This is a genomic window from Cellulomonas cellasea (genome assembly GCF_006538745.1).
GTDB lineage: Bacteria > Actinomycetota > Actinomycetes > Actinomycetales > Cellulomonadaceae > Cellulomonas_A > Cellulomonas_A cellasea.
The window spans coordinates 1-56,701 of record NZ_BJLR01000004.1 but is presented as its reverse complement, the minus strand read 5'-3'; the positions used below and the strand labels follow the sequence as shown (position 1 = coordinate 56,701).

The 56,701-nt window shown below is 74.2% G+C and carries 48 protein-coding genes (1 of these 48 cut by a window edge); 34 read left to right on the top strand and 14 right to left on the bottom strand.

From position 1 onward, the window contains the following. Positions 1 to 612, top strand: partial view of an anaerobic ribonucleoside-triphosphate reductase activating protein gene (locus CCE01nite_RS02085; RefSeq protein ID WP_052104151.1) — the 3' portion only. It extends 72 nt beyond the left edge of the window; the window shows 612 of its 684 coding nt (coding positions 73–684); the start codon falls outside the window, past its left edge; its stop codon occupies positions 610 to 612. Positions 613 to 623: 11 nt separating this feature from the next. Here CCE01nite_RS02085 and CCE01nite_RS02080 read toward each other — a convergent pair whose 3' ends face one another. Then, positions 624 to 1,106 (bottom strand): hypothetical protein, encoded by a 483-nt coding sequence (locus CCE01nite_RS02080; RefSeq protein WP_034630015.1) that lies wholly within the window; start codon positions 1,104 to 1,106, stop codon positions 624 to 626. 290 nt (positions 1,107 to 1,396) lie between these two features. On the opposite strand from CCE01nite_RS02080, the gene CCE01nite_RS02075 reads away from it, so the two are divergent. The 3 genes from CCE01nite_RS02075 to CCE01nite_RS02065 all read left to right on the top strand — a co-directional run bounded on the left by CCE01nite_RS02075 (position 1,397) and on the right by CCE01nite_RS02065 (position 6,032). Continuing rightward, positions 1,397 to 1,732, top strand: coding sequence for an STAS domain-containing protein (locus CCE01nite_RS02075; protein WP_034630011.1), 336 nt, complete (start codon positions 1,397 to 1,399; stop codon positions 1,730 to 1,732). An 83-nt stretch (positions 1,733 to 1,815) separates the two neighbouring features. Then, positions 1,816 to 3,417 (top strand): 3' terminal RNA ribose 2'-O-methyltransferase Hen1, encoded by a 1,602-nt coding sequence (locus tag CCE01nite_RS02070; protein WP_034630008.1) that lies wholly within the window; start codon positions 1,816 to 1,818, stop codon positions 3,415 to 3,417. Then, the gene (locus CCE01nite_RS02065; protein ID WP_034630004.1) at positions 3,414 to 6,032 is read left to right on the top strand and encodes a polynucleotide kinase-phosphatase; all 2,619 of its coding nucleotides are present in this window, start codon (positions 3,414 to 3,416) and stop codon (positions 6,030 to 6,032) included. Before CCE01nite_RS02070 ends, CCE01nite_RS02065 begins: the two co-directional genes overlap by 4 nt. A gap of 94 nt (positions 6,033 to 6,126) precedes the next feature. Here the strand turns inward: CCE01nite_RS02065 and CCE01nite_RS02060 are convergent, their stop codons facing one another. The 4 genes from CCE01nite_RS02060 to CCE01nite_RS02045 all read right to left on the bottom strand — a co-directional run bounded on the left by CCE01nite_RS02060 (position 6,127) and on the right by CCE01nite_RS02045 (position 9,928). After that, positions 6,127 to 7,209 (bottom strand): hypothetical protein, encoded by a 1,083-nt coding sequence (locus CCE01nite_RS02060; protein ID WP_034629999.1) that lies wholly within the window; start codon positions 7,207 to 7,209, stop codon positions 6,127 to 6,129. Continuing rightward, positions 7,206 to 7,745, bottom strand: coding sequence for an RNA polymerase sigma factor (locus CCE01nite_RS02055; protein WP_034629994.1), 540 nt, complete (start codon positions 7,743 to 7,745; stop codon positions 7,206 to 7,208). Before CCE01nite_RS02055 ends, CCE01nite_RS02060 begins: the two co-directional genes overlap by 4 nt. A gap of 156 nt (positions 7,746 to 7,901) precedes the next feature. Continuing rightward, positions 7,902 to 9,365, bottom strand: coding sequence for a hypothetical protein (locus CCE01nite_RS02050; protein WP_034629988.1), 1,464 nt, complete (start codon positions 9,363 to 9,365; stop codon positions 7,902 to 7,904). Beyond that, positions 9,362 to 9,928 (bottom strand): sigma-70 family RNA polymerase sigma factor, encoded by a 567-nt coding sequence (locus CCE01nite_RS02045; protein ID WP_246056279.1) that lies wholly within the window; start codon positions 9,926 to 9,928, stop codon positions 9,362 to 9,364. The genes CCE01nite_RS02050 and CCE01nite_RS02045 overlap by 4 nt, the downstream gene beginning before the upstream one ends. Before the next feature lie 194 nt (positions 9,929 to 10,122). Here CCE01nite_RS02045 and CCE01nite_RS02040 point away from each other — a divergent pair, with 194 nt between their 5' ends. The 3 genes from CCE01nite_RS02040 to CCE01nite_RS02030 all read left to right on the top strand — a co-directional run bounded on the left by CCE01nite_RS02040 (position 10,123) and on the right by CCE01nite_RS02030 (position 15,232). Continuing rightward, a complete protein-coding gene (locus tag CCE01nite_RS02040; RefSeq protein WP_034629980.1) occupies positions 10,123 to 12,420 on the top strand; it encodes a sodium-translocating pyrophosphatase in 2,298 nt (765 codons plus the stop codon). 299 nt (positions 12,421 to 12,719) lie between these two features. Beyond that, a complete protein-coding gene (locus tag CCE01nite_RS02035; protein ID WP_170223927.1) occupies positions 12,720 to 13,472 on the top strand; it encodes an endonuclease/exonuclease/phosphatase family protein in 753 nt (250 codons plus the stop codon). 86 nt (positions 13,473 to 13,558) lie between these two features. Continuing rightward, positions 13,559 to 15,232: a DUF7059 domain-containing protein gene (locus tag CCE01nite_RS02030; protein WP_034634067.1), complete on the top strand. Its 1,674-nt coding sequence runs from the start codon at positions 13,559 to 13,561 to the stop codon at positions 15,230 to 15,232. A 4-nt stretch (positions 15,233 to 15,236) separates the two neighbouring features. Here CCE01nite_RS02030 and CCE01nite_RS02025 read toward each other — a convergent pair whose 3' ends face one another. Further along, positions 15,237 to 16,034: a thermonuclease family protein gene (locus CCE01nite_RS02025; protein WP_141371909.1), complete on the bottom strand. Its 798-nt coding sequence runs from the start codon at positions 16,032 to 16,034 to the stop codon at positions 15,237 to 15,239. Positions 16,035 to 16,293: 259 nt separating this feature from the next. Between CCE01nite_RS02025 and CCE01nite_RS02020 the strand changes: the two genes are divergently transcribed. The 13 genes from CCE01nite_RS02020 to CCE01nite_RS01960 all read left to right on the top strand — a co-directional run bounded on the left by CCE01nite_RS02020 (position 16,294) and on the right by CCE01nite_RS01960 (position 31,513). Continuing rightward, positions 16,294 to 17,118 (top strand): ABC transporter ATP-binding protein, encoded by an 825-nt coding sequence (locus CCE01nite_RS02020; RefSeq protein WP_084142904.1) that lies wholly within the window; start codon positions 16,294 to 16,296, stop codon positions 17,116 to 17,118. Then, positions 17,115 to 17,846: an ABC transporter permease gene (locus CCE01nite_RS02015; protein WP_034634063.1), complete on the top strand. Its 732-nt coding sequence runs from the start codon at positions 17,115 to 17,117 to the stop codon at positions 17,844 to 17,846. Before CCE01nite_RS02020 ends, CCE01nite_RS02015 begins: the two co-directional genes overlap by 4 nt. A gap of 35 nt (positions 17,847 to 17,881) precedes the next feature. Continuing rightward, positions 17,882 to 18,709, top strand: a complete 828-nt coding sequence (gene proC / locus CCE01nite_RS02010; RefSeq protein ID WP_034634060.1) for a pyrroline-5-carboxylate reductase — start codon at positions 17,882 to 17,884, stop codon at positions 18,707 to 18,709. Further along, positions 18,706 to 19,746: a LacI family DNA-binding transcriptional regulator gene (locus tag CCE01nite_RS02005; RefSeq protein WP_307722707.1), complete on the top strand. Its 1,041-nt coding sequence runs from the start codon at positions 18,706 to 18,708 to the stop codon at positions 19,744 to 19,746. Before proC ends, CCE01nite_RS02005 begins: the two co-directional genes overlap by 4 nt. Before the next feature lie 291 nt (positions 19,747 to 20,037). Further along, the gene (locus CCE01nite_RS02000; RefSeq protein WP_034634058.1) at positions 20,038 to 21,657 is read left to right on the top strand and encodes a xylulokinase; all 1,620 of its coding nucleotides are present in this window, start codon (positions 20,038 to 20,040) and stop codon (positions 21,655 to 21,657) included. A 60-nt stretch (positions 21,658 to 21,717) separates the two neighbouring features. Beyond that, on the top strand, positions 21,718 to 22,494 hold the full coding sequence (locus CCE01nite_RS01995) for an L-ribulose-5-phosphate 4-epimerase (protein ID WP_034634056.1): 777 nt from the start codon (positions 21,718 to 21,720) through the stop codon (positions 22,492 to 22,494). After that, the gene (gene araA, locus CCE01nite_RS01990) at positions 22,491 to 23,999 is read left to right on the top strand and encodes an L-arabinose isomerase (protein ID WP_034634054.1); all 1,509 of its coding nucleotides are present in this window, start codon (positions 22,491 to 22,493) and stop codon (positions 23,997 to 23,999) included. The genes CCE01nite_RS01995 and araA overlap by 4 nt, the downstream gene beginning before the upstream one ends. A gap of 326 nt (positions 24,000 to 24,325) precedes the next feature. Further along, entirely contained in the window at positions 24,326 to 25,468 is a 1,143-nt protein-coding gene (chvE, locus tag CCE01nite_RS01985; protein ID WP_034634071.1) for a multiple monosaccharide ABC transporter substrate-binding protein, read from the top strand. A gap of 119 nt (positions 25,469 to 25,587) precedes the next feature. Next, complete coding sequence (gene mmsA / locus CCE01nite_RS01980; protein WP_141371908.1) at positions 25,588 to 27,129, top strand: multiple monosaccharide ABC transporter ATP-binding protein; 1,542 nt, start codon at positions 25,588 to 25,590, stop codon at positions 27,127 to 27,129. After that, the gene (mmsB, locus tag CCE01nite_RS01975) at positions 27,126 to 28,310 is read left to right on the top strand and encodes a multiple monosaccharide ABC transporter permease (protein WP_034628648.1); all 1,185 of its coding nucleotides are present in this window, start codon (positions 27,126 to 27,128) and stop codon (positions 28,308 to 28,310) included. The genes mmsA and mmsB overlap by 4 nt, the downstream gene beginning before the upstream one ends. A gap of 176 nt (positions 28,311 to 28,486) precedes the next feature. Further along, entirely contained in the window at positions 28,487 to 29,566 is a 1,080-nt protein-coding gene (locus CCE01nite_RS01970) for a LacI family DNA-binding transcriptional regulator (protein WP_141371907.1), read from the top strand. A 31-nt stretch (positions 29,567 to 29,597) separates the two neighbouring features. Further along, the gene (locus tag CCE01nite_RS01965) at positions 29,598 to 30,167 is read left to right on the top strand and encodes an NADPH-dependent FMN reductase (RefSeq protein ID WP_034628657.1); all 570 of its coding nucleotides are present in this window, start codon (positions 29,598 to 29,600) and stop codon (positions 30,165 to 30,167) included. Positions 30,168 to 30,238: 71 nt separating this feature from the next. After that, positions 30,239 to 31,513: an MFS transporter gene (locus CCE01nite_RS01960; protein ID WP_052103985.1), complete on the top strand. Its 1,275-nt coding sequence runs from the start codon at positions 30,239 to 30,241 to the stop codon at positions 31,511 to 31,513. On the opposite strand, the gene bla is transcribed toward CCE01nite_RS01960, so the two are convergent. Together bla and CCE01nite_RS01950 are read right to left on the bottom strand one after the other, a co-directional pair. Then, positions 31,503 to 32,297, bottom strand: coding sequence for a class A beta-lactamase (gene bla, locus CCE01nite_RS01955; RefSeq protein WP_052103987.1), 795 nt, complete (start codon positions 32,295 to 32,297; stop codon positions 31,503 to 31,505). The two genes, CCE01nite_RS01960 and bla, sit on opposite strands and share 11 nt — an antisense overlap. A gap of 27 nt (positions 32,298 to 32,324) precedes the next feature. Beyond that, positions 32,325 to 32,588, bottom strand: a complete 264-nt coding sequence (locus CCE01nite_RS01950; protein ID WP_034628660.1) for a hypothetical protein — start codon at positions 32,586 to 32,588, stop codon at positions 32,325 to 32,327. Between the two features lie 182 nt (positions 32,589 to 32,770). On the opposite strand from CCE01nite_RS01950, the gene CCE01nite_RS01945 reads away from it, so the two are divergent. The 6 genes from CCE01nite_RS01945 (at position 32,771) to CCE01nite_RS01920 (ending at position 42,750) form a co-directional block, all read left to right on the top strand. Next, positions 32,771 to 33,793: an ABC transporter substrate-binding protein gene (locus CCE01nite_RS01945; protein ID WP_034628663.1), complete on the top strand. Its 1,023-nt coding sequence runs from the start codon at positions 32,771 to 32,773 to the stop codon at positions 33,791 to 33,793. Positions 33,794 to 34,008: 215 nt separating this feature from the next. Then, the gene (locus tag CCE01nite_RS01940) at positions 34,009 to 35,505 is read left to right on the top strand and encodes a sugar ABC transporter ATP-binding protein (RefSeq protein WP_052103991.1); all 1,497 of its coding nucleotides are present in this window, start codon (positions 34,009 to 34,011) and stop codon (positions 35,503 to 35,505) included. After that, entirely contained in the window at positions 35,502 to 36,548 is a 1,047-nt protein-coding gene (locus CCE01nite_RS01935) for an ABC transporter permease (RefSeq protein ID WP_034628666.1), read from the top strand. Before CCE01nite_RS01940 ends, CCE01nite_RS01935 begins: the two co-directional genes overlap by 4 nt. Further along, positions 36,548 to 37,600 carry a galactofuranose ABC transporter, permease protein YjfF gene (yjfF, locus tag CCE01nite_RS01930; RefSeq protein ID WP_084142606.1) on the top strand — a complete coding sequence of 351 codons (1,053 nt, stop codon included), beginning with the start codon at positions 36,548 to 36,550 and terminating at the stop codon, positions 37,598 to 37,600. The genes CCE01nite_RS01935 and yjfF overlap by 1 nt, the downstream gene beginning before the upstream one ends. Before the next feature lie 78 nt (positions 37,601 to 37,678). After that, complete coding sequence (locus CCE01nite_RS01925) at positions 37,679 to 41,581, top strand: alpha-L-arabinofuranosidase family protein (RefSeq protein ID WP_141371906.1); 3,903 nt, start codon at positions 37,679 to 37,681, stop codon at positions 41,579 to 41,581. 224 nt (positions 41,582 to 41,805) lie between these two features. Next, positions 41,806 to 42,750 carry a hypothetical protein gene (locus CCE01nite_RS01920; protein WP_034628671.1) on the top strand — a complete coding sequence of 315 codons (945 nt, stop codon included), beginning with the start codon at positions 41,806 to 41,808 and terminating at the stop codon, positions 42,748 to 42,750. A 60-nt stretch (positions 42,751 to 42,810) separates the two neighbouring features. Here the strand turns inward: CCE01nite_RS01920 and CCE01nite_RS01915 are convergent, their stop codons facing one another. After that, entirely contained in the window at positions 42,811 to 43,515 is a 705-nt protein-coding gene (locus CCE01nite_RS01915) for a potassium channel family protein (RefSeq protein WP_084142607.1), read from the bottom strand. Beyond that, entirely contained in the window at positions 43,508 to 44,884 is a 1,377-nt protein-coding gene (locus tag CCE01nite_RS01910; RefSeq protein ID WP_034628677.1) for a TrkH family potassium uptake protein, read from the bottom strand. The genes CCE01nite_RS01915 and CCE01nite_RS01910 overlap by 8 nt, the downstream gene beginning before the upstream one ends. Before the next feature lie 237 nt (positions 44,885 to 45,121). Between CCE01nite_RS01910 and CCE01nite_RS01905 the strand changes: the two genes are divergently transcribed. Together CCE01nite_RS01905 and CCE01nite_RS01900 are read left to right on the top strand one after the other, a co-directional pair. Further along, on the top strand, positions 45,122 to 46,873 hold the full coding sequence (locus tag CCE01nite_RS01905; RefSeq protein WP_246056278.1) for a glycosyltransferase: 1,752 nt from the start codon (positions 45,122 to 45,124) through the stop codon (positions 46,871 to 46,873). Between the two features lie 2 nt (positions 46,874 to 46,875). Then, positions 46,876 to 47,118, top strand: coding sequence for a hypothetical protein (locus tag CCE01nite_RS01900; protein WP_084142608.1), 243 nt, complete (start codon positions 46,876 to 46,878; stop codon positions 47,116 to 47,118). A gap of 8 nt (positions 47,119 to 47,126) precedes the next feature. Here the strand turns inward: CCE01nite_RS01900 and CCE01nite_RS01895 are convergent, their stop codons facing one another. Continuing rightward, positions 47,127 to 47,372 carry a helix-turn-helix domain-containing protein gene (locus tag CCE01nite_RS01895; RefSeq protein ID WP_034628680.1) on the bottom strand — a complete coding sequence of 82 codons (246 nt, stop codon included), beginning with the start codon at positions 47,370 to 47,372 and terminating at the stop codon, positions 47,127 to 47,129. A gap of 288 nt (positions 47,373 to 47,660) precedes the next feature. Further along, positions 47,661 to 48,995 (bottom strand): APC family permease, encoded by a 1,335-nt coding sequence (locus CCE01nite_RS01890; RefSeq protein WP_034628683.1) that lies wholly within the window; start codon positions 48,993 to 48,995, stop codon positions 47,661 to 47,663. Between the two features lie 81 nt (positions 48,996 to 49,076). Here CCE01nite_RS01890 and CCE01nite_RS01885 point away from each other — a divergent pair, with 81 nt between their 5' ends. The 5 genes from CCE01nite_RS01885 (at position 49,077) to CCE01nite_RS01865 (ending at position 54,201) form a co-directional block, all read left to right on the top strand. After that, positions 49,077 to 50,258 (top strand): acetoin utilization protein AcuC, encoded by a 1,182-nt coding sequence (locus CCE01nite_RS01885; protein WP_034628689.1) that lies wholly within the window; start codon positions 49,077 to 49,079, stop codon positions 50,256 to 50,258. A 150-nt stretch (positions 50,259 to 50,408) separates the two neighbouring features. Beyond that, on the top strand, positions 50,409 to 50,618 hold the full coding sequence (locus CCE01nite_RS01880) for a helix-turn-helix domain-containing protein (RefSeq protein WP_034628694.1): 210 nt from the start codon (positions 50,409 to 50,411) through the stop codon (positions 50,616 to 50,618). A 224-nt stretch (positions 50,619 to 50,842) separates the two neighbouring features. After that, positions 50,843 to 50,941: a 30S ribosomal protein bS22 gene (locus CCE01nite_RS01875; protein WP_003792170.1), complete on the top strand. Its 99-nt coding sequence runs from the start codon at positions 50,843 to 50,845 to the stop codon at positions 50,939 to 50,941. 105 nt (positions 50,942 to 51,046) lie between these two features. After that, positions 51,047 to 53,110, top strand: coding sequence for a glycoside hydrolase family 127 protein (locus tag CCE01nite_RS01870; RefSeq protein ID WP_141371904.1), 2,064 nt, complete (start codon positions 51,047 to 51,049; stop codon positions 53,108 to 53,110). 41 nt (positions 53,111 to 53,151) lie between these two features. Beyond that, positions 53,152 to 54,201: a LacI family DNA-binding transcriptional regulator gene (locus CCE01nite_RS01865; protein WP_034628715.1), complete on the top strand. Its 1,050-nt coding sequence runs from the start codon at positions 53,152 to 53,154 to the stop codon at positions 54,199 to 54,201. A 96-nt stretch (positions 54,202 to 54,297) separates the two neighbouring features. Here the strand turns inward: CCE01nite_RS01865 and lgt are convergent, their stop codons facing one another. After that, positions 54,298 to 55,272 carry a prolipoprotein diacylglyceryl transferase gene (lgt, locus tag CCE01nite_RS01860; protein ID WP_084142610.1) on the bottom strand — a complete coding sequence of 325 codons (975 nt, stop codon included), beginning with the start codon at positions 55,270 to 55,272 and terminating at the stop codon, positions 54,298 to 54,300. 28 nt (positions 55,273 to 55,300) lie between these two features. Then, on the bottom strand, positions 55,301 to 55,942 hold the full coding sequence (locus CCE01nite_RS01855) for a TetR/AcrR family transcriptional regulator (RefSeq protein WP_170223926.1): 642 nt from the start codon (positions 55,940 to 55,942) through the stop codon (positions 55,301 to 55,303). Positions 55,943 to 56,044: 102 nt separating this feature from the next. Between CCE01nite_RS01855 and CCE01nite_RS01850 the strand changes: the two genes are divergently transcribed. Continuing rightward, on the top strand, positions 56,045 to 56,662 hold the full coding sequence (locus CCE01nite_RS01850) for a hypothetical protein (RefSeq protein ID WP_052104422.1): 618 nt from the start codon (positions 56,045 to 56,047) through the stop codon (positions 56,660 to 56,662). Positions 56,663 to 56,701: the final 39 nt, after the last annotated feature.

Sequence of the window (56,701 nt, the reverse complement as noted above, 5' to 3'; positions counted from 1 at the left end):
GACTGGCCGGGCAGGCTCGTCGCGACCCTGTTCCTGCAGGGCTGCCCGTGGGAGTGCACGTACTGCCACAACCCGTCGCTGATCGACCCGCGCACCCCGGGCACCGTCCCGTGGTCGCGGGTCCGGGCCCTGCTCGCGCGACGGCACGGGCTGCTCGACGGCGTGGTGTTCTCGGGCGGGGAGCCGACGCGCCAGCACGCGCTCGCGGCGGCGATGCGCGAGGTGCGCGACGCGGGCTACCTCGTCGGGCTGCACACGTCGGGGGCCTACCCGCGCCGGCTCGCGGAGGTGCTGCCGCTCGCCGACTGGGTCGGGCTCGACGTCAAGGCCCCCGCGTCGCTGTACGAGGCGATCACCCGGGTCGGCCCGAGCGCGGACGCCGCGTTCGCCTCGCTGCGGCTCGTGCTCGACTCGGGCGTCGACGTGCAGGTCCGGACGACCGTGGACCCGACGGTCCTGACCTCGCAGGACGTCGCGCGGCTCGGCTCGACGCTGCGCGGGCTCGGGGTGCGCGACCACGTGCTGCAGGAGGTGCGGCCCGACGGGACGACCGAGGAGTACCGGGCGGCGCTCGCGGCGGAGCGGGCTCGCCCCGCTCCGGCGCAGGGCTGACGGGCTGGGCCTCAGCGCGCCGGGGGAGACGGGCGCCCGCCCGGGACCGGTCCGACGACGAGCCCGCCGTCCCACCGGCAGTCCACGAGCAGCCGGTCGTCGGGGCTGAACACCCAGAACCCCGCGAACGCCTCCGCGACGGCCGAGAGATGCGCGCGCAGGACCGCCACGGGGAGCTCGACGGACGGCACCACGAGGTTGTCGGGGACGAGGACGACCCGGGCGCCCCCGGTCACCCGTGCCGCGAGCGACCGGTCGACCTGGGCGACGCGGTCGGCGTCGTCGACCCACCGGCTGCGCGCGACGCCGGGGCCGTCGGGCCAGGCGAGCGTCACGCCGTCCTGCGCCGCGAACCTCCCGAGGCTCTCGCCGGAGCGCAGCGCGTCCTCGGCGGCGTCGAGCACCCGGACCCCGGAGCCCGGGTCCCGGGCGGCATCCCGCAGCGCCGCCGGCAGCACGTCCGGGCGCGTGCCGTAACCCGCGCTCGTCCTCACGGGGCGGACCTCGCGCTCGTGCTGCCCACGCGGGGCCGCGCGGCAGCGGTGCCGGCGTCGGCGTCGGGAACCGGGGGGCGGAGCGGCACCGGCCGATCATGGCAGAGTCGCTCCTCGGCCGGCCGGGCCCGGCCCGCGTGACCGGGCGCGGCCCCGGTGACCGGGCCTCCGTCAGGGCGTCCCGGGGTCGCCCTGACGGGCGGCGTACCCGGACGACACGGACGCGATGGCGCCGCAGCGCCCGTCGGTCTGTTTGAATGACGCCGAACCGACGAAACGGGGTGTGGGGCATGGACGTCGGAGTTGTCAGCCGGGCGGTGGGTGACGTGACCGTGGTCGAGGTCTCCGGGGAGATCGACGTCTACACGGCGTCGGTCCTGCGGGAACGGCTCGCGAGCCTCATCGACGAGGGACGCACGGACCTGGTCGTCGACCTCACACCCGTGCGGTTCATGGACTCCACGGGCCTCGGCGTCCTCGTCGGCGTGCTCAAGAAGGTGCGCGGCCACGGCGGCCGCCTCCAGCTCGTGATCGACTCGGAGCGGCTGCTCAAGGTCTTCCGCATCACGGCGCTCACGCAGGTCTTCACGATCCACGAGACGGTCGACGCGGCGCTCGCGGCCTGACCCGGACGGCGGCGCTCACCCGTCCGGCCGCCCGCGCGCGTTTTCACCTCGGTCGATCTGCGCCCGCGTGCCAGGATGCGCGGGTGCTGCTGGAGCTGACGACCGAGACCGACGACGCGAGCGACCTCGGGTTCCTGCTGCACAAGCACCCCGCGCGGGTCCAGGCCTTCGAGCAGTCGGTCGGGGTCGCGCACGTGTTCTACCCCGAGGCCGACGAGCGCCGGTGCACCGTCGCTCTGCTGCTCGAGGTCGACCCCGTCGCGCTCGTCCGCGGGAAGGGCCGCGGGTCGAGGGACTCGGCGTTCAGCCTCGCGGAGTACGTCAACGACCGCCCCTACGCGGCGTCGTCGATGCTCGCGGTCGCGCTCGGGAGGGTGTTCCGCTCCGCGATGGCGGGCCGGTGCGAGGCGCGGCCCGAGCTCCCCGGGAGGGAGTGGCCGCTCGAGGTGCGGGTGCCGGCGGTGCCGTGCCGCGGTGGCGTCGAGGCGGCGGTCCGCCTCTTCGAGCCGCTGGGGTGGACCGTGCGCGCGACGCCGGTGCCGCTCGACCCGCAGGTGCCGGCGTGGGGTGACTCGCGCTACGTCGACCTGCACCTGACGGGGACCATGCGGGTGGCCGATGCGCTGAGCCACCTCTACGTGCTGCTGCCGACGCTCGACGTCGCGAAGCACTACTGGGTGGGCACCGACGAGGTCGACAAGCTGGTCCGGGCGGGGGAGGGCTGGCTCGCACGCCACCCGGCGCGCGAGGAGATCGCCCGGCGCTACCTCGCGAACCGGCGCGTGCTCGCGGACTCCGCGGTGGCTCGGCTCGCCGAGGTCGACGACGTGCTCCCCGACGCGGACGACGACTCCGTCGCGGAGGAGCTGCCGGAGGACGTCCCGACCGCGGACGGCGACGCGGGCCGGGACGGCACCGCGACCCCGGACGGCGCCCCGAGCCGGGACGAGCAGGCGTCCCCCGGCGGCGCCCCGAGCCCGGACGAGCTCGCGACCCCGGACGACTCCGTGACCCCGGACGACCCCGCCGCGACGCACGACGTCGAACCAGGGCCCGAGCCGACCCGCGCCCCGCTCGCCCGCCTGCGCGTCGACGCGGTCGTCGAGCAGCTCCGCGCGGTCGGTGCGCGCAGCGTCGTCGACCTCGGGTGCGGCGAGGGCGTGCTGCTGCGGGCGCTGCTGCGGGAGAAGGGGGTCGAGCGGGTGCTCGGTGTCGACGTCTCGCACCGGGCGCTCGAGCTCGCCGCGCGGCGGCTGCACCTCGACACGCTCCCCGAGCGGCTGCGCGCGCGGGTCGAGCTCGCGCAGTCGTCGATTACGTACACCGACGCGCGGGTCGCGGGCTTCGACGCCGCGGTGCTCATGGAGGTGGTCGAGCACGTCGACCCGCCGCGGCTCGGCGCGCTCGAGCACGCGGTGTTCGGCGCGGCGTCGCCCGCGACCGTCGTCGTGACCACCCCCAACGCCGAGCACAACGTCCGCTACCCGACGCTGGCCGCCGGGTCGATGCGCCACCACGACCACCGGTTCGAGTGGACGCGCGCGGAGCTCGCCGCGTGGGCGCACGCGACCGCCGGGCGGTACGGGTACGGCGTCGAGCTGCTGCCCGTCGGCGAGGACGACCCGGACGTCGGCCCGCCGACCCAGATGGCCGTGTTCCGCCGGGCCGAGGAGGCGGCGCGATGACCGCGCTGACCGTCCCGGCCCTGTCGCTCGTCGTGCTGGTCGGGGTCTCCGGCTCGGGCAAGTCGACGTTCGCGGCCGAGCACTTCGGACCGTTCGAGACGCTGTCGTCGGACTTCTGCCGCGGGCTCGTCTCGAACGACCCGAACGACCAGGCCGCCACCGCCGCGGCGTTCGACGTGCTGCACCACGTCGCGGCGACGCGCCTCGACGCCGGGCTGCTCACGGTCGTCGACGCGACGAACGTCCAGCAGGCGGCGCGGCGCTCGCTCGTCGACCTGGCCCGCGCGCACGACGTGCTGCCGGTCGCGATCGTGCTCGACGTCCCCGAGGCCGTGTGCGTCGAGCGCAACGCGGCCCGCACCGACCGCGGCTTCGGCGCCCACGTGGTCCGGCGCCAGCGCGACCAGCTGCGGCGCTCGCTGCGCAGCCTGAGCCGCGAGGGCTTCCGGACCGTGCACGTGCTGCGGGGGGTCGAGGAGGTCGCGGCGGCCGTGATCGAGCGGCAGCCGCTGCGCAGCGACCGGCGCGACGAGACCGGGCCGTTCGACGTGGTCGGGGACGTGCACGGCTGCCGGGCGGAGCTCGAGGAGCTGCTCGGGCGGCTCGGCTACGTGGTCGAGCACGACGCCGAGGGGCGGCCGGTCGACGCCGTCCACCCGGAGGGGCGGCGTGCGGTGTTCGTCGGCGACCTCGTCGACCGCGGCCCCGACAGCCCCGGCGTCCTGCGGCTCGTCATGGGGATGGTGGGGGCGGGGCACGCGCTCGCCGTCCCGGGCAACCATGAGAACAAGCTCGTCCGCGCGCTCGACGGCCGGCAGGTGCAGACGTCGCACGGCCTCGCGGAGACGCTCGCGCAGCTCGAGGGGGAGACCCCGGAGTTCCGTGCCGAGGTGCGGGCGTTCTGCGACGGGCTCGTCGCGCACCTCGTGCTCGACGGCGGGGCGCTCGTCGTCGCGCACGCGGGCCTCAAGGAGGCGTTCCACAACCGCGCCTCGGGGCGCGTGCGCTCGTTCGCGCTGTACGGGGAGACGACGGGCGAGACCGACGAGTTCGGCCTGCCCGTGCGCTACCCGTGGGCCGAGGACTACCGGGGCCGCGCCATGGTGCTCTACGGGCACACGCCGACGCCGGTGCCGGCCTGGGTCAACAACACGCTCTGCCTCGACACCGGGTGCGTGTTCGGCGGGGCGCTGACCGCGCTGCGCTACCCCGAGCGCGAGCTCGTGCAGGTGCCCGCGCAGCAGGTCTGGTATGCGCCGGCCAAGCCCTTCGTCGTGCCGGGTGACGCGGCCGACGCCGGTGACGCGGCCGACGCCGACGGTGCGGCGAGCGTCGGGGTGGGCGCGCGCCGCGACCCGGGCGTGCTCGACGTGACCGACGTCCTCGGCAAGCGCGTCGTCGAGACCGCCCTGCACGGGCGCGTCTCCGTGGCCGCCGAGAACGCCGCCGGCGCGCTCGAGGTCATGAGCCGGTTCGCCGTCGACCCGCGCCGGCTGATCTACCTGCCGCCCACGATGAGCCCCTGCGCGACCGCACCCGACGGCCCGCTCCTCGAGCACCCCACGCAGGCGTTCGACGCCTACCGTGCGGACGGCGTCGCGCAGGTCGTGTGCGAGGAGAAGCACATGGGCTCGCGCGCGGTCGTCCTCGTGTGCCGCGACGCCGACGTGGCCGCGTCGCGCTTCGGGATGCCCCCGGGCGTGACGGGGGTCGTGCACACCCGCACCGGGCGACCGTTCTTCGACGACGCGCGGTCCGAGGCGCTGCTCGCGGTGGTCCGCGCGGCCCTCGACGCCACGGGGTCCTGGGACACGCTCGGGCCCGACGGCGCGGCGACGGGCTGGGTCCTGCTCGACGCCGAGCTCATGCCGTGGTCCGTCAAGGCCGAGGAGCTGCTGCGCACGCAGTACGCGAGCGTCGGCGCGGCAGCCCGGGCCGCGCTGCCGGCCGCCGTCGCCTCGCTCGAGGCCGCGGCGGCGCGGGGCCTGCCCGTCGACGCCCTGCTCGCGTCGACGCGCTCGCGGCTCGGCAACGCCGAGCAGTTCGCCGACGCGTACCGCCGCTACGTGTGGCCGACCGACGGGCTCGACGGCGTGCGCCTCGCGCCGTTCCAGGTGCTCGCGAGCGAGGCCGGCACGTTCGAGACCCGCGACCACCTGTGGCACCTGGGCGTCGCCGACGCGCTCGTCGCCGCGGACCCCACCGGCGTGCTGACCGCGACGCGGCGTCTCGTCGTCGACACCGGCGACCCCGCGTCCGTCGCGGCCGGCGTCACGTGGTGGGAGGACCTCACGGGTGACGGCGGCGAGGGCATGGTCGTCAAGCCTCTCGCCAACCTGACCCGAGCCCGCAAGGGCCTCGTGCAGCCGGGGATCAAGGTCCGCGGCCGCGAGTACCTGCGCATCATCTACGGCCCCGACTACACCGAGCCCGCGAACCTCGAGCGGCTGCGCTCGCGGCACCTGGGGCGCAAGCGCTCGCTCGCGCTGCGCGAGTACGTGCTCGGCCTCGAGGCGCTCACGCGGTTCTGCGCCGGCGAACCCCTGTGGCGCGTGCACGAGGCGGTGTTCGCGGTCCTCGCGCTCGAGTCGGAGGCCGTGGACCCGCGGCTGTGACGTCCGGGTCGCGCCGGTGGCGAGCCGGCGCGACCCGGACGCCGGTCACGGCTTGGGACGCCGGGGCCGGGATGCCGCCCCGGTGCTCGTGGCCTCAGCGCTCCCGGATGCGGTACGTGAGCTCACGGTCGTGGCGGGTGCCCACCGTCTCCGAGAGCTCGACGACGTGCTGCGCGTCGAGAAGCGTCGTGAGGCCCGACTGCGGGGTGCGCCCGCCGTCCAGCAGCTCGGCGGACGCCGCGGTGTAGCCGGCGTCGGCGAGCGCCCGCAGGGCGCGCTGGCGGCCGTCCGTCCCGGCGACCCCCACCGTGACGAGCCAGCCGCTCGCGGTCGTCCCGTCGAGCTCGACCGCCTCGACGAGCTCGCCGGGTACGAGCGGGACGTCGGCCGGGAACCCCGCGGGAAGCGGCACGGGGGTGGACGCACGCTCGAGCAGCTCGAGCTCCCAGGGGCCGTCGACGACGCGCTCGCCGGGCGACGCGGCGTCGGTCCACGCGTAGACGTCGTAGCGCCCGGGCGGCAGCGGCTCACCGTCCGTGCCGCACGCCGCGAGGTCGACCACGAGCTCACGAGGGGCGCTCGCATCGTGCCCTCCGGGGTTCAGGCCGCTCGGGTCGAGCCGCGCCTGGGAGTCCACGGCCTCCTGAGCCGGTGTGCGTCGCGCCGGCCCGGGGACGGAGACGACGATGCCGTCGCGCACCACGGCGAGGTGGGGAGGCTCGTCGAGGGACGGGACCAGCTCGGCGGTCGCACCCGGGCCCGCGTCCAGCACGGTCGTGAACGAGACGGCAAGCTCGCGGCCCTGCAGCGAGCCCAGCGGACCACGCGAGTCGTACTGCCAGCTCGTCGCGCTGAGCACGCCGACGCCCGCGCCGACGACCTCGATCGAGGCGTCCCCGTGCGTGCTGCCGAGCGACTCGGCCGCCGACCCGCACGCTCCCGGTTCGGCCCCCGGGACGGCTGCCGGGAGGCCGGCGGCGTCGCTGCGTGCCAGCGTCGCAGCCCCGAGCGCGACAGCACCGGCGGCTCCGAGCCCGACGGTCCCGCGGACACCGGCCCGCACCGCCCGCCGGCGCCGGATGCGCGCGGCGACGCCCGTCGTGTCGAGTGCCGGGCGCCCGGCCGCGACGGGGCCGTCGACGGCGTCGTGCAGGGCGCGGGACAGGTCGGTGCTCATCGGGTCCTCCCGGTCGGCAGCAGGGTCACGTCGAGGGTGCGGGCGACGGGCAGCGGCCCGAGCGCCCCCTCGAGCGCGTGGATCGCGTCGGACAGGTAGCGCTTGACCGTGCCGTCGGACAGCCCGAGGCGGCCGGCGATCTCGGGGACGGTCAGATCGTCGTAGTAGCGGAGCACGACGCACGCGCGCAGCCGCGGGCGCAGGGTCGCGAGCGCGGCGTGCACGTCGGCCCGCGCCGCCGAGGCGTCCTCGGGGCCGTCGGTCGTCTCGGCGCCGGCGAGGAGGTGCCGCACGCCGCTCCAGCGCCGCCGCCTCCGGTACCCGTCGAGGAAGACGGTCAGGACCGCGCGCCGGACGTACGCCTCCGCCGCGTGGGCCTCGCGCAGCGGGCGGCCCTGGCTGAAGGCCCTGACCAGCGCCTCCTGCACGAGGTCCTCGGCCTCCGCGGTGCCGCCGGTCAGCAGCGCGGCGTACCGCACGAGCGCCGCACCGCGCTCGCGCACCAGCGCGTCGAGCACGTGCTCCCAGTCGGCCACTGCGCCTCCGTCGTCGTCGGTCGGGGACGGGACCGCCCACCTGCCCCTCATGACGACCGGGCGGGCCCGATCGTTGGTCGGTGGCGCGGTCCGCCCCGAGCGGCCCCGAGCCCGCCCCGCGGCGCACCGCGCTGGTGCGCCGCGGGGGCGGGTCGGTCAACCGGCGACCTGCACCGGGAACGGCGGTGCGACGAGCACGACGGTGCCCGGCGCCAGCCCGGCCGCGGCGGCCTCGTCGATCCGCACGGCCGCCACGACGTAGACCTCGAAGTCGCCGGCGGGCGGGCGGCTCGGGCCGGTGTCCCCGGCCCCGCACGGGCTCACGCGCGCCCGGCCCGACACGTCGAGCGGTGCACCGCTGCCCAGGTCGACCGGCACGTCGAGGAGCTCCGTCGCGGGGTGCCCGTCGCCCGGCACCGCCACGATCGTGCCGTCCTGCACGAGGACCATCTGGACGCCGATGCCCGCCCAGCCGACGAGCCGTCCCTCGCCCGCCCAGACGAGCGCGGCGTCCAGTGCGAGCGCGTCGCCCTCGGCCGACGACGGCACGTCCGCCTGCGCGGTCAGCCGCAGCGCGGAGCCCGGGTCGGTGGGCGTGGGTGCGGGCGCGCCGCAGACCAGGTCTCCCACGGGCGCCGGGGCGGACCCGCCGGTGGCGCTGGCGGCGGGCGGGGCGGCGTCCGCGGTGACCGTGAACGTCACGGGCGAGCCCGAGGCCGTCCACGGCTGCGAGGTCGCGATCTGGGGCATCTCCTCGAGCGTGTGCTCCTCGTAGTACCCCGGGAGCTCCGGGTCCGCCTCGCCGTCGCCGACGGGACGCACCTCGAGCAGCGGGTGCACCTCGTACTGCCCGGGCGGCAGCGCCACGCCGGGGGAGCCGGGCACGGTGGTGCCGTCCTCGCCCGGAGCGCAGACCGTGAGCTCGACGCGGCCCGTCGTGACGCGCATGACGCCGTCCCGGTACCAGGACGCGTGGTCGAGCTCGCCGAGCGTGTCCGTCGGCATCCGCCACTCGACCGGGTCGTTGCCGGCCGCCGGGTCGCGACCGGTGGACCCGTGCGCCGCCACGGCCACGACGACGCCGTCGTGCACGACGGCGAGCCGGGGCCCGCGCGCGTCGCTGAGCGTGATCGCCGCGTCACCGGGCGTGCGCTGGATCGTCGTCACGTCGAGCGTCCCGTCCGCGGCGACCTGCTGCGAGCCGAGCACGGTGTCGACCGTCACGCTCGACGTCACGGGTGCCGCCGGCGCGGAGCCCACGACCGACCCGCACACCCCGAACGGCAGGCCGGGGTCGCCCACCGGGAACGCGACCGTGCTCGCCGACGGGCTGGGGCTCGCCGGTGCCGACGCGCTCGGCGACGGCGCGACCGTCTCCGTCGTCGCGGGCTGCGGGGCCGCGTCGAAGCGCACGCCGACCGCGTCGGCGCCCAGGGCCACGGCCACGACGGCGAGCCCGGCGACCCCCGACGTCACGGCGGCGCGGGTCCGGCGGCGGCGGCGCGCGGCACCGACGAGCGCCGAGGCCCGGAGCGTGCCGGTCAGGTCGCGGCTCTGCTCGTGCGCACGGCCGGCGCGCGAGGCGATGTCGTGCAGGGCGGATCCGAGGTCGTCGTTCATCGTCCGGCCTTCCTCGTCGTCAGGGGGGTGACGTCCTCGGTGGACAGCGCGTAGCCGTCCGCGAGCAGCGGCTCGAGGCGGCGGCTCGCGTCGAACGGGTAGCGCTTGACCGCGCCGGCGCTCAGGCCGAGCCGCTCGGCCGTCTCCTGGACCGTGAGGTCCTCGTAGAAGCGCAGGACGACGCACGCACGCTCACGCGGCGAGAGCCGGGCGAGCGCCGCCAGGACGTCGACGCGCTCGGGCACGGTCGCGTCGGGCGCGCGGAGCGGCGTCTCGTCGCGCAGCACCGGGGCCGCGCGCCACCACCGCCGGCGCGACCGGTACTCGTCGAGGTAGACGTTGAGGATCGCGCGGCGCACGTACGCCTCGAGCCACGTCTGCCCGGCCCCGGTGCGGCGCCGCGCGAACGTCCGCAGCACCGCCTCCTGGACCAGGTCCTCCGCGCCGGGCAGGGAGCCGGTCAGCAGGTAGGCGCACCCGACGAGCGCGGGTCCGCGCTCCTGCACGAGCTGCGTGAGCTCGTCGTCCCAGGCCATGTCGTCGTCCTCTCGGTGGTGCACCATCGTCGACCCCCCAGACGCCCGGACCACGCAGAACGTTGGGGGTGTCCTGCGGCGACGCGTCGCGACCGCGCGGTGCACCCGCCCGGTCGCGACCGGGCGTCGGCATCTGACTAGACTTCGGCGCGTCCGACGGCAACGGGGCCGCACGGACGGGCGTGGTTCAGGGGGGCCGCGCCGGTGCCCGAGGAGGTTGCATGCTCACGCTCGGACCCACGAGCCTCACCATCGTCAGTGTCATCGCCGCGATCGCCGTCGCCGCGCTGCTCTACGCGGTCGTGCTCAGACGTCAGGTGCTCGCCGCGGGCGAGGGCACCGCGAAGATGCAGGACATCGCACGCGCCGTGCAGGAGGGCGCGTCGGCGTACCTGGCGCGGCAGTTCAAGACGCTCGGGGCGTTCGCGCTCGTCGTGTTCCTGCTGCTCTTCCTGCTGCCGGGGGACATGGGCATCAAGGTCGGGCGGTCGATCTTCTTCCTCGTCGGCGCCGGGTTCTCGGCCGCGATCGGGTTCCTCGGCATGTGGCTCGCGACGCGCGCCAACCTGCGCGTGGCCGCCGCGGCGTCGCTGCCCGGCGGTCGGGCCGAGGGTGCGCGGATCGCGTTCCGCACCGGTGGCGTCGTCGGCATGTGCGTCGTCGGGCTGGGGCTCCTCGGGGCCGCGTCCGTCGTGCTGATCTACCGGGGCGAGGCTCCCTCGGTGCTCGAGGGCTTCGGCTTCGGCGCCGCGCTGCTCGCGATGTTCATGCGCGTCGGCGGCGGCATCTTCACGAAGGCCGCGGACGTCGGCGCCGACCTCGTCGGCAAGGTCGAGCAGAACATCCCCGAGGACGACCCGCGCAACGCCGCGACGATCGCGGACAACGTGGGCGACAACGTCGGGGACTGCGCGGGCATGGCGGCCGACCTGTTCGAGTCCTACGCGGTCACGCTCGTCGCCGCGCTCATCCTCGGCAAGGCGGCGTTCGGCGAGCAGGGCCTCGTGCTGCCGCTCATCGTGACCGCGATCGGCGCGCTCGTGGCGGTGCTCGGCGTCGTCATCACCAAGGTGCGCGGGAGCGAGAGCGGCCTCGCGGCCATCAACCGGGGCTTCTACACGGCGGCGCTCGTCGGCGTCCTGCTCGCGGCAGTCGCCGCGTACGTGTACCTGCCGTCGACGTTCGCCGAGCTCACGGGCGGCACCGCCGGCCTCGAGACGCACGGGGGAGACCCGCGGCTCGTCGCGACGCTCTCCGTGGCCATCGGCGTCGTCCTCGCCGGGGTCATCCTCTGGGTCACCGGCTACTTCACCGGCACGACGTCCAAGCCGACCAAGCACGTCGCCCGCACGTCGCTCACGGGCGCCGCGACCGTCGTGCTCTCGGGCATCGGGGTCGGCTTCGAGTCGGCGGTCTACACCGCCGGCATCATCGCCGCCGCGATCTGCGGGGTGTTCCTGCTCGCGGGCGGCTCGGTCGCGCTCTCGCTGTTCCTCATCGCGCTCGCGGGCTGCGGCCTGCTCACCACGGTCGGCGTCATCGTCGCGATGGACACGTTCGGCCCCGTGAGCGACAACGCCCAAGGCATCGCCGAGATGTCGGGCGACGTGACCGAGGAGGGCGCGCAGATCCTCACGGACCTCGACGCCGTCGGGAACACCACCAAGGCCGTGACCAAGGGCATCGCGATCGCGACGGCCGTGCTCGCGGCGACCGCGCTGTTCGGCTCGTACGCCGACGCCGTCTCCACGGCCCTGCGGGACGTCGGCGAGGCCGCGGTCGACAGCGACATCGTGGCCGCGATGCTGAGCTACTCGATCATCTCGCCGATCACGCTCGTCGGGGTCATCCTGGGCGGCGCGACCGTGTTCCTGTTCTCGGGCCTGCTGATCGACGCGGTGACCCGTGCCGCCGGGGCCATCGTGTTCGAGGTGCGCCGCCAGTTCCGCGACCACCCCGGGATCATGACCGGCGAGGTCCGCCCCGAGTACGGCAAGGTCGTGGACATCTGCACGCGCGACTCGCTGCGGGAGCTCGCGACGCCGGGCCTGCTCGCGGCGTTCGCACCGATCGCGGTCGGCTTCGGGCTCGGCATCGGCCCGCTCGCCGGGTTCCTCGCCGGGGCGATCGGCGCCGGCGTCCTCATGGCCGTGTTCCTCGCGAACTCGGGCGGCGCGTGGGACAACGCGAAGAAGATCGTCGAGGACGGCCACTACGGCGGCAAGAACTCCGAGGCGCACGCGGCCGTCGTCATCGGCGACACCGTGGGCGACCCGTTCAAGGACACCGCGGGCCCGGCGATCAACCCGCTGATCAAGGTCATGAACCTCGTGGCCCTGCTGATCGCCCCGGCGATCGTCGCGATCAGCGTCGGCGACGACGCGAACCACGCGCTGCGGCTCGCGATCGCGGTCGCCGCGACGGCCATCGCGTTCGGCGCGGTCATCGCCTCGCGCCTGCGCGCGGCGCGCGTCGACCAGGAGGGCCGGCTCGAGCAGGAGACGCAGCTCGTGCGCTGACGTCGCCGACGGCGCTGGGGGACCCGCGCCGGGACACCACGAGGGGATCCGCCGGGGCCGGCGGGTCCCCTCGTGCGTGCCGGCCGCGCGACGGGCCGGCCGGTCCTCCTGCGTGCCGGCCGTGCGGCGGGCCCGGTCCTTCTGCGTGCCGGTCGTGCGCCCGGGCGGGCGGGTTCCCTGGTGCGTCCGCGCCCGGGCGGTGGTGCCGCGGGTCCGACCGGCGGCGCCGGGCGTGACGCGCCACGCGTCCGGGGTGCGTCACCGGGCGCGTGCGGCGCCGAGACGGTGAGATGGGCGCCATGCCGGTGCTGCGCGTGATGACCTACAACCTCAAGGGCCTCAAGCTCGACGCCGCCGCCGCGGCCGCCGTCGTGCGGGCCGCGGACCCCGACGTGGTCGGCGTCCAGGAGCCGCCGCGCGGGCCGCTCGGGCGGTGGCGGCTGCGGCGGTTCGCGCGCGACGCGGGGCTGCGCGTCGCGGTCGGCCACGGCGGTGCACGCACGACGGCGCTGCTCGTCTCGCCGCGCGCGACCCGGGTCGAGGACGCGCGCGCGGTGCGCCTGCCGTGGTTCGGCGCGCGCGAGCGCCGGACGGCGTGGACGCGCCGCGGCTACGCGCTCGCGACCGTCGACGGCGTGCGGGTCGTCTCCGTGCACCTCTCGCTCGACCGGCTCGAGCGTGCCCGGCACCTCAGCCGCATCCTCGCGGAGGTCGAGGCGACGCCCGGGCCGTGCGTCGTCGTGGGCGACCTCAACGAGCAGCCCGGCGGCGAGACGTGGGGCCGGCTCGGGACGCTGCTGCGCGACGCGCACGTCGAGGCGCCCCGCGACGGGTCCGGTGGCGGGCCCGGCGACGGGCCGAGGGTGCCGTTCGGCGGCGCCCCGGCCGAGCCCGCGCGCACGTTCAGCGCGGTGCGCCCCCGGCGGCGGATCGACGCGGTGCTCGCGAGCCCGGACCTCGTCCCGCGCGGCGCCCGGGTGCCCGACGACGACGCGGCACGCCGGGCGAGCGACCACCTCCCGATCGTCGCGGAGCTCGAGCTCCCGGGCTGACGCCCGGCACGGCTCCGCGCCGTCCGCCCGGACGGGACCGCACGGGCCGCCCAGGTCCGCCGGCCGCGGCACGGCAGGATGGTCCGGTGACCGACCCGACCCCGCCGACCGACACCCCGCGCACCGACCCGGCGCTGCTCGACGCGCTCCGCGCCGACCTCGCCCGCAGCGACTACACCGTCGAGGGTGTCGAGGACCTGCTCGGCCCGCTCGCGGCCGCGGCGCTGCACCGCGAGGAGGCCGTCCCGGCCCTGCGTGCGACGGCTGGCACCACCGACCCCCGGGCGGCGCTCGTGCGGGCGTTCGTGCTGGGTGTGGACGTGCCGCGCGCGGCCCTCGAGCGGGCGCTCGGGCGGCTCGGCGTCGCGGGCGCGCAGGCCCTCGGGCTCGTCGAGGCGGCGGGCGAGGGCCCCGACGACGCGGTGCGCGCGCGGGTCGACCTCCGGCCGTACGAGGCGGCCGACGGCCTGGACACCGACCCCGCCACGCCGGGCACCACCGGGACCGCCGCCACCACCAGCGCCGCCACCACCAGCGCCGTCACCGGAACCGTCGACTGGTGGGTGGCCTCCGACCTGGGCGAGCTCGCGACCGGCCGCGCGCTGCGGACCGACCACGTGCTCGGCGTCGGCGGGGCCTCCACGACGCTCGCGCAGGTCACCGTGCGGGACGCCCGGACCCGCGCGCTCGACCTCGGCACGGGGTGCGGCATCCAGGCGTTGCACGCGGCCCGGCACTCCCGGTCGGTCGTCGGGACGGACATCTCGCGCCGCGCGCTCGCGTTCGCGCGGTTCAACGCGGACCTCGCGGGGGTCGCGCGCGACCGCCTCGACCTGCGCGCGGGCTCGATGCTCGGCCCGGTGAGCGGCGCGGGCGAGGCGCTGTTCGACCTCGTCGTGTCGAACCCGCCGTTCGTCATCACCCCCCGGTCGCCCGCGGCGGGCGCGGCGGGCGCAGCGGGCGACGTCCCGCTCTACGAGTACCGCGACGGCGGGCGCGCGGGCGACGCGATCGTCCGTGATCTGGTCACCGGCGTCGGCGCGGTGCTGGCGCCCGGCGGCGTGGCGCAGCTCCTGGGCAACTGGGAGGTCCGCCGCGGCGAGGAGTGGCACGAGCGCGTGGGGGAGTGGGTCGAGGAGTCGGGGCTCGACGGCTGGGTGGTCCAGCGCGAGCTGCAGGACCCCGCGCAGTACGCCGAGACGTGGATCCGGGACGGCGGCACGACCCCGGACCGCGACCCCGCGGCGTGGGCGCAGCGGTACGGCGCGTGGCTCGACGACTTCGCCTCGCGGGACGTCGAGGCCGTCGGCTTCGGGATCGTCACGCTGCGCCGCCCGCTCGACGGCCCGCCGACGCTGCGCCGGCTCGAGGAGGTCACCGGCGGGGTCCGGCAGCCGCTCGGCCCGGCGGTCGCCGCCTCGCTCGCGGCGCACGCGTGGCTCGACCGGCGTGACGACGCCGCCCTCGCGCGCGAGCACCTCGTCGTCGCGCCCGACGTGACCGAGGAGCGGTACCTGACGCCCGGGCACGCCGACCCGAGCGTCGTGCTGCTCCGCCAGGGTGGCGCCTTCGGCCGGACGGTCCGTGCCGGGACCGCCCTGGCCGGGTTCGTCGGGGTGTGCGACGGCGAGCTCTCGGTCGGGCAGATCGTCGGTGCGCTCGCGTCGCTGCTGGGCGTGGGCGCGGGCGACGTGGCCGCGGACGTGCTGCCGAGCGTCCGCGGGCTCGTGCTCGACGGCCTGCTCGTGCCCGTCGGCTGAGCGCTCAGTCCCGCGCGTCGGTCTCGGCGGCCGTCGGCTCCTGGTTGAGCACGAGCTCGACCTCGCCGCGGGCGAGCTCGAGCGTGGCGACGGCGGTCTGCGCCTGCGCGGCGTACCCGATCCGGTCGCTGGCGCGCAGGACGTCCCAGACGGCGCCGCCCTGCTCGGTGCCCATGAGGTCGACGAGGGCGTGCGCCTCCTCGATCAGCGCGTCGAGCTCGGCGCGCTGGGCGGCGAGCAGCTCGGCGCCGGACTCCTCCTCGAGCACGAGCGTCGCGGCCTCGACGCGGTCGGAGACCGAGAAGACCTGGCCGGGGATGGTGCAGTCGACCTCGGTCGAGAACAGGCCGGCGGCGTTGAACCGGGCGTCCTCCTGCGCGGCGCGCACGACCCACTCGTACTCCCGGTCCCCCTCCTCGATCACGAGGTAGCCGAGGCCGTCGGCGGCCATGACCTCGCTGAGGAGCCGGCCGTCGGGCAGGAACGCCGCGAGCGTCAGGTCGCCCTCGGCCGCGGGGGTCCCCTCGACGTCGAGGCGCAGCTCGGAGTCGATGCCGGCGTAGCCCGCGAGCTGCGCGGTCGCCTCGGGCGCGAGGCACTCGTCGCCCTCGGGTGCGGCGAGGTTCGTCAGGTGGAGCACGCGCTCCTGGCCGTCGAGCCGCACGCGCAGCGTGTCCCCGGACTCGACCGCGGTGACGGTCGCGATCGTCTCGTCGGGCCCCCGGTCGAGGAGGACGAACCCGGCAGCCCCCACGGCAACCACGAGCACGGCGGCGCCGGCGATCACGAGCTTGGTCCTCACGAGCGTTCCTTTCGACTGTCGCACCGCCACGCCTCGGGGATCGGTCCCGGGCACGGCAAAGTCGCCCGCCCGGCGACTGCACCGGACGGACGACTGTCGAGCGAGATGTGGTCGGACCATAGCGCCGGTGTGTGAACGCCACGTGTCGCGTCCGCGTTCCGTGTCACGCGTCCGGAGCAACCGCGGGCCCCACGGCCCCCGGTTCACCCGGCGTCGCCGGTCCGTTGACCTGCACCCGGCCCCGGGCCAGGGTGGGCGGATGGGCAGCCACGGCCGGGGGACGCGCGCGTCGGACGAGGTCGCGGGCGGTCCGCGGGAGCGGAGCGGCCGGCACACGGGCCCGGCACCGGGGACGCCCGCGGTCCGCACGGTCGGGCTGCGCGTCGTGCGCGGGGGTCGGCGCGGCACCGTCGTCCTGCCCGGCCTCGACGTGACGGTCCCCGCGGGGCAGGTCGTCGGGCTGCTCGGGCCGAGCGGGAGCGGCAAGAGCACGTTCCTGCGCGCGGTCGTCGGCGTCCAGGAGGTCGCCGGGGGAGTCGTCGAGGTCCTCGGGCTGCCGGCCGGCTCGCCCGCGCTGCGGCACCGGGTCGGGTACGTCACGCAGTCCCCGAGCGTGTACACGGACCTCACGGTGACGGAGAACCTGCGCTACTTCGCGGCGGTGGTCGGTGCGCCGCCGGGCGACGTCGCGCGGGTGCTCGACGACGTGGACCTCACGCGGCACGCGCGCCGGCGCACGGGCGGGCTCTCGGGCGGCGAGCTCGCGCGCGTGTCCCTCGCGGCGGCCCTGCTCGGCAGCCCCGACCTGCTCGTGCTCGACGAGCCGACCGTCGGCCTCGACCCGGTGCTGCGGCGGGACCTGTGGGACCTGTTCGGGCGCCTGCGCGACGCCGGGACGACGCTGCTCGTGTCGAGCCACGTGATGGACGAGGCGACGCGCTGCGACCGGCTCCTGCTGCTGCGCGAGGGGCGGCTCGTCGCGGACACGGACCTGCCCGAGCTGCTCGCGCGCACCGGGGCGGCCGACGTCGAGCACGCGTTCCTCACGCTCGTGGAGCGCGACGCCGCGGTGGGTGTCCGGTGAGCGCGCGGCTCACGCTCGCGACGGCCGCACGCGTGCTGTCCCAGCTCCGGCACGACCACCGCACGCTCGCGATCATGCTCGCGCTGCCGTGCGTGCTGCTGGCGCTCGTCGCGTGGATCTTCGACGGCACGCCCGTGCTGGACCGGTTCGGCCCGCTGCTGCTCGGCCTCTTCCCGATGATCGTGATGTTCCTGGTCACGAGCGTGGCGACGCTGCGCGAGCGGACGACGGGCACGCTCGAGCGGCTGATGGCGACGCCCATCGGCAAGGGCGACGTCGTGGCCGGGTACGCGCTCGCGTTCGGGCTCGCGGCGGTCGTGCAGGCGCTCGTGCTGACCGGCGTCGCGGTCGTCCTGCTCGGCATGGACGTCGCGGGCCCGCTGTGGGTCGTCGGGCTCGTGGCGGTGCTCGACGCGGTGCTCGGCTCGACGCTCGGCCTCGCGGCGTCGGCGCTCGCCCGCACCGAGTTCCAGGCCGTCCAGCTCATGCCGGCGATCGTGTTCCCGCAGATCATCGCGTGCGGCATCCTGCTGCCGCGCGACCAGATGCCGGCGGTGCTCGAGGCGGTCTCCCGGGTGCTGCCGCTGACGTACGGGGTCGACGCGCTGCAGGTGCTGGCCGCGGGCGGCGGGCTCGCCGACGTGCGCGGCGACGTGCTCGTGCTCGTCGGCTTCATCCTCGCTGCGGTGCTGGTCGGCGCGACGACGCTCCGGCGGCGGACGCCCTGACCGGGCGCCGCGGGCCCCGTCGGTAGTCTGGCGCCGTGACCACACAGCAGAACGTCCGCGTCGCGGTGCTCGGCGGCGGGGTGATGGGCGAGACGGTGGTCTCGGCGCTCCTGTCGGCGGGCTGGTCGGCGGACGACGTCGACGTGACCGAGCAGTACGCCTCGCGCGCGACCGAGCTCGCGCAGCGGTACGGGGTCAACGCCTCGGACACCAACCCGGACACCGTCCGGCACGCGCAGGTCGTCGTCGTCGCGCTCAAGCCGAACGTCGTCGGTCCCGTGCTCGAGGAGGTCGCCGGCTCGGTCCGCCCGGGGACGCTCGTCGTGACCGTCGCCGCGGGGCTGCCCGTCGCGTTCTACGAGCAGCGGCTGCCGGAGGGCACCCCGGTCGTGCGGGTCATGCCGAACACGCCCGCGGTCATCGGGCACGGCGCGAGCGCGATCGCCGCCGGCACGCACGCGACGGACGAGCACCTCGCGCTCGTCGAGCGGATCCTCGGCGCGACCGGGCTCGTCGTCCGGGTCGCCGAGAAGGACCTCGACGCGGTCACGGCGATCTCCGGCTCGGGCCCGGCGTACGCGTTCTACGTGATCGACGCGCTCGCGGAGGCGGGCGTGCTGCTCGGGCTCACGCGCGACCTGGCGTCGCGGCTCGCGGTCGCGACGATCGAGGGGGCCGCGGCCCTCGCGCAGCAGAGCGGCGAGCACCCGGTGGTCCTGCGCGAGCGCGTCTCGTCGCCCGGCGGGACGACCGTCGCGGGGGTGCGTGCGCTCGACGCCCACGGCGTGCGCGCGGGGATCCTCGCCGCCGCGGAGGCCGCCCGGGACCGCTCGCGCGAGCTCGCCGCCGAGTCTGACAAGTGAGCACGGCCGTGACCGCCGGCGTGGGTACGCCGCGCCCGCCCGCGATGAGCGACGTCGCGCAGCTCGCGGGGGTCTCCCACCAGACCGTCTCGCGGGTGCTCAACGACCACCCGAGCGTGCGCGCCGAGACGCGCGAGCGCGTGCTCGACGCCATCGCGACGCTCGGGTACCGGCGCAACAGCGCCGCGCGCGCGCTCGTGACCCGGCGCTCGGGGACGATCGGCGTCGTGACGACCGGCTCGGTCCTGTACGGGCCGACGAGCACGCTCGTCGCGCTCGAGGAGGCCGCGCGCGACGCCGGCTACTTCGTGAGCGTCGCAACGATCAGCGTGTTCGACGCCGCGACGATGCACCGCGCGCTCGAGCACTTCATGGGCCAGGGCGTCGAGGGCATCGCGATCATCGCCCCCCAGGTCGAGGTCACCGAGGCGGTCGCGTCGTTCGACGCGCCGGTCCCGGTCGTCATGATCACGAGCTCGGCGCAGCCCGCCGGGTCGACGATCCGGACGGTCACCGTCGAGCAGACGGACGGCGCGCGGCAGGCGACGCGGCACCTCGCGGAGGCGGGCCACCGCGAGATCGTGCACCTGGCGGGGCCGCAGGACTGGTTCGACGCGCGCGACCGGCTCGCGGGCTGGCGCGCGGAGTGCGCGGAGCTCGGGGTCCGGACGCCCGAGCACATCGAGGGGGACTGGACGGCCGAGCGGGGCTACGCGGTCGGCGTGCGGCTCGCGCGCGAGGGGGCGCCGAGCGCGGTCTTCGCGGCGAACGACCAGCTCGCGCTCGGCCTGCTGCGCGCGTTCTGGGAGGCGGGGCTGCGCGTCCCGCACGACGTCGCGGTCGTCGGCTTCGACGACGTCGCGGGCTCGGCGTACTTCATCCCGCCGCTCACGACGGTCCGCCAGGACTTCGCGGCGCTCGGTCGGCTCGCGATCGACGTGCTGAGCGACGCGCTCGCCGGGTCGGACCTCGTGCGACCCGCGATCCCCGCGACGCTCGTCGTGCGGGCGAGCTCGGTCGCGGCGCCGGAGGGCTGATCGGGCGGTCGCCTCGCCGCTGCCCGCCGCCGTCGCGTGCGGGCGGGTAGTCTCGGGCGTCGTCGCGCCGCACCTCGGGGTGCGGACGAGCAGCGGCCGGCCCCGGAGCGCGGGGCCGGTGGGACAGGGGCCGGACCCGCGCGGTGACGCGCGGGGGGCGCCTGCATGCTGCTTGACAGCGCGTATGTGAGCGTTAGCATTGGATGCGCCGCGGTGTTCTGCCGACGGCGCCCCCGGACCGGCGCGCCGCCGCAGCCGCCGGGTGCCCACCCCGTCACGGACCGGAGCGACATGGCCGTCGATCCCCAGCTCGCCCTCGACCCGCGCGCCGCGATCACGCAGGGCGCGACCGCCCTCGGCATCGAGCTCGGCTCGACCCGCATCAAGGCCTGCCTCGTCGCCCAGGACGGCACGGTCCTCGCGAGCGGCAGCCACGACTGGGAGAACCAGTACGTCGACCGCGTGTGGACGTACGCGCTCGACGCGGTCTGGACGGGCCTGCAGGAGTGCTACGCCGCCCTGCTCGCCGACGCCGAGCAGCGGCACGGCGTGCGGCCGACGACGTTCGGTGCGCTCGGCGTGTCCGCGATGATGCACGGCTACCTCGCGTTCGACTCGGGCGGCGAGCTGCTCACCCCGTTCCGGACGTGGCGCAACACGACCACCGAGCGCGCCGCGACCGAGCTCACCGAGCTGTTCGGCTACAACATCCCGCTCCGCTGGTCGGTGGCCCACCTCTACCAGGCGGTCCTCGACGACGAGCCGCACGTCCCCGCCGTCGCGTCCGTCACGACGCTCGCGGGCTACGTGCACCGCGCGCTGACCGGTCGCCACGTGCTGGGCGTCGGCGACGCGTCGGGCATGTTCCCGATCGACCCGGCGACCCGCACCTACGACGCGCGGCTGCTCGGGCTGTTCGACGAGCGCGTCGGCGCCCGCCGCCCCGGCCTGCGGCTCGCCGAGCTGCTCCCCGAGGTGCTCGTCGCGGGCCAGGAGGCCGGCCGGCTCACGGCCGAGGGCGCCGCGCTGCTCGACCCCACCGGGACCCTGCAGCCCGGCCTGCCGCTGTGCCCGCCCGAGGGTGACGCGGGCACCGGCATGGTCGCGACCAACGCCGTCGCGCCCCGCACGGGCAACGTCAGCGTGGGCACGAGCATCTTCGCCATGGTCGTCCTCGAGCGGCCGCTCACGCAGGTCCACGACGAGCTCGACCTCGTGACGACGCCCGCCGGCGACCTCGTCGCGATGGTGCACTGCAACAACGGCGCGAGCGAGCTCGGGGCGTGGGCCGAGGTGTTCGGCCGGTTCGCGACCGTCCTCGGCACCCCGGCGGCGCCGGACGAGGTCTTCGGCGCGCTGCTCCGCGAGGCCCTGGAGGGTGAGGCCGACGGCGGCGGCCTGCTCGCCTACAACTACCTCTCGGGCGAGCCGATCACCGGCCTGGCCGAGGGGCGCCCGCTCGTCGTGCGCACGCCGGGCAGCCGGCTCACGCTCGCCAACTTAGTGCGCACCCAGGTGTACGGCGCGTTCGGGACGCTGAGCCTGGGCATGCGCGTGCTCGAGGCGGAGGGCGTCGCCATCAGCACGCTCTTCGCGCACGGCGGGATGTTCCGCACCGCGGGCGTCGCCCAGCGGCTGCTCGCCGCCGCGGTCGGCGCCCCCGTGGCGGTCGCGCGGACGGCGAGCGAGGGCGGGCCGTGGGGGATCGCGGTGCTTGCGGCGTACCTCGCGGCCGCCGACGAGCTCGACCTCGGCGCCTTCCTCGACGAGCGTGTCTTCGGCGACGCGGCGGCGGACGTCGTCGAGCCCGACCCGGCCGACGTCGCCGGCTACGGGACGTTCCTCGAGCGCTACGTCGCCGGCCTGGCGATCGAGCGCGCCGCGGTCGAGGCGATCGGCCACCAGGACTGAACTGACCTGCGCGCAGCCGATCGCGCAGCAGGACGACACGACGCAGGAGGACGGACCGGCATGACGCGAACCCTGGACAGCTACCCGCAGGAGGTGCGCGACGTCGTCGCGCGCACGCGTGAGGTGGTCTCGACGCTGCACGCCGAGCTCCCGCGCTGGGGCCTGGTGGTGTGGACGGCCGGCAACGTGTCCCAGCGCGTCGTCGTCGACCCCGCCGGCCCGAGCGACGCGGACCTGTTCGTCATCAAGCCCTCGGGCGTGACGTACGACGAGCTGACGCCGGGGTCGATGGTCGTGTGCGACCTCGACGGGAACCTCGTCGACGGCACCCGCGCGCCCTCGTCGGACACCGCCGCGCACGCCTACGTCTACCGGCACATGCCCGAGGTGGGCGGCGTCGTGCACACGCACTCGACGTACGCGACCGCCTGGGCCGCGCGGGCCGAGCCGGTGCCGTGCGTGCTGACGATGATGGCCGACGAGTTCGGCGGCGACATCCCCGTCGGCCCGTTCGCGCTCATCGGCGACGACTCGATCGGCCGGGGAATCGTCGAGACGCTGCGGGACTCGCGCAGCCCGGCCGTCCTCATGCGCAACCACGGCCCGTTCACGATCGGGAAGGACGCCAAGGCGGCGGTCAAGGCCGCCGTCATGGTTGAGGAGGTCGCACGTACCGTGCACATCTCCCTCCAGCTCGGCACCCCGCTGCCGATCGGACAGGCGGACATCGACTCGCTGTACGCCCGGTACCAGAACGTCTACGGGCGCACGCCCGCAGCGACCGACGAGCCGGCGACGACGCCGGTCACGCCCACAGAGCAGGAGAGCACGCGATGACGAAGCCGTACGCGGACCGTGAGGTCTGGTTCCTCACGGGGAGCCAGGACCTGTACGGCGAGGACACGCTGCGCCAGGTCGCGGAGCAGTCGCAGGCGATCGCGCGCGAGCTCGACGACTCCTCGGACGTCCCGGTCAGCATCGTCTGGAAGCCGGTCCTCAAGGACTCGGCGTCGATCCGCCGGGCCGCGCTCGACGCGAACGCGGACGACCGGGTCATCGGCGTGATCGCGTGGATGCACACGTTCTCGCCCGCGAAGATGTGGATCGCCGGGCTCGACGCGCTGCGCACGCCGCTGCTGCACCTGCACACGCAGGCGAACGTCGAGCTCCCTTGGGACACGATCGACTTCGACTTCATGAACCTCAACCAGGCCGCGCACGGCGACCGGGAGTTCGGGTACATCCAGTCGCGGCTGAACGTCGCGCGCAAGACCGTCGTCGGCCACGTGAGCAACCCGGTCGTGCAGAAGCGGATCGGCACGTGGGTCCGGGCGTCGGCCGCGTGGGCCGCGACGCACGAGCTCAAGCTCGCCCGCTTCGGCGACAACATGCGCAACGTCGCGGTCACCGAGGGCGACAAGACCGAGGCCGAGCTGCGGTTCGGGGTCTCGGTGAACACGTGGGGCGTCAACGACCTGGTCGCGGCGGTCGACGCGGTCGAGCAGGACGCGATCGACCCGCTGGTCGCGGAGTACGAGGACCTCTACGACGTGGCGCCCGAGCTGCGCCGCGGCGGGGAGCGCCACGACTCGCTGCGCTACGGCGCACGCCAGGAGCTCGCGCTGCTGCAGCTGCTCGGCGACCTCGGCGCGACGGCGTTCACGACGAACTTCGAGGACCTCGGCGCGCTGCGCCAACTCCCGGGCCTCGCGGTCCAGCGCCTCATGGCGAAGGGCTTCGGCTTCGGCGCCGAGGGCGACTGGAAGACGGCCGTGCTCGTGCGGGCCGCCAAGGTGATGGGCGCCGGGCTGCCCGGTGGCGCGTCGCTCATGGAGGACTACACGTACGACCTGACGCCGGGCGACGAGAAGATCCTGGGCGCGCACATGCTCGAGATCTGCCCGACGCTCACGACGTCGCGGCCCTCGCTCGAGGTGCACCCGCTCGGCATCGGCGGCAAGGAGGACCCGGTCCGTCTGGTCTTCGACACCGACCCGGGCCCGGGCGTCGTCGTCGCGCTCTCGGACATGCGCGACCGCTTCCGCCTCACGGCCAACGCGGTCGACGTCGTCGCGCCCGACGCGGCGCTGCCGAACCTCCCCGTCGCCCGGGCCGTCTGGCGCCCGCAGCCCGACTTCGCGACGTCCGCGGAGTCGTGGCTCACGGCCGGCGCGGCGCACCACACGGTGCTCACGACGGCGGTCGGGGTCGAGGCGTTCGAGGACTTCGCCGAGATCGCCCGCACGGAGCTGCTGGTCATCGACCAGGACACGACGCGCCGCGGCTTCCGGGAGCAGGTCCGCTGGAACGCCGCGTACTACCGACTCGCCCAGACGATCTGAGGTCTCTCCTTTCGTTCGACATGTAAATGCAAGCGCACCCCGGTCCTCGGGTGAGGACCGGGGTGCAGTTGCGCCCGGGCTCAGCCGGGCGGCGCGTGGGAGCGCTCCTGGCCTGCAGGAACTCACCCGCCTCGTTATCAACTTGCAACGCGATCGCCCACTCGCTGCCTTGACTTCTTGAATCCAACGTCTGGACACTGGACCTGCACGCTTCCCCGTGCACACGGTGGCGTCCCCAGCGCCGCCGGTGAGCTCCCGGCCCGGGGCGAGGTCGCCCCGGAGCGCGGACCACCACACCGCAGCACCCTCTCGAGGAGGAGATGGTCATGAAGAGGTTCAAGTTCGCAGCGGTCGGCGCTGCTCTCGTGCTCAGCCTGACGGCATGCGCAGGCGAAGGCGCCGGCAGCACGTCCGAGGAGACCGGCGCGGCCGGCGGCGACGGCGGCGAGAAGTCCGTCGGCGTCGCGATGCCGACCGAGACGTCCGAGCGCTGGATCGCCGACGGCAACGCCGTCAAGGAAGGCCTCGAGGGCGCCGGCTACACCGTCGACCTCCAGTACGCCGGCGACGACATCCCGACCCAGTCGCAGCAGATCGACCAGATGATCACCAAGGGCGTCGACCTGCTCATCGTCGCCTCGATCGACGGCACGGCGCTCTCGAGCCAGCTCCAGGCCGCCGCCGACGCCGGGATCCCGGTCATCGCGTACGACCGCCTGATCCGCGACACCGAGAACGTCGACCACTACGTGACGTTCGACAACTACAAGGTCGGCGTCCAGCAGGCCACGTCGCTGCTCGTGGGCCTCGGCCTGCAGACGGCCGACGGCGCCGAGGGCACCGCGACCGGCCCGTTCAACGTCGAGCTCTTCGCGGGCTCGCTGGACGACAACAACGCGCACTTCTTCTGGGACGGCGCGTACGACACGCTCAAGCCGTTCATCGACTCCGGCAAGATCGTCGTGCCCTCGGGCCAGACGACCATCGAGCAGGCGGCGACGCTGCGCTGGCTCCAGGAGACGGCCCAGAAGCGCATGGAGGACCTGCTCACGGGCTCGTACTCCGGCGGCGAGAAGGTCGACGGCGTGCTCTCGCCGTACGACGGCATCTCGCGCGGCATCATCACGGCGCTCCAGAACGCCGGCTACGGCTCCGGCGACTCGAAGATGCCCATCATCACCGGCCAGGACGCCGAGATCGCCTCCGTCAAGCTCATCCGTGACGGCGTGCAGTTCGCGACGATCTTCAAGGACACCCGCAAGCTCGCGGCCCAGGCCGTCGCGGCCTCGGAGGACTTCCTCTCGGGCGCCGAGCCCGAGGCGAACGACACGAAGACGTACCACAACGGCGTCAAGGTCGTCCCGTCCTACCTGCTCGAGTCGGACATCGTCTACGCCGACAACATCCAGTCGCTCCTGATCGACACGGAGTACTGGACCGAGGAGCAGGTCGCGTCCGGCCAGGCCTGACCTGACCGACCGACCAGCGCGCCCCACGGCGCACCGGTACCGGCCCGCCGGGCAGCACACCACCGTGCTGCCCGGCAGGGCTGCGGACCCCCACACCGCACCTAGTAGGACGGTCGAGCATGACCACCCAGAACATCCTGGAAATGCACTCCATCACCAAGACCTTCCCCGGGGTCAAGGCGCTGCAGGACGTCTCGCTCGCCGTGCGGCGCGGTGAGATCCACGCGATCTGCGGCGAGAACGGTGCCGGGAAGTCGACGCTGATGAAGGTGCTCTCGGGCGTCTACCCCGCGGGCACGTACGACGGCGAGATCCGCTTCGAGGGCGAGCCCGTCCAGTTCGGGTCGATCAACGACTCCGAGGACCGCGGGATCGTGATCATCCACCAGGAGCTCGCGCTCGTCCCGTTCCTGTCGGTCGCCGAGAACATCTTCCTCGGCAACGAGCGCCAGGGCCGCGGCCTCATCGACTGGAACCGCACGAACCACGAGGCAGCCGAGCTCCTCGCGCGCGTGGGCCTCGACGAGAACCCCGTGACGCCCGTCGGCCAGCTCGGCGTCGGCAAGCAGCAGCTCGTCGAGATCGCCAAGGCGCTGTCCAAGCGCGTCAAGCTGCTGATCCTGGACGAGCCGACCGCGGCGCTCAACGACTCCGACTCGGCGCACCTGCTGGGCCTGCTGCGTCAGCTGCAGGAGCAGGGCATCACGTCGATCATGATCTCCCACAAGCTCAACGAGATCGCCGAGGTCGCCGACTCCACGACGATCATCCGCGACGGCCGCACGATCGAGACCCTCGACATGAAGGCCGACGCGGTCACGCAGGAGCGCATCATCAAGGCGATGGTCGGCCGCGACCTCGACCACCGGTACCCCGAGCACACGCCCACGATCGGCGCCGAGGTCCTGCGCGTCGAGGACTGGACGGTCTACCACCCCACGCAGGTGGACCGCGTCGTCGTCGACCACGCGAACCTCGACGTGCGCGCCGGCGAGATCGTCGGCATCGCGGGGCTCATGGGCGCCGGGCGCACCGAGCTCGCGATGAGCATCTTCGGGCACAGCTACGGGCGGAACATCTCCGGCAAGGTCTTCCTGCACGGCAAGGAGATCCAGACCCGGACCGTCTCCGAGGCGATCGACCACGGGCTCGCGTACGCGACCGAGGACCGCAAGAAGTACGGCCTCAACCTGATCGAGGACATCCGCTCGAACGTGAGCGCGGCGAACCTCGGTGGCCTGTCGAAGCTCGGCTGGATCAACGGCAACGAGGAGATCAAGGTCGCCGAGGAGTACCGGGCGAGCATGAACATCAAGTCGCCGACGGTCATGGCCCTCACGGGCAAGCTCTCGGGCGGCAACCAGCAGAAGGTCGTGCTGAGCAAGTGGATCTTCACGGACCCGCAGGTGCTCATCCTCGACGAGCCGACGCGCGGCATCGACGTCGGCGCCAAGTACGAGATCTACACCATCATCAACGGCCTCGCCGACGCGGGGAAGGCGGTCATCGTCATCTCCTCCGAGCTCCCTGAGCTGCTCGGGATCTGCGACCGCATCTTCACGCTGTCCGCGGGCCGGATCACCGGCCAGCTCACGCGCGAGGACGCGACGCAGGAGGGCCTCATGGAGCTCATGACCAAGGAAAGGGAGACAGTCCGATGACTGCGGTATCGGCCTTCAGGGAGATCTTCACGCGCAACCTGCGCCAGAGCGGCATCTACATCGCGTTCGTCGCGATCGTGGGGCTGTTCGCGATCCTGACCGACGGCGTCCTGCTCAGCCCGATCAACCTCACGAACATCGTGCTGCAGTACTCCTACATCCTGATCCTCGCGATCGGCATGGTGATCGTCATCATCGCCGGGCACATCGATCTGTCGGTCGGCTCGGTCGTGGCGCTCACGGGTGCGGTGTCCGCGGTCCTGGTGATCAAGAACGGCCAGCCGTGGTGGGTCGGCATCCTCGCCGCGCTCGCGGTCGGCGCGGTCGTCGGCGCGTGGCAGGGCTTCTGGGTCGCGTACGTCGGGATCCCCGCGTTCATCGTGACGCTCGCCGGCATGCTCCTGTTCCGCGGCATGACGCTCCAGGTGCTGCAGAACATCTCGCTCTCGCCGTTCCCGGCCGAGTACCAGAAGGTCGCCGGCGGGTTCCTCAACGGGTTCCTCGGCGGGCAGGGCTTCGACGTCTTCACGCTGGTCATCGCGGCTCTCGCGGTCGTCGGCTACGCGGTGAGCTCGTTCCGCTCGCGCGTCGCCCGGCTGCGCTACAAGCAGGCCGTCGAGGCGTTCCCGCTGTTCGTCCTCCGCATCGTGCTCATCGGCGCCGTCGTCATGGCGTTCGCCTACCAGCTCTCCCGCAGCCGCGGCCTGCCGATCGTGCTGATCATCCTGGGCGTGCTCGTGCTCGCCTACTCGGTCGTCACGAACCGCACGGTCTTCGGTCGGCACGTGTACTCGATCGGCGGCAACCTGCACGCCGCGCAGCTCTCGGGCGTCAAGGTCAAGAAGGTCAACTTCTGGATCTTCGTCAACATGGGCCTGCTCTCGGCGATCGCCGGCGTCGTGTACTCCTCGCGCTCGAACGGCGCGCAGCCCGCGGCCGGCAACATGTTCGAGCTCGACGCGATCGCCGCGTGCTTCATCGGTGGCGCGTCGACGACCGGTGGTGTCGGCAAGGTCACCGGCGCGATGGTCGGTGGTCTGATCATGGGCGTCATGAGCAACGGCATGCAGCTCATGGGCATCGACCAGTCGGTCCAGCAGATGATCAAGGGCCTCGTGCTGCTGCTGGCCGTCGCGTTCGACATCTACAACAAGCGCCGCGCGAGCACCGCGCGCAGCTGACGCAGGTGTGCCGCCGCAAGGCGGCCGACGAAGGGCCCCCGTGCACCGTGCGCACGGGGGCCCTTCGGGCGTCCGCGTTCGACGCGCGGCGCCCTCACGCGTCCGCGCTTGACGCGCAGCGGCCCGCGCTGGAACGATCCAGTCGACGCACTGGATCGATGCAGAAGGCGGTGACCGTGGACGCACGACCGAGCCTCGTGACGGTGGCCGCCGCCGCCGGAGTCTCGCGCTCCACCGTGTCGAACGCCTACAACCGCCCGGACCAGCTCTCCGAGGCGGTGCGCCGGCACGTGCTCGACGTCGCCGCCGAGCTCGGCTACGCCGGTCCCGACCCGGCCGCCAGCGCGCTGCGCAGCCGGCGCACGGGGTCTATCGGCGTGCTCTTCGCCCAGCAGCTGACCTACGCGTTCGTCGACCCCTACTGCGCGGACCTGCTCACGGGCGTCGCCGAGGTCGCCACCGCGACGGCCACGAACCTGCTCCTCATGCCGGTGGGGCCGCACGCCGTCTCCGGCGCGTACTCGCGCGAGGAGGAGCTCCGCCTCGTCCGGGGCGTCCGCCAGGCGGCGCTCGACGGGGCGATCGCCGACGGCCTGCACCCGTCCCACCCCCTGCTGCGCGTGCTCGCCGAGCGCGGGATCCCCGTGGTCACGACGGACGGCACGGGCGACCGGAGCGTCGTCGTCGACGACCGTGCCGCGGGGGTCGGGCTCGGGGACCACCTGCGCGCACTGGGTCACCGCAGGGTCGCGGTGCTCGGCGACAGCATGGACGACGGCGACCCCGTGGTCGGTGCCGACGAGGCGGGCCTGTTCCCGTACTCCCGGCTGCGCCTCGAGGGCGTGCGGGCGGGTCTCGGCGACGGCGCGGAGGTCGTCGTCGTCTCCGCCGGGCAGAACACCGGACGGTCCGGCCGCCTCGCCGCCGCCGCGCTGCTCGCCTCGGCCCGCCCGCCCACGTGCGTCGTCGCGACGACCGACGTGCTCGCGCTCGGGGTCCTCGAGGAGCTCCGGGAGCGGGGCGTCGAGGTCGGGGCCGCGATGTCGGTCACGGGCTTCGACGACGTCCCGCAGGCGGCGGCCGCCGGCCTCACCACGGTCCGCCAGCCCGTGCGCGAGAAGGGCCGCGTCATGGCCCGGATGCTCCTCGACGCCGCCGCCCCTGAGGCCCGCGACGCCCGCGAGCGCCGCGAGACCCGCGTGACGCTCCCGACCGAGCTCGTCGTCCGCACCACCACCGGCCCGGCCTCCGCCTAGGGGTCGGGTCCCGACCGCAGGGGACCCTTTCATGCTCAGCGCCGCACCTCCGCTCCGGACCGCCCTCCTCGTCGCCAGCGTCCGCCCCGAGCGGCTCGGCTCGACCGTCGCCGCCTGGGCGCACGAGCGCCTCGACGCGCACGGCGGGTTCGAGGTCGACGTCGTCGACCTCGCGGACGTCACGCTGCCGGCCGCGCACGACGGATCGGGCGACACCGACGCCTTCCGCGCCCGCCTCGCCGCGGCGGACGCCTTCGTGGTCGTGACCCCCGAGTACAACCACGGGTACCCGGGGTACCTCAAGATCGCGATCGACTCCGCTCTCGCCGAGTGGGAGGGCAAGCCGCTGGCGTTCGTCTCCTACGGCGGGCTCGCCGGGGGGACGCGTGCCGTCGAGCAGCTGCGGCAGGTCTTCGCCGAGCTCCAGGTCGTCACGGTCCGCGAGGCCGTCGCCTTCCCGGGCGTGTGGGACCGCTTCGGGCCCGACGGGTGCCTCGTCGACCCCGCGCGGCACGAGGCGGCCGCGAAGTCGATGCTCGACCAGCTCCAGTGGTGGGGCCGCACGCTCCGCACCGCGCGGCGCGCCGACCCCGCCGCCTGAGCCGCGCCGGCCGCGGACCGCCCCCTCCTGACGCGCGCCCACAGACCACCCTCGCCACCCGGAGACCGCCGATGACCCGCACCCCGCCCGGCGCGCCGGCGCCCGCGCCCGCGCCCCTGCTCGTGCCGCCCCGGCGCGCGCACCTCGCGCTCGCCGTCCTGGCCGCAGGCGCGTTCTGCTTCGTGACCACGGAGACCCTGCCGAGCGGCCTGCTCACGCTGATCGCCCGCGGGCTCGACCGGTCGGTCTCGGCGACCGGCCAGCTCGTGACGGCGTACGCGGCCGCCGTCGTGGTCTTCTCGCTGCCGCTGACGCGCCTCACCACGCGCGTGCCCCGGCGCGGGCTGCTCACCGTCACGCTCGCGGTGTTCAGCGCCGCGACGCTCCTCGCCGCCTGGGCGCCGACGTTCGAGGTGCTCCTCGCGGCGCGCGTCCTCTCGGGTCTCGCGCACGCGCTGTTCTGGTCGGTGGCCGCCGCCGCGGCGACCGGGTTGTTCCCGCCCGAGGTCCGCGGCCGGATGGTGGCCCGGCTGTCGGTCGGGAGCGCGCTCGGGCCGGTGCTGGGCGTGCCGGCGGGCACCTGGGTCGCCCAGCAGACGCAGTGGCGCGTCGCGTTCCTCGTCCTCGGCGTGCTCAGCGTCCTGCTGACGCTCGCCGTGCTCGCGCTGCTCCCGTCCTACCCGCCCGAGCAGGGCGGCGCCGCGCGTGCGCTCGAGCCGAGCCGGCCGCGCTACGTGCTCCTGCTCGGCACGACGGGCCTCGCGGTCGCGGGCGGCATGGCGGTGCTGACCTACCTCGCGCCGTTCGTGATCGACCACGTCGGGGTCGCGAAGGGCTCGCTGAGCCTCGTGCTCGCGGTGTCCGGGGCGGCGGGCGTCGTCGGGACGACGGTCGCGGGCCGGTTCCTCGACCGCCGGCCGTGGCCGACCCTCGTCGTGGTGCTCGCCGGCCTCGGGCTCGCGCACCTCGGGCTGGGCCTGCTCGGCGGGTCGGTCGCGGTCGCGGTGGCGTGCGTCGGGCTCGCGGGCGCCTGCTTCGGGGGACTGGCGACGACGCTGATGCACCGGGGCCTGCAGCACGCGCCCGGCAACACCGACCTTGCGATGGCCGGCGTCAGCACGGCGTTCAACGTCGGGATCGGGTCCGGCGCGTTCCTGGGCGGTCGGGTCGTGGCGACGTGGGGGGTGCAGGGCGTCCCGCTCCTCGGGGCGTCGCTCGTCCTCGCCGCGCTCGTCCTCGTCGTCGCCGAGCCGCGGCTCGTGCGGGGTCGCGAGGCGGACCGCGCGCGGGGCCGCCCGGGGTCGGACGGCCTCCGCACGCGGGTGCCGGGCGGGCTCAGCGGCTGAACGCCTCGCACACGAGGGCCGCGACGCGCGCGATCACCGCCGCGCTCGCCTCGGTCGAGCCGGTCCCGGCCGCGGCGGGCGAGGTGTAGACCGCGAGCACGACCGGGGCGCCGTCGGGCGGCCAGACCACGCCGACGTCGTGCACCTCGCCGTTCGGGCCCGTGCCGGTCTTGTCGCCGACGGTCCACCCCGCGGGCACGCCGGCGCGGATGCGGTCGGCGCCCGTGGTGCTGCCGCGCATCCACCCGACGAGCGGGTCGCGGCTCTCGGGCGGCAGGCCCTCCTCGACGGCGAGCAGCCGCAGGTCGGCGGCGACCTGGGCCGGGGTCGAGGTGTCGCGCTCGTCGCCCGGTGCGCCCTGGTTGAGCTCGGGCTCGGTGCGGTCGAGGCGCGTGACCTCGTCGCCGAGCGTGCGCACGTACGCGGTCACGCCGGCCGGGCCGCCGACGAGACCCATGAGCGCGTTCGCCGCGGTGTTGTCGCTCTGGGTGATCGCCGCGTCGCACAGCACCGCGACGGGCAGCTCGCCGCCCTCGTGCTCGGCGGTGACGGGGGAGTGGTCGACGACCTGGCCCGCCGGGATCGGCACGGGCTCGCCGAGCAGCCCCGGGCGCTCGGTGCGCAGCGCCAGTGCCGCCGCGACGACGAGCACCTTCGCCGTCGAGCACAGCAGCACGCGCTCGTCGGCGCGGTGCCCGACGACGGCGCCGGTCCCGGTGTCGATCGCGGCGACCCCGAGCGTCAGCCCGGACTCGGTCTCGATCGCGGCGATCGCGGCCTGCACCGCGGCGGTGTCGACGGCGGGCGCGCCCTACGCCGACGACGCGGTCGGGGCCGTGGAGGGCGTGGGCGTCGTCGTGGCCCGGGCGTCGGGGGAGCCGGGGGTGCAGCCGAGGAGCGGGACGGCGAGCCCCGCGAGCCCGGCGAGCAGCACCGCGCGCCGCGTGGGTCCGCCGTGGTGCGGTGTGCCGGCCGCGGCGGCCGGGGGCCGTGCGGACCGTCCACCGCCGGGCGTCGAGCCCGTCGTGCTGCGGGTCGTGACGGTCGTGGGAGTGACGTGCGCTCCGTCGTGCATGCCGGTCCTCTCGTCCCTGCGACCCCCGTCGCGGTGATCCTACGGACGTCACCCGGGACGTCGGTCCCGTGCGGCGTTACCAAGACGTGATCCGAACCCTCTTGTCATCGGACATGTGAGCGCTAACATCGGGTACAGCGGGTCGAAGACGACTCGGCGTTGCTTGCTCAAGGAGGAGAAGCATGGTCAGCAGGAAGAACGCTCGGCACCGCCTCGCGGGTGCGTTCGCCGGCGTCGCGGTGCTCGCGCTCGGCCTCACCGCGTGCGGCGGCAGCGGGAACACCGACGCAGGCGGGGACGCCGACGCCGGTGGCGACTCCGGCAGCGGCGACCTCATCACCGTCGGGTTCGCCCAGGTCGGCGCCGAGAGCGGCTGGCGTGCCGCCAACACGAAGTCGATCCAGGACACCCTGACCAAGGAGAACGGCTTCGACCTGAAGTTCTCCGACGCGCAGCAGAAGCAGGAGAACCAGATCCAGGCGATCCGGTCCTACATCGCGCAGGGCGTCGACGTCATCGCGTTCTCCCCGGTCGTCGAGTCGGGCTGGGACGCCGTGCTCGAGGAGGCCAAGGCCGCCGACATCCCCGTCGTGCTGACCGACCGCGCCGTCGACTCCGAGGACGAGTCGCTCTACGTGAGCTTCCTCGGCTCCGACTTCGTCGTCGAGGGCGAGAAGGCCGGCCAGTGGGTCGTCGACGAGTTCGGCGACGAGGAGATCAACATCGTCGAGCTCCAGGGCACGACGGGCTCCGCGCCGGCGAACGACCGCAAGGCGGGCTTCGAGTCCGCGATCGAGGGGCACGACAACCTCAAGATCATCGCCTCGCAGACGGGCAACTTCACGCGCTCCGAGGGCAAGACGGTCATGGAGGGCTTCCTCCAGGCCAACCCGGACATCGACCTCGTCTACGCGCACAACGACGACATGGGCCTCGGTGCCATGGAGGCCATCGAGGCCGCGGGCAAGGTCCCGGGCGTCGACATCAAGATCGTCACGGTCGACGCGGTCAAGGACGGCATGCAGGCGCTCGCCGACGGGAAGTTCAACTTCATCGTCGAGTGCTCCCCGCTGCTCGGCCCGCAGCTCGCAGAGATCGTCAAGCAGGTCGTCGCCGGTGAGACCCCCGAGAAGAGGATCATCACCGAGGAGACCACGTTCACCCAGGAGCAGGCCAAGGAGGCCCTGCCCGACCGTCAGTACTGACCCGCGCGACCTCGCCCGGTCCGCCGCCGCGGCGCTGCCCCCTCGCAGCGCGGCCGGCGGGCCGGGCGTGACCACCGTGCACCGTGGCGGTGCCCCCGCCGCTGCGGTGCACGGTGCTCGCCCCGGGCCCGCGCGCCCGAGCCCCTGAGCGACACCCGCACCGCGTCGTCCTGCCGGAAGGTCCGTCCGTGAGCCACCCCACCCCCGTCGTCGAGATGCGCGGCATCTCCATCGAGTTCCCCGGCGTCAAGGCGCTCCAGGACGTCGACTTCACGCTCCGCCCCGGCGAGGTGCACGCCCTCATGGGCGAGAACGGCGCCGGGAAGTCCACGCTGATCAAGGCCCTCACCGGGGTCTACGCGATCGACTCCGGCAGCATCGTCGTCGACGGCGCCCCGCACACGTTCGCCGGCCCCGCCGCGGCGCAGGCCGCCGGGATCAGCACGGTGTACCAGGAGGTCAACCTCTGCGCGAACCTCACGGTCGCGGAGAACGTCATGCTCGGCCACGAGCCCCGGCGGCTCGGCGCGATCGACTGGCGGGCCACGCGCCGCGCCGCCGCGGAGCACCTGGCCCGGCTCGACCTCGACATCGACCCCGCGTCGCTGCTCTCGTCGCACTCGATCGCCGTGCAGCAGCTCGTCGCGATCTCGCGCGCCATGGTCGTCGACGCGAAGGTCCTCATCCTCGACGAGCCCACGTCGAGCCTCGACGCCGACGAGGTCCGCCAGCTGTTCGCGGTGATGCGCTCGCTGCGCTCCCGCGGCGTCGCGATCCTGTTCGTCAGCCACTTCCTCGAGCAGGTCTACGAGATCAGCGACCGCATGACGATCCTGCGCAACGGCCGGCTCGTCGGGGAGTACGCGACCGCCGAGCTGCCGCGCCTCGAGCTCGTGTCGAAGATGATCGGCACCTCGCTGGAGGTCCTCGAGAAGCTCGAGGAGGCCCCCAAGCGCTCGGTCGCCGCGCGCGCCGACACCCAGCCGTACCTGCGGGCGATCGGCCTGGGCCGGCGCGGGGCGATCGAGCCGTTCGACCTCGACGTCTACGCGGGCGAGGTCGTCGGGCTCGCGGGCCTGCTGGGCTCGGGCCGCACCGAGCTCGCGCGCCTGCTCACGGGCGCCGACCGTGCGGACGCCGGCCAGGTGGAGGTCGAGGGCACCACGACCCGGCTGCGCACGCCGCGGACCGCGCTCGGCCACAAGATCGCGTTCTCCTCGGAGGACCGCAAGGGCGAGGGGGTCATCGGCGACCTGACCGTCCGGGAGAACATCATGCTCGGGCTCCAGGCCGAGCGCGGCTGGGCCCGGCGCATCTCCGCGAAGCGGGCCGACGAGGTCGTCACGAAGTACGTCGAGGCGCTCGGCATCCGCCCCGCCGACCCGGACGCGCTGCTGCGCAACCTCTCGGGCGGCAACCAGCAGAAGGTGCTGCTCGCGCGCTGGCTCGCGACGGCCCCGCGCCTGCTCGTGCTCGACGAGCCGACGCGCGGGATCGACGTCGGCGCCAAGGCGGAGATCCAGCGGCTCGTCGCCGAGCTCGCGGCGGACGGCATGGCGGTCGTGTTCATCTCGGCCGAGCTCGAGGAGGTCCTGCGCCTGAGCCACCGCATCGCGGTGCTGCGGGACCGTGTGAAGATCGCCGAGGTCACCGGCGACGAGGTCGAGCTCGACCAGGTCGTCGAGCTCATCGCCAGCGGAGGACGGTCATGAAGGACGCACTGACGACGTTCACGCGGAGCCGGATCTTCTGGCCGGTCGTGGCCCTGGTCGCGCTGCTCGTCGCGAACACCCTCAAGACCAGCAGCTTCCTGAGCGTGCGGGTCCAGGACGGGCACCTGTTCGGGGCGCTCGTCGACATCGCGCGCAACAGCTCGCCGCTGCTGCTCGTCGCGCTCGGCATGACGCTCGTGATCGCGACGCGCGGGATCGACCTCTCGGTCGGCGCGGTCGTCGCGATCTCCGGGGCCGTCGCGTGCTCGTTCATCGCGTCGTCACCCGACCCGGCGAGCCCGGTCACGGTGCTCACCGCGGTCGGGATCGCCGTCGGGCTCTCGCTCGTGCTCGGCGTCTGGAACGGGTTCCTCGTCTCGGTGGTCGGGATCCAGCCGATCATCGCGACGCTCGTGCTCATGACCGCGGGCCGGGGCATCGCGATGCTCATCACGGGCGGGCAGATCACGACGGTCAACTCCCCGCCGTTCAAGACGATCGGCTCGGGGTTCTGGCTCGGGCTGCCGGTGTCGGTGTGGATCGCGGGCCTCGTGTTCGTCGCGGTCGCGGTGCTCACGCGCCGCACCGCGCTCGGGATGCTGCTCGAGTCGGTCGGCATCAACCCGTCGGCCTCGCGCCTCGCGGGCGTGCACGCCCGCACCCTGATCTGGACGGCCTACGCGCTCGCCGCGACGTTCGCCGGCATCGCGGGCCTCATGATCAGCTCGAACGTCATGGCGGCCGACGCGAACAACGCGGGCCTGTTCATCGAGCTTGACGCGATCCTCGCGGTCGTCATCGGCGGCACGTCGCTCGCCGGCGGCAAGTTCTCGCTCTCGGGCACGCTCGTCGGCGTCCTCGTGATCGTCACGCTCACGCTGACCGTGACGATCCTCGGGGTCCCGCCGTCGGTCACGCCGCTGTTCAAGGCCGTCGTCGTCATCGCGGTGTGCCTCCTGCAGTCCCCGGTCGTCCGGGCCAAGCTCGCCGCGCGCCGACGCCCCGCCGTCGTCGCGCCCGTCCCCGCGAAGGTCGGTGCCTGATGATCACCCACGAGCTCGAGCCTGCTCCCAGCCCCGCCGGCGGCGCGCAGCCCTCCGGGGCAGCCGGCGGCACCCTGACCCGCGTGGCGTCCGCGCTGCGCCTCGACCGCCGCTACATCCCGGTGATCGGCACGCTCGTCGTGCTGCTCGGCATGTTCGCGCTCGGAGCGAGCCGCTACGAGAACTTCCTCTCGGGCCGCGTCATCTCGAACCTGCTGATCAACAACTCCTACCTCGTGGTGCTCGCGGTCGGGATGACGTTCGTCATCATCGCGGGCGGCATCGACCTGTCGGTCGGCGCGGTCGTCGCGCTCTCGGGCATCACGGCGGCGTCGCTGTTCCAGAGCGGCTGGCCCGCGGTCGTCGTGATCCCGCTCGTGATCCTCATCGGCTCGGTGCTCGGGCTCGTCGTGGGCGTCATGGTGCACGTGTTCGAGATACAGCCGTTCATCGCGACGCTCGCCGCGATGTTCCTGGCGCGCGGGCTCGCGTACGTCGTGAGCCTGTCGTCGATCCCGATCACCGACGAGACGATCGTGTGGCTCTCGAGCACGCGCATCCCGCTCGGGGAGACGTGGTCGCTCACGCCGAGCGGCATCATCGCGCTGCTGGTCGTCGCGATCGCGTTCGTGGTGCTGCACTACACGCGGTTCGGCCGCACGGTCTACGCGATCGGCGGCGGCGAGCAGTCGGCGGTCCTCATGGGCCTGCCGGTCGCGCGGACCAAGGTGCTGATCTACGTCATCAGCGGGACGTGCGCGGGCATCGCCGGCTTCCTGTTCACCGTCTTCTCGCGTTCGGGCTACTCGCTCACGGGCGTCGGCATGGAGCTCGACGCGATCGCCGCGGTCGTCATCGGCGGCACGCTCCTCACGGGCGGCAGCGGCTTCGTGCTCGGCTCGGTGCTGGGCGTGCTGGTGCTGGGCCTGATCCAGACGATCATCACGTTCGAGGGCACGCTGAGCTCGTGGTGGACGCGCATCGTCATCGGTGCGCTGCTGCTCGCGTTCGTCGTCATCCAGCGGCTGCTGCTGGTCCGCCGCCGCGTCTAGCGGCGCGCAGGAGGTCTCGCGGGGGGAGGGGCCTCCTTCTCGCGCGCGTTCTACAACGTCGTAGAGAAGGAGAAGCCCATGACAGCTCCGTCCGCACGCCTGCGCCTCCCCGCGCGGGTCGCGGCCCTCGGGCTCGTCGGGACGCTCGGGCTCGTCGCCCTGCCGTCCTCGACGGGTGCCGCGTCCGCAGCCCCGCCGCCCGGCACGGTGCCCGAGGGCGCGTGGGTCGAGGAGTTCGACGCGTCCGCGCTCGGGGACGACTGGTCTGTGGTCAACGAGACGCCCGCCAACCTGTCCCTCACGGCGAACCCCGGCAACCTCACGCTCACGTCGCTCGCCGGGGACACCTGGCAGACGACGAACACCGCACGGAACGTCGTGCTCGTCGACGTGCCCGTCGGGGACTTCACCGCCGTCACGCAGGTCACCGCGCCCGTCGCCGCCGACTTCCAGGGCGCCGGCCTGATCGCCTGGCGCGACATGGACAACTACGTCCGCGCCGGCCTCGCGCACGTCTCGTTCGCCGGGGGCGGGCCCGTCGTGATCGAGAACGGCGTCGAGACCGCCGCGACGTACGGCTCGACGTTCACCGCCCGGCCCGGCTCGACGTCGGAGGTCCTCCGGCTCCAGCGCACGGGCGACACGATCACCACGAGCTACTGGGCCGGCGGCGCGTGGACCACCGCCGCCGAGGTCACCGTCGGCTTCGACGTCACGCAGGTGGGCGTGTACGCGCTCGCCTCGCAGGCCGGGATCGCGCACGAGGCCGTCTTCGACTGGTTCGCGCTCGACGCCGCCGAGGGGCAGCCGTTCGTGCCCACCGGCGACGTGACGCTGCACGGCCCGGGCGACGAGCTCCGGCACCTGACGGTCGCGACCGACGACGACGCACGGGCGCTCGAGCTCTCCGCGACGCGGCCCGACTCGACCGTCGCGCTCACCGTGACCCCCGTCGAGGGCGGCGCCGACGGCGCGGTCCGGCTCGCGGCCGGCGACCGCCCGGTCGTCGTGGCCGACGAGGCGCTCGTGCTCGGTGACCCCGGCCAGGACCCCGCCGACCTGCGCTTCGTCGACGCGGGCGGCTCGCGCCTCGTGCTCGAGGTGCTCGGCGCGGACGGCGGCTTCGTCGGTGTCGGGGACGGCGGCGCGCTCGTCGTCGGCCCGCGCGAGGAGGCCGTCCGGCTCACGCTCGAGGGCGTGCGCGTCGAGCATGCGCAGATCACCGTCGACGCGTCCGGCCCGACCGTCGACATGAGCGACGACCTCTACGGGATCTTCTACGAGGACATCAACCGCGCGGCCGACGGCGGGCTCTACGCCGAGCTCGTGCAGAACCGCTCGTTCGAGTACTCGACCGCGGACAACGCGTCCTACACCCCGCTCACGTCGTGGGAGGAGGTCGAGCGCGGCGGCGCCACCGGGACGATCCAGGCCGTGGACGACGCCGAGCGCCTCAACGAGAACAACCGCACCTACCTGCGGCTCGACCTCGACGGGACGGGCGCGGGTGCCGGTGCAGGGGTCGGCATCCGCAACCTCGGCTACAACACGGGCGTCTTCGTCGAGCAGGGCAAGACGTACCGCTTTTCGGCGTTCGTGCGCCGCACCGCCGACCACGACCGCCCGCTGACCGTGCGCGTCGAGTCCGCGGACGGCACGCAGGTGCTCGGGGAGACCACGGTCACCGCGGCGAGCGACGAGTGGACGAAGGTCACCGGCGAGATCGCCGCGACCGGCACCTCGACGTCGGGCCGCCTCGTCGTGCTCGCCGACGGCACCGGGACCGTGCGCCTCGACATGGTGTCGCTGTTCCCGACCGACACGTACAAGGGCCGCGAGAACGGGCTCCGCAAGGACCTCGCGCTGCTCATCGAGGAGATGGACCCGCAGTTCGTGCGGTTCCCCGGCGGCTGCGTCACGAACGTCGGCACGTTCGACCCGTACGAGGCGCCGAACTACGACCGCAAGCGCACGTACCGCTGGAAGGAGACGATCGGCCCGCTCGAGCAGCGCCCGACCAACTACAACTTCTGGGGCTACAACCAGTCCTACGGCCTCGGCTACCTCGAGTACTTCCTGTTCGCCGAGGACCTCGGCGCCGAGCCGCTGCCCGTCGTCTCGGTCGGCGTCAACGGCTGCGGCGGCCCCGCGCCCCTGACCGACCCGGAGAAGCTCCAGGAGTGGGTGCAGGACACGCTCGACCTCATCGAGTTCGCCAACGGCGACGTCACGACCGAGTGGGGCGCCGTGCGCGCGTCGCTCGGCCACCCCGAGCCGTTCGGGCTCGAGTACATCGGCCTCGGCAACGAGGAGGTCCAGCGGGAGTTCCTCACCAACTACCCGCAGTTCCACGAGGCCATCCGCGCCGCGTACCCGGACATCAAGATCATCTCGAACTCGGGCCAGACGTCCGCGGGCGCCTGGTTCGACGAGCTCTGGGACTTCGCGCGGGACCAGGACGCCGACCTCGTCGACGAGCACTACTACAACTCCCCGGACTGGTTCCTCGCGAACACGCACCGCTACGACGACTACGACCGCACCGGTCCGAAGGTCTTCATCGGCGAGTACGCCTCGCGCGGCAACACGTTCGGCAACGCGCTCGCCGAGGCCGCCTTCATGACGGGCATCGAGCGCAACTCCGACGTCATCGAGCTCGCGTCCTACGCACCGCTGCTCGCCAACCAGGACTACGTGCAGTGGGCGCCGGACGCGATCTGGTTCGACAACGCCCGGGCGTACGGCTCCGCGAACTACTACGTGCAGAAGCTCTTCGCCACGAACCAGGGCGACGAGGTCCTCGCGAGCACCCTGACCGGGGCGGGCGGCGAGGAGGCGCCCGACGTCACCGGCGGCGTCGGCCTGTCCACGTGGCGCACCCAGGCCGCGTACGACGACGTCCGGGTCACGTCGAACGACACCGGCGAGGTGCTCCTCGCGGAGGACTTCGCGGACGGCGCGGCCGACGGCTGGACCGCCACGAGCGGGCAGTGGGCCGTGACGGACGGTGAGTACGTGCAGTCCGACGGCGGCGTCGAGGACGCCCGCTCGACGGGCCCCGCGGCGGGCTGGAGCAGCTACACGTACGAGGTCGACGCCCGGAAGATCTCCGGGACCGAGGGCTTCCTCGTGATGTTCGGCGTCCAGGACACCGGCAACTACTACTGGTGGAACCTCGGCGGGTGGAACAACACCCGCTCGGCGATCCAGCAGGCCACCGGCGGCGGTGCGACCGAGATCACCGGGAGCGCCACGACGATCGAGACCGGGCGCGACTACCGGGTCAAGATCGAGGTCTCCGGCCGGACCGTCAAGGCGTACCTCGACGGCGAGCTCATCACCGAGTTCACCGACACCACGAGCGACGAGGACGTCCACCAGGTCGTCACCCGGGACCGCGAGACCGGCGACACGATCGTCAAGCTCGTGAACTCCTCGGCCGAGACGATCCGCACGGACGTCACCGTCGAGGGCGCACCGGTCTCCGAGACCGGGACGATCAGCGAGCTCACCGCGGACTCGCTCACCGCGACGAACACCATGGCGGACCCGGAGAACGTCGTGCCGGTCACCCGCACGTCCGAGCGGCTCGGCAACGCGTTCACCTACGACGCGCCTGCGCACTCGGTCACGGTCATCCGGCTCGCGCCGGGCGGCGAGAAGACCCCGTCGACCACGGCGGTCCAGCTCGCGCCGGCGAAGGTCAAGGCCGGCACGGGGTCGAGAGCGACGGTCACCGTCCGCGCGCAGGACGGCCCGAGCTCGACGACCCCGGCCGACGGGACGGTGACCCTGCTCGTGGGTGACCGCGTCGTCGGCGAGGCGACCCTGGAGAAGGGCCGCGTGCGGTTCACGCTCCCGGCCGACCTCGCGCCGGGGACGCACACCGTGACGGCCCGCTACGCCGGAACGGCGACGGTCGCACCCTCGGAGGGGACGGCGACGCTGACGGTCGAGGCGAAGCCGAAGCCGCGCGGCTGACCGCGGAGCAGTGCGAGCACCGGGGCCCGGGTCGATCCACGACCCGGGCCCCGGTGCTGGTGCGAGCGGGTGAACTGTCGGGTATCCGGGGCTTCGACCGTTGCGCCCGATACACCCGTGACGCAACATGAAACCCGGCGGCACCGGAACGCGGCAGGGCCCGAATGACGGGCTCCGACGGGTCGCCTCAGGGGGGAAATTCTGTGAACAAGCGTGGATCAGTCATGTCCGTCTCCGTCGCCGCGTGCGCGGCTGCGGTGCTGGTGACGGGTGTGGCAGCGCCCGCGTCGGCGTACTCCACCGGCCGCACGTCGCAGCTCGGCGTCGCCGAGTGCGCCTACGACATCAACGAGCGCGGCGTCATCGTGCTCAAGACGCAGCTCTACCGCAACGGCCGCAGCGAGCCGCTCCCCGGCGGCCTCACGACGGGCTCGCTGGTGAACAACCGCGGTCACGTGGTCGGCGCGGTCGACGGGCAGACGGCGCTGTGGAACGGGACGGAGACCGTGCTGATCACGCCCGTCGCGCCCGAGGACGCCTGGGCGTTCGTCACGGCGATCAACGAGCGCGGCGACGTCGTCGGCACGTCGTCGGGCCTCGACGGCACCTCGCGGGCGTTCCTGCGCACGCGGGAAGGTGTCGTCACGGTGCTCTCCGCGCCGGGCGTCAAGGCCGGGGCGAACGGGCTCAACGACCGCGGTCAGGTCGTCGGCTACGTGTTCGAGGACGGCGTCCAGGTCGCGGTGCGCTGGAACAAGGACGGCAGCATGACCCGCCTCGCGCCGCTCGCCGCGGGTGCGGGTGCGCTCGCGGACGACATCAACGACAACGGCCAGGTCGTCGGCTACTCCTACGACGCGTCGGGCAACGGGCGCATGCACGCCGTGCGCTGGACCCGTGCGGACCGCGTCGAGTCGCTCGACCCCGTCGGCACGACGATCGCGGGCGCGGTCGACGTCAACCGCTACGGCCGCGTCGTCGGGTCGCTCGCGCTCGACGGGTCGAGCCAGCAGCCCTTCGTGCGCGACAGCGCGGGCCCGACGCGCGTCGTCCCGCTGAGCCAGCCCGGCAACGTCGAGGTGCTCACCGCGGTCAACGACTACGGCACGGCGGTCGGCTGCTCGTACGGCGACCTCGACGAGGAGAGCGCGCTCGTCTGGCGCTCCTGACCCGCACGCACGGACGCCCCCGTACCTCGCCGAGGTGCGGGGGCGTCGTGCGTGCGCCGGTCAGGGGCGGGACGCGAACCGCTCGAGCAGCTCGGCGTGGCCCGAGACGATGATGAGGTCGTTCGCGGAGATGCGCGTCTCCGGCTCGGCGTACACGAACTCGATGCCGGGGCTCTTGACCCCGATGACCGTGACGCCGTAGCGCTCGCGGATCTTCGACTGCGCGATCGTGAAGCCCTGGGTCTCGCGCGGGGGCCGCATCTTGACGACCGTGAAGCCGTCCTCGACCTCGATGTAGTCGAGCAGCTTGCCCGAGACGAGGTGCGCGACGCGGGACCCGGCGTCGGCCTCGGGGAGCACGACGTGGTGCGCCCCGATCCGCTGCAGGATGCGCGCGTGCTCGGCGCTGATCGCCTTGGCCCAGATCTGCGGGGTGCCGAGGTCGACGAGGTTGCCGGTGATGAGCACCGACGCCTCGAGGTAGGACCCGACGCCGACGACCGCGACGGGGAAGTCGCGCGCGCCGAGCTGCTCGAGCGCCTCGGGGTTGGTGCAGTCGGCCTCGACGAGCGGCACGCGCCCCGCCCACTGTGCGACGAGCTGCGGGTCGCGCTCGACCGCGAGCACGTCCTGGCCGAGCCGTTCGAGCGTCGCGGCGATCGCGGACCCGAACCGGCCGAGACCGATCACGAGCACGCCCGCGTCGCGCTTGGGCTCCTTGCTGCCGGGTGTGGAGCGGGTCCCGGGCTGCGGTGCGTCAACCAATGATCGGCCTCTCTTCCGGGTACCGGATGACCCGACGACGGCTCCGCAGCGCGAGGGCTGCGGCGAGCGTCATCGTGCCGGTCCGGCCGATGAACATGAGTGCGACGAGCACGTACTTGCCGGCGTCGGGGAGGTTCGGGGTGATGCCGGTGCTGAGGCCCACGGTCGCGAACGCGGAGATGACCTCGAACAGGATCCGGTCGAGCGTGAGGCCCGTGATCCCGAGGAGCAGGAGGCTCGCGACGAGCACGATCGTCGCGGAGACGAGCGAGACCGCGATCGCGACCTGGAGCGCCTCGCGCGGGATGCGCCGGCCGTACGCCTCGACGTCGCGGTCGCCGCGGCCCTCGGCGACGATCGCGAGCAGCATGACCGCGAGCGTCGTGACCTTGATGCCGCCCGCGGTCGAGGCCGAGCCCCCGCCGACGAACATGAGCGCGTCGTTGATCAGCCACGTCCCCTCGTGCATCTCGCCGATGTCGACGGTCGAGAACCCGCCCGAGCGCGGCATGACCCCCGCGAACAGCGACGCGAGGATCGTGCCGGGCCAGTCGAGCGGCGCGAAGGTGCCCTCGTTGCGCCACTCGAACGCGGCGACGAGGACCGAGCCGACGACGACGAGCGCCGCGCTCGTGGTGAGCGTGAGCTTCGAGTGCAGGTTCCACGTGCTGGGGCGGCGCCACCGGCTGCCGATGTTCAGCAGCACGGGGAAGCCGAGCGAGCCGATGAAGACGCCGACGATGATGGGCAGCAGGACCCACCAGTCGGAGACGAACGGCTCGAGACCCTCCGCGGTCGGGATGAAGCCCGCGTTGTTGAACGCCGAGATCGCGTAGAAGACGCCGTACCAGATCGAGTCCCCGAGGCTCTCGCCGAGCATGAGGAACCGCGGGACGAGGATCGCCGCGATCGCGCCCTCGAGCACGAGCGACGTGACGATGACGGTGCGGAGCAGCGAGCCGACCTCGCCCAGACGGGTGGTCTTGGTCTCGGAGGTCACGAGCAGGCGCTGGGTGAGTCCGATGCGCCGGGAGACCGCCAGGCCGAGGATCGACGCGAGCGTCATGACGCCGAGGGCGCCGATCTGGATGCCGACGAGGATCGTCACGAGCCCTGCGGTCGACCAGTACGTCCCGGTCGGGACGACGACGAGCCCGGTGACGCACACCGCCGACGTCGCGGTGAACAGCGCGTCGACGAACGGCGCGCGCTCACCCGTGGCGGTGGCCCAGGGCGCCGAGAGCAGGCCCGCGAAGACGGCCACGACCGAGGCGAAGACGCCGATCGCGAGGCGTGCGGGGGACTGGCGGGCCAGCCGGTCGACCATCTCGCGACCGGACCAGAACGCTGCCGGGAGGCCCCGAGCCATCCCACCTCCTGCACCTGCGGCGCGACCTCACGGTCTCTGGCGCGCGCCGGGACCTCTGACGGGCACCACTCTGACACGGACCGCCCTGAAACCGAGTGCCGAGCGCCCCGGCGCGCGTCCCTGCGCGGTCAGTCACATCACCCGATGACTTGGTTGAATGTTCAAGATTACCGCCCCGCCTGTCGATGAGAGGAGTGCCCCCACGGACGGGGGAGGGAACGGCCACGGACGGTGATCATGGACGAGCAGGGCGGCGTGAGCGTCGTCGACCAGGCGGTCGACGTGCCGGCAGGGCGTGGGTGGGCGCGCGACACACCCGCCGTGCCCTCCGCACCCCCCGCGCGCACCCTCGTCCGGCCCGCGCCGCGGTCGGCCGTGCTGCCCGGGCCGCACCCCGCGCCGGTCGCCGAGCAGCACCCGCACCCCGAGCCGTCGCCCCCGGCCGAGACCGCGCCGGTCGGCACCCCGCACGTGCCCTGGCTGCAGCGGGTCATCGGGCTCGTGGTCCTCACACTCGCCGCCTCCGCCGCCGCGCTGCTCTGGGTCACCGTCGGCGCGGGGGTCCCGCTCCAGGCGTCCGAGCCCGGCGAGGCCTGGCTGCTCGGCGTCTGGCACGTCCTCTACGACACCGAGATCCCGACGCCCCGGGTCATGCTCGCGGCGGTCGCCTCGGCGGTGCTCCTCGCCGCGGGCGTCGCGCTGCTCGAGCAGCGGATCGCCAACCGCTCCCGGCGCTCCGCGGACGTGCGCACCGACCCCCTCGCGCCCAAGCTCGTCATGGCGCGCACCCGCGGCGTGTACGCCGGGCCCGTCACCGTCACGGTGCTGATCCCGGCCCACGACGAGGAGGCGTCGCTGCCCGCGACCATCGCCTCGCTCCTCGCGCAGTCGCACCGGCCCGAGCGCATCGTCGTCGTCGCCGACAACTGCACCGACGGGACAGTCGAGGTCGCGCGCCGCGCGGGCGTCGAGGTCATCGAGTCCGTGGGGAACACCAAGAAGAAGGCCGGGGCCCTCAACCAGGCGCTCCGCCGGGTGCTCCCGGGGCAGGGCGACAACGACCTCGTCATGATCATGGACGCCGACACGAGCCTCGACGACGGCTTCCTCGAGGTCGCCGTCGCGCGCATGACGAGCGACCGGGCGCTGCTCGCGGTCGGCGGGCTGTTCTACGGCCAGGAGGGCGCCGGGATGCTCGGGCAGCTCCAGCGCAACGAGTACATCCGGTACGGGCGCGAGATGCGCCGGCGCCGCGGCCGCGTGCTCGTGCTGACCGGGACCGCGTCGCTGTTCCGCCCCGTCGCGCTGCGCACGGTCGCGGAGAGCCGCGGCTCGGCGCTGCCCGGCACCCGCGGCGACGTCTACGACACCGCGGCGCTCACCGAGGACAACGAGCTCACGCTCGCGCTCAAGTCGCTCGGCGCGCTGATGATCTCGCCCGAGCAGTGCACCGTCGTCACCGAGGTCATGCCCACGTGGCGCACGCTCTGGGCGCAGCGCCTGCGCTGCCAGCGCGGCGCGCTCGAGAACCTCGGCGCCTACGGGACGACCCCCAAGACGTTCCGGTACTGGGCCCAGCAGCTCGGCATCGGCTACGGCGTCATCGCGCTGTTCTGCTACTTCGCGCTCATGGGGCTCATGCTGCTGTCGAGCGACGGCTGGATCTGGTTCCCGTTCTGGATGGGGCTCGGCCTGCTGTTCACCGTCGAGCGGGTCGTGACCGTGTGGAAGGGCGGGTGGCGCGCGCGCCTGCTCGCCGTGCTCATGGTCCCCGAGCTCCTGTTCGACGCGTTCCTCGACCTCGTCTACGTCAAGGGCGTCCTCGACATCTCGCTCGGGCGCGAGGCGGGCTGGAAGCACGTCGTGCACGCGCCGGCCGCGCAGCCGGCGGCGGCGCCGTCGTCCGGGCCGCTGCCCGAGGGTCCCGCGTCCGCCCGCGCGTCCCTCTCCACCTCCGCCCCGGCGCCGCTCAGCGCCACGGTGGCCTGACCGTGCTCTCCCACGCACCCGCCGAGGTCGTCGTCACCCTCCAGGGGCTCGTCGGCGGCTCCGTCCTGGAGTCCGGGCCGCTGCGCGTCCTCGCGGCGTTCGTGACCATCAACACCGTGATGTACAGCGCGCTCGCGGTCGCGAAGATCCTGCCCAAGGTCTACCCGGCGACGTGGTTCCCGAGCAGCAACCGCCGCGCGGAGGACCGCAGCATCTACCCCGAGGGCTGGGACGGCGAGCGCTGACCCGTCGGTCAGGGGACGCGTCGGTGCAGCCCCGCCTCGCGAGCCCACGCGACGGCCTCCGCCCGGGTCGAGACCCCGAGCTTGCGGTAGGCGCTGCGCAGCTGCGACTTGACGGTGTTCCGCGAGACCCACAGGCGCGCGGCGATCTCCTCGACGGTCACGTCCTCGGCGAGCTCGGCGAGCACCGTGCGCTCGCGCGGGGTCAGCGACGGACCCGCGACGTCGGTCGCGGGGTCGGTCCCGGGCCTGGTCATGACATCCCCCTCGTGGCGGCGCACCGGGGCAGGGCGTCTGCGCCCCGTGCCGTCAGCTGATGAGAGGGGTCTGCCGGACAGCTATGACGCGACGATCACGAGGTTGCCCGTTCGGGCACGCGCCGGACTCAGCGTCCCGGCGCGCATCCGGCTCAGCGCCCAGGGCTGCGCCCGGCTCAGCGCGCGGGCGCGCCGCACACGACGACGCCCCGGCACCGGCGCCCCGTGGTGAGGGGCGTCGCGTGCCGGGGCGCTCGCGTGCGGTCCGGTGCCGGGCGAGGGGCCCGGTCAGTCGCGCGCGGCCGGCGTCGTGGCCGAGGGCGCGCGGTGCGACGAGCCGCGCGTGAGCAGGTGCAGCAGCAGCCCGACGGCGAGCAGCCCGAGCGCGAGCAGCCAGTGCCGCGGCTCCTGCTGCGTCATCAGCACGAGGCACGACACGATCGCGAGCACGGGGATGACGACGGGCGTGCGGAAGTGCTCGTGGTCGACCGCGTCGCGCCGCAGCACGAGGACCGCGACGTTCGTCGAGAGGAACACGAACAGCAGGAGCAGCACGACGGTCGACGCGAGGTCGACGAGCTCCCCGGTCACCGCGAGCACGATCGCGAGCACCGTCGTGACGAGGATCGCCACGCCGGGCGTCCGGCGCCCCGGGAGCAGCCGCGCGAGCGGCGAGGGGAGCAGGCCCTGCTCGGCCATCCCGAACGCGAGCCGGCTCGCCATGATCATCGTGAGCAGCGCGCCGTTGGCGACCGCGACGAGCGCGATGACGGCGAACAGCGTCGGCGGGACGCCGCCCGCGGCGCGCACGACCTCGAGCAGCGGACCGCTCGACTCCGCGAGCTCCTGCGGGCCGACGACCGCGGGGGCGACGAGCCCGACGAGCACGTACACGACGCCGGCGGTCGCGAGCGCACCGAACAGCGCGCGCGGGTACACGCGCGAGACGTCGCGGACCTCCTCGGCGAGGTTCGCCGAGGTCTCGAAGCCGACGAAGGAGTAGAAGGCGATGAGCGCGCTGCCGAGCACCGCGGCGGCCGCACCGGTGCCCTCGGGCGCCTCGGTGATGCGGCTCAGGTCGGCCTCGCCGCGACCGAGCAGCAGCGCCCCGAGCACGATCACGATCAGCAGGCCCGTGAGCTCGACGGCCGTCATGACGACGTTCGCGCCGAGCGACTCCTTGATCCCGCGGGCGTTGAGCGCCGCGACGAGCAGCAGGAACACGATCGCGGCCGGCACCGCGGGGACGTCGAGGAACTCCGCGAGGTAGTCGCCGGCGAACGCGAGCGAGAGCCCCGCCGCGCTGACCACGCCCGCCGCGAGCATCGCGAAGCCGACGAGGAACGACAGCCACGGCCGCCCGTACGCGCGCTCGGCGAAGACCGCCGAGCCGCCGGCCCGCGGGTACTTCGTCACGAGCTCGGCGTAGGAGAACGCCGTGAGCAGCGCCATCGCGAGCGCGACCGCGAAGGCGAGCCACACCAGGCCCCCGGCGGTCCCCGCCATCTCGCCGACGAGCGCGTAGATCCCGGCGCCGAGCACGTCGCCGAGGATGAAGAGGAACAGGAGCGGACCCGTCACGGCCCGGCGCAGCCCGGTGGGAGCGGTCTCGGTCGTCGTCATGCTGGAAGTATCCGGACAGTCGTCCGTCTCCGCGCGTCGAGCCCGGGAGCCCCGCGTCGGCGGGACGGCTAGCGTGGGGGCATGGCGGACGTGCGGGTCGTGTGGTCCCCCGAGCTGCTGGCGTACGACTTCGGCGACGGGCACCCGATGAACCCGCTGCGCCTCGACCTCACGATGCGCCTCGCGGACTCCCTGGGCCTGCTCGGCGACGGCGCCGGCGTCGACGTCGTGGGGGCGGAGCCCGTGGCCGACGACGTCCTGGAGACGGTGCACGAGCGGGAGTACGTGAGCGCCGTGCGCGCGGCGTCCGACGGCGGGCGCGGGGACCCCCTGCGCGGCCTCGGCACGACCGACGACCCCGTCTTCCGGGGCATGCACGACGCCGCCGCGCGGATCGTCGGCGGCAGCGTCGACGCGGCGCTCGCGGTCTGGGAGGGGCGCGCGCTGCACGCCGTGAACCTCACGGGCGGCATGCACCACGCCATGCCGGGCGCGGCGTCGGGCTTCTGCATCTACAACGACGCCGCGGTCGCGATCCGGCAGCTGCTCGCGGCGGGCGCGCGTCGCGTCGCTTACGTCGACATCGACGCCCACCACGGCGACGGCGTCCAGAAGGTGTTCTGGGACGACCCGCGGGTGCTCACGGTCTCGGTCCACGAGAGCGGCTTCACGTTGTTCCCGGGCACGGGCCACCCGCGCGAGGTCGGCGGGGCCGGTGCGCAGGGCAGCGTCGTCAACGTGGCGCTCCCGGCGCGGACGAGCGACGCGGGCTGGCTGCGGGCCATCGACGGCATCGTGCCGGCGGTCGTGCGGGCGTTCGAGCCCGAGATCCTCGTGACCCAGCACGGGTGCGACGCGCACGTGGAGGACCCGATCACCAACCTCGACGTGAGCATCGACGCGGAGCGGGTCGCGGCCGAGCGGCTGCACGAGCTCGCGCACGAGCTGACGGGCGGGCGGTGGGTCGCTCTCGGCGGCGGCGGGTACGCGGTCGTCGACGTGGTGCCGCGCGCGTGGGCGAACGTCATCGGCATCGCGTCGCACCACCCGGTGCCCGCGACGACGCGCATCCCGGAGCAGTGGCAGGTCGAGGTCGAGGCCCGCTACGGGCGCCGCGGCCCGGGCAGCATGACCGACGGTCAGGACGCGCGGTTCCGGCCGTGGGCCGCGGGGTACGACCCGGGGAACGACGTCGACCGTGCGGTGCGGGCGACCCGTACGGCGGTCTTCCCGCTGCTCGGGCTCGACCCCGACCACGACTGAGCCGGCGCCCCCGCTTTTCACTCCCGCCTCCCCTTTCACAGGGGCCTCACGACGCCCTAGGGTGATCCAGCGGCCCGCACGGGCCGTCGGCGGCCCCCCGCCGGTGCTGGCGACGCCCCCACGTCGTCGACGAGAACAGCGAGAAGAGCGATGTCGAGCGACCAGCCAGCGCGCGTGCGGTTCCTGACCGTCGCGGAGGTCGCCGACGTGATGCGCGTGTCGAAGATGACCGTGTACCGGCTCCTGCACTCGGGCGAGATGCCGGCGGTCCGCGTCGGGCGCTCGTTCCGGGTCCCGCAGGACGCGCTCGACCACTACCTGCGGACGGCCGCGCTCGACCGGGACCGCCTGACGTCCTGACGTCCGGCGGGTGCCGTCGCGGTGTCCTCCGGGTCGCTCCGGGCGGCGTCCGCGAGGCGGGCGCAGCGCGGGCGCGTCACCGCGTGCCCGGCTGATCGCGTAAGGTAGGCGAGGACTTTCCCGTGCGTGGGCGTTTCGGCTTCTTGAGCATCGACCGTGCCGCGCGCCGATCGGACGACCACCTGGGACGCACACGCGCTCCCACCGGAAGCAAGTGAGGACCCATGGGCTCCGTCATCAAGAAGCGCCGCAAGCGGATGGCCAAGAAGAAGCACCGCAAGCTGCTGCGCAAGACGCGCCACCAGCGCCGCAACAAGAAGTGACGCCGCCGCTGCGGCGGCTGTAGTCCCCGTCAGGCCCGGCGATCCGCCGGGCCTGACGCGTATCCGCACTTCAGCGGTGCTCTACATCGATGTAGCATGGCCGCCATGACAGCGACGCAGCCGTCCGCCCCAGCCCGCTCCGCGGACCCGGGCGCGGCCCGCGCCGTGCTCACGCAGGGTGCCGGGCCGACCGCCGCCGCCGCCTCGCCCCACGTCCGCCTCCGGCCGCTGCCGTTCGCCGCGACCGTGCTGTCCGAGGAGGGCGAGCTCGGTCGCTGGCAGGCGCTCAACCGCTCCGCGACCCTCCCGCACCTCGTGGCGAACCTGGAGTCGTCCGGCGCGCTGGACAACCTCCGGCGCGTCGCCGGGCGCCACGACGGCCCGTTCCGCGGCTTCAACTTCGCCGACTCGGACGTGCACAAGTCGCTCGAGGCGATCGCGTGGGAGGCCGGGCGCCGCCCCGACGGGCAGGACTGGGAGGGCTTCACGCGCGACGTCGTCGAGCTGCTCGCCGCGGCCCAGGACGACGACGGCTACCTCGACTCGCACTACCAGGAGCCGCCGGCGGCCCCCGGCGAGAGCGCGACGCGCGCCGACCGGCGCTGGACCGACCTGCGCTGGGGCCACGAGCTCTACGTCCTCGGGCACCTCGTGCAGGCGGCCGTCGCGCGCACCCGCACGACCGGGCGCACGGACCTGCTCGACGTCGCCCGGCGCTTCGCCGACCACGCCGTGCGCCGGTTCGGCCCCGGCGGCGTCGACGGGTACTGCGGGCACCCCGAGGTCGAGACCGCGCTCGTCGAGCTGTATCGGCTCACGGGCGAGCGCGCGTACCTCGACCTCGCGCAGCGGATGGTCGACGCCCGGGGGAGCGGGCTGCTCGGCGCCGGGCCGTTCGAGCCCGCGTACCACCAGGACCACGCGCCGGTGCGTGCCGTCACGGAGGCGACCGGGCACGCGGTCCGCCAGCTGTACCTCGCCGCGGGCGTCGCGGACCTCGTCGCGGAGACCGGCGAGCAGGCGCTGCTCGACGCGCTCGTGCGGCTCTGGGACAGCGCGCAGGGCACCAAGGCGTACGTGACCGGCGGGCTCGGTGCCCGGCACAAGGACGAGTCCTTCGGGGACGCCTACGAGCTGCCGCCCGACCGCGCGTACGCCGAGACCTGCGCGGCCATCGCAAGCCTGCAGTGGGCGTGGCGCATGCTCCTGCTGACCGGCGAGGGCCGGTACGCCGACGAGATGGAGCGCACGCTCCACAACGCGGTCGCGGCGTCGACGTCGGTCGACGGCACGCACTTCTTCTACTCCAACCCCCTGCAGGTCCGCACGGGGCACGACGGGTCGAGCGAGTACTCCGCGTCGACCCGGCTGCCGTGGTTCGCGTGCGCGTGCTGCCCGCCGAACCTCGCGCGGCTCGTCGCGTCGCTGCACGCCTACGTCGCGACGCGCGACGAGCGCGGCGTCCAGCTCCACCTCTACGCGGACGGCACGGTCACGCTCCCGGCCGACGACGGGGACGTCCGGCTGCGGGTCACGAGCGCGTACCCGTGGGACGGCCGGGTGACGGTCGACGTGCTCGAGGGCGACGGCGAGCTCGCGCTGCGCGTCCCCGGGTGGGTGCTGCCGGGCGGCGCGGTGCTGCGGGTCGACGGGGTCGAGCTCACGGTCGACGTCGCGGCGGTGCACGCCTCGGGCGGCTACGTGCGGGTCGCACCCGGGGCGCGTCGCGTCGAGCTCGACCTCGCGATGCCGCCGGTGGCGGTGCGGGCGCACCCGCGGGTCGACGCCGTGCGCGGCTGCGTGGCGCTGCGCCGCGGACCGGTCGTGTTCTGCCTCGAGCAGGCCGACCTGCCCGCGGGCGTCGTGCTCGAGGACGTGCGGCTCGCGGCCGGCGCGCGCCTCGACGTCGGGCCGCCCGATCCCGCGATCGGGGCGCCCGTGACCATCGAGGCGGAGGGTGTGCACGTGCCCGCGGCCGCGGGGATGCTCGCCGTCGTGGGCGCGGGGGAGGTCCCGCCGGCCGCCGGCGGTGCCGTCGGGCCCGACCTGGGCGACCCCGACGCGCCGCTCGCGCCCCTGCGGCTGCGGGCGGTGCCGTACCACCGCTGGGCCAACCGGGACGAAGGCGCGATGCGGGTGTGGGTACCGGTGCAAGGATGGGCGCCGTGAACGGGTCGAAGCGGGGGAGCACGCGGACGGGTACCGCGACGATGCACGACGTCGCCGAGCGGGCGGGCGTGTCCATCAAGACGGTCTCGAACGTCGTCAACGGGTACCAGTACATCCGCCCGGCGACGCGCGCGCGCGTCGAGCAGGCGATCGAGGAGCTCGGCTACCAGGTCAACATCTCGGCCCGGAACCTGCGCCAGGGCCGCACCGGGATGATCGGGCTCGCCGTCCCCGAGCTGAGCCTGCCGTACTTCGCGGAGCTCGCCGACTCGGTGATCCAGGCCGCCGACGCGCGCGGGCTCACGGTGCTCATCGAGCAGACGAACTCGGTGCGCCAGCGCGAGCTCGAGGTGCTCTCGGGCCAGCGCCGCCACCTGACCGACGGCCTGATCTTCTCCCCGCTGAGCCTGGGCCCCGAGGACCGCGCGTCGTTCGAGGTGGACTTCCCGATGGTCCTGCTCGGCGAGCGCATCTTCGGCGGGCCCGCCGACCACGTGACGATGAACAACATCGAGGCCGCGCGTGCGGCGACGCAGCACCTGCTGGACCTCGGCCGGCGCCGGATCGCCGTGGTCGGCGCGCACGAGGGCGAGGCGATCGGCTCCGCGGCGCTGCGCGTCCAGGGGTACGAGCAGGCGCTGACCGACGCGGGGCTGACCGTCGACCCGGCGCTCGTGGGCGAGGCGGGCCTGTGGCACCGCGCGACCGGCGCCGAGGCGATGCACCGCCTGCTCGACTCGGGCGTCGAGATCGACGCGGTCTTCGCGCTCAACGACGCGCTCGCGCTCGGTGCCCTGCACGCGCTGCACGCCCGGCGCATCGCGGTGCCGGAGCAGATCGCGGTGATCGGTTTCGACGACATCGACGACGCGGCGTACTCCTCGCCGACCCTGTCGACCGTCGCGCCCGGCCGGGAGCAGATCGCCCGGACCTCGGTCGACCTGCTCATCGCCCGGATCGCGGACACCTCGCGCTCGCGCCCGTTCGAGCAGGTCGTCGCCGACTACGCGATCGTCGCGCGCGAGTCGACCCTCGGGGTCGCGGGCTCGACGCCGGTCGCGCCGGTGCTCGGGCGGTCGGTCGTCGCCTGACGGGCGGTGCGGTCTCCGCACGTGCTCGCCCGGTGCGTGCCGTCCTGACGGACGCGACGTCCGTGCCGGGCGGAGCTCGGCGTCGGTGCCGGCGCCCTACCGCGTCGGTGCGTCGGTGCCGGGCGGTGTCTCGGCGCCCGTCGTCGGTCCGGTGGACGAGCCGGCCCCTGCTGGCTGCGCGGTGGACGAGCTCGCCTGCGCGGGCTCGCCGTCGACCTCGTCGCGCGGCTCCCGGCCGGGGACGTGCACGGACGTCTCGGGCTCCGGGTGGCGGCGGCCCTGCACGACGACGATCGCGACGCCCAGCGCGACGGCGACCAGCGCGCCCCAGACGTTGGCGGGCAGCCCGAGCGGGGTGACGCTCGTCGGGTCGATCCGGAGCATCTCGAGCCAGACGCGCGCGGCGCCGTACCAGACGAGGTAGAGCCCGAACGCCCGGCCCCAGCGCAGCCCGAAGCGCTTCTCGAGCACGAGGACCACCGCGACGCCGAGCAGGTTCCAGAGCAGCTCGTAGAGGAACAGCGGGTGGAAGAGCGTCCCGTCGGGCACGCCGTCGGGGAAGGCGCCGTTGGTGGCCGGGATCTCCAGGCCCCACGGCAGCGTCGTCGGGCGCCCGAAGAGCTCGTGGTTGAACCAGTTGCCGAGGCGCCCGATCGCCTGCGCCAGCAGCATCGCGGGGGCGAGCGCGTCGGCGAAGGACCAGAACCGGATGCCGGTCCGGCGGCAGCCGATCCAGGCGCCGACCGCTCCGCCGATCAGCGACCCGAGGATGGCGATGCCGCCCTCCCACACGTAGAGCACGCGCACGGGGTCCTGGCCGGCACCGAAGTAGTCGCCCCAGTGCGTGAGCACGTGGTAGAGCCGGGCCCCGAGGATCCCGAAGGGGACGGCCCAGATCACGATGTCGAGCACCGCGTCGGGGTGCCCGCCGCGCGCGGTGAGCCGACGTGAGGTGAGCCACGCCGCGGCGGCGATGCCCGCGAGCAGGCACAGCGCGTAGGTGTGGACCGTGAGGGGCCCGACCGAGAACGACGACCAGGTCAGATCGGGGCTGGGGATGCCGGCGCGCATGAGGTCCTCCTGTCGACCGACCGCGACCCTACCGCCCCGCGCTGGACGGACCGTGTGCCGCGACGCCCGCGACGCCTGCGACGCCTGCGCCACCCGCGACGCCGGCCACGCCCGCCAGGCGCGCGAGGTGCTCGCGCGGGGTCGGGGTGCCGCCGTCCGGCTGCGCGTCGCCGAGCGCGACGAGCCCGTGCACCGCGGCCCACAGCGACGGCGCGGCGGCGGACGCGGCCGGCGTCGGCAGGCCGTCGGCCTCGAGCGCGCGGACGAGCAGCGCGCCGAGGTCCGCGACGAGCCGCACGCGGGCCGCGTCCGGGATGCCGAGGGCCGCGAGCGGCTGGCCGAGGAGCAGCGCGTACCGGCCGGCGTCGAGTCTTGCCCGCGCCACGTACGCGTCGGCGGTGGCGAGGGCGCCGTCGCGGACGTGCGGCTCGAGGTGGGCGAGCAGCTCCTCACCCGCGCGCTGGTAGACGGCCTCCAGCAGCCCCTGGCGGTTCGTGAACTTCGTGTAGACGCACATCGTGGTGCGGTCGGCGGCCTTCGCGAGGCGGCGGACGCTCAGGTCGACCGGTCCCTCGTCGGTGATCAGCGCGAGCGCGCCGCGGATGAGCTGCTCCCGGACGTCGAGGTCGGCGGACGGGCCGCCGGGGGTGGCGGGCTGCGGTGCGGGCACGGGTCTCCTCGTCGTCGGCGGTCGGGCGCAGGCCTGGTGCGGCGGTGACCGTTCGGCTAGTGTAACGACCGTTATGAATAACAACCGTTATGGAGGCCTCCGATGACCGACCTGATCCGTCCCAGCACCCTGTACCGGTTCGCCGCGGTCGCCGGGATCGGCAGCGCGCTCGTGCTGCTCGTCAACGCCGCGAAGCGCGCCGAGCTCCTCCCGACCACCGCGGCGACCCAGCTCGTCGCACCGCTCGCCCAGGTGCTCGCGCTCGCGCTCGTCACCGGCCTCTACGTCGCGGCCGGTCGGCGCTCCGGCGTCGTGGGGTCCGTCGCGTTCGTGCTCAACGCGCTGGCGCTGTCGCTGCTCGTCGGCGTCGAGTTCGTGCTCAACCTCGTGTTCGTCGAGGTGCCGGCGGCGACCGTGGCCGACCTCCGCGGCGGCCCGCTCGGCTCCGCCCTCGTCGTCACGTCGGTGCTCTTCCTGCTCGGGACGCTGCTGTACGTCGGTGCGCTGCTGCGCACGCGCCGGGTCCCGGTCGTCCCGCTCGTGCTCTACGCGGCCGGCGCCGTGCCCGTCGCGCTGCGCGCGTTCGTCCCCGAGCTCGTCCTCGACCTCGGCCTGGTCATGCTCGCCGCCGGCATCGGGTCGCTCGCGGTGTGGCTGTGGACGCAGGCTCCTGGCGTCGTGCTTGCCCGCGTCGGGGGACGGGCGACGGCCGCGGCCTGACCGACGGCGCCCGCGACGCTCGGCGTGGCGGGCGCCGCC

What these genes read in the sequence shown, in the direction of transcription:
- CCE01nite_RS01880 (WP_034628694.1), top strand. Translation starts at nt 50,409, where the DNA reads ATGTCGAGCGACCAGCCAGCGCGCGTGCGGTTCCTGACCGTCGCGGAG.
- CCE01nite_RS01870 (WP_141371904.1), top strand. Translation starts at nt 51,047, where the DNA reads ATGACAGCGACGCAGCCGTCCGCCCCAGCCCGCTCCGCGGACCCGGGC.
- CCE01nite_RS02050 (WP_034629988.1), bottom strand. Translation starts at nt 9,365, where the DNA reads ATGAACGACGACCTCGGATCCGCCCTGCACGACATCGCCTCGCGCGCC.
- CCE01nite_RS01905 (WP_246056278.1), top strand. Translation starts at nt 45,122, where the DNA reads ATGGACGAGCAGGGCGGCGTGAGCGTCGTCGACCAGGCGGTCGACGTG.
- CCE01nite_RS01995 (WP_034634056.1), top strand. Translation starts at nt 21,718, where the DNA reads ATGACGCGAACCCTGGACAGCTACCCGCAGGAGGTGCGCGACGTCGTC.
- CCE01nite_RS01890 (WP_034628683.1), bottom strand. Translation starts at nt 48,995, where the DNA reads ATGACGACGACCGAGACCGCTCCCACCGGGCTGCGCCGGGCCGTGACG.
- CCE01nite_RS01850 (WP_052104422.1), top strand. Translation starts at nt 56,045, where the DNA reads ATGACCGACCTGATCCGTCCCAGCACCCTGTACCGGTTCGCCGCGGTC.
- CCE01nite_RS01895 (WP_034628680.1), bottom strand. Translation starts at nt 47,372, where the DNA reads ATGACCAGGCCCGGGACCGACCCCGCGACCGACGTCGCGGGTCCGTCG.
- CCE01nite_RS01925 (WP_141371906.1), top strand. Translation starts at nt 37,679, where the DNA reads ATGACAGCTCCGTCCGCACGCCTGCGCCTCCCCGCGCGGGTCGCGGCC.
- CCE01nite_RS01965 (WP_034628657.1), top strand. Translation starts at nt 29,598, where the DNA reads ATGCTCAGCGCCGCACCTCCGCTCCGGACCGCCCTCCTCGTCGCCAGC.
- CCE01nite_RS02000 (WP_034634058.1), top strand. Translation starts at nt 20,038, where the DNA reads ATGGCCGTCGATCCCCAGCTCGCCCTCGACCCGCGCGCCGCGATCACG.
- mmsA (WP_141371908.1), top strand. Translation starts at nt 25,588, where the DNA reads ATGACCACCCAGAACATCCTGGAAATGCACTCCATCACCAAGACCTTC.
- CCE01nite_RS02060 (WP_034629999.1), bottom strand. Translation starts at nt 7,209, where the DNA reads ATGAGCACCGACCTGTCCCGCGCCCTGCACGACGCCGTCGACGGCCCC.
- CCE01nite_RS02035 (WP_170223927.1), top strand. Translation starts at nt 12,720, where the DNA reads ATGCCGGTGCTGCGCGTGATGACCTACAACCTCAAGGGCCTCAAGCTC.
- CCE01nite_RS01945 (WP_034628663.1), top strand. Translation starts at nt 32,771, where the DNA reads ATGGTCAGCAGGAAGAACGCTCGGCACCGCCTCGCGGGTGCGTTCGCC.
- CCE01nite_RS01910 (WP_034628677.1), bottom strand. Translation starts at nt 44,884, where the DNA reads ATGGCTCGGGGCCTCCCGGCAGCGTTCTGGTCCGGTCGCGAGATGGTC.
- CCE01nite_RS01950 (WP_034628660.1), bottom strand. Translation starts at nt 32,588, where the DNA reads ATGCACGACGGAGCGCACGTCACTCCCACGACCGTCACGACCCGCAGC.
- mmsB (WP_034628648.1), top strand. Translation starts at nt 27,126, where the DNA reads ATGACTGCGGTATCGGCCTTCAGGGAGATCTTCACGCGCAACCTGCGC.
- CCE01nite_RS02040 (WP_034629980.1), top strand. Translation starts at nt 10,123, where the DNA reads ATGCTCACGCTCGGACCCACGAGCCTCACCATCGTCAGTGTCATCGCC.
- CCE01nite_RS01940 (WP_052103991.1), top strand. Translation starts at nt 34,009, where the DNA reads ATGCGCGGCATCTCCATCGAGTTCCCCGGCGTCAAGGCGCTCCAGGAC.
- CCE01nite_RS02045 (WP_246056279.1), bottom strand. Translation starts at nt 9,928, where the DNA reads ATGGTGCACCACCGAGAGGACGACGACATGGCCTGGGACGACGAGCTC.
- lgt (WP_084142610.1), bottom strand. Translation starts at nt 55,272, where the DNA reads ATGCGCGCCGGCATCCCCAGCCCCGATCTGACCTGGTCGTCGTTCTCG.
- CCE01nite_RS01920 (WP_034628671.1), top strand. Translation starts at nt 41,806, where the DNA reads ATGTCCGTCTCCGTCGCCGCGTGCGCGGCTGCGGTGCTGGTGACGGGT.
- CCE01nite_RS01865 (WP_034628715.1), top strand. Translation starts at nt 53,152, where the DNA reads ATGCACGACGTCGCCGAGCGGGCGGGCGTGTCCATCAAGACGGTCTCG.
- CCE01nite_RS01960 (WP_052103985.1), top strand. Translation starts at nt 30,239, where the DNA reads ATGACCCGCACCCCGCCCGGCGCGCCGGCGCCCGCGCCCGCGCCCCTG.
- CCE01nite_RS01885 (WP_034628689.1), top strand. Translation starts at nt 49,077, where the DNA reads ATGGCGGACGTGCGGGTCGTGTGGTCCCCCGAGCTGCTGGCGTACGAC.
- araA (WP_034634054.1), top strand. Translation starts at nt 22,491, where the DNA reads ATGACGAAGCCGTACGCGGACCGTGAGGTCTGGTTCCTCACGGGGAGC.
- CCE01nite_RS02020 (WP_084142904.1), top strand. Translation starts at nt 16,294, where the DNA reads ATGGGCAGCCACGGCCGGGGGACGCGCGCGTCGGACGAGGTCGCGGGC.
- CCE01nite_RS01875 (WP_003792170.1), top strand. Translation starts at nt 50,843, where the DNA reads ATGGGCTCCGTCATCAAGAAGCGCCGCAAGCGGATGGCCAAGAAGAAG.
- yjfF (WP_084142606.1), top strand. Translation starts at nt 36,548, where the DNA reads ATGATCACCCACGAGCTCGAGCCTGCTCCCAGCCCCGCCGGCGGCGCG.
- CCE01nite_RS02065 (WP_034630004.1), top strand. Translation starts at nt 3,414, where the DNA reads ATGACCGCGCTGACCGTCCCGGCCCTGTCGCTCGTCGTGCTGGTCGGG.
- chvE (WP_034634071.1), top strand. Translation starts at nt 24,326, where the DNA reads ATGAAGAGGTTCAAGTTCGCAGCGGTCGGCGCTGCTCTCGTGCTCAGC.
- CCE01nite_RS02075 (WP_034630011.1), top strand. Translation starts at nt 1,397, where the DNA reads ATGGACGTCGGAGTTGTCAGCCGGGCGGTGGGTGACGTGACCGTGGTC.
- CCE01nite_RS01935 (WP_034628666.1), top strand. Translation starts at nt 35,502, where the DNA reads ATGAAGGACGCACTGACGACGTTCACGCGGAGCCGGATCTTCTGGCCG.